The 57671-nt window shown below is 62.2% G+C and carries 51 protein-coding genes and 1 riboswitch (1 of these 52 only partly in view); of the genes, 38 read left to right on the top strand and 13 right to left on the bottom strand.

The window, feature by feature from the left end:
- Positions 1-877 carry the beginning of a phosphate acetyltransferase gene (gene pta, locus BRD58_RS12390; RefSeq protein WP_015461927.1) on the bottom strand. Its footprint begins 1262 nt before the window's first position, so only the first 877 of its 2139 coding nucleotides appear in the window; its start codon is at positions 875-877; its stop codon lies beyond the left edge, outside the window.
- Between the two features lie 134 nt (positions 878-1011).
- On the bottom strand, positions 1012-2211 hold the full coding sequence (ackA, locus tag BRD58_RS12385; protein ID WP_015461926.1) for an acetate kinase: 1200 nt from the start codon (positions 2209-2211) through the stop codon (positions 1012-1014).
- 544 nt (positions 2212-2755) lie between these two features.
- Between ackA and yfbV the strand changes: the two genes are divergently transcribed.
- The 4 genes from yfbV (at position 2756) to BRD58_RS12360 (ending at position 6601) form a co-directional block, all read left to right on the top strand.
- Positions 2756-3211 carry a terminus macrodomain insulation protein YfbV gene (gene yfbV / locus BRD58_RS12375; RefSeq protein ID WP_015461924.1) on the top strand — a complete coding sequence of 152 codons (456 nt, stop codon included), beginning with the start codon at positions 2756-2758 and terminating at the stop codon, positions 3209-3211.
- Between the two features lie 214 nt (positions 3212-3425).
- Positions 3426-3920, top strand: a complete 495-nt coding sequence (locus BRD58_RS12370) for a YfbU family protein (protein ID WP_015461923.1) — start codon at positions 3426-3428, stop codon at positions 3918-3920.
- Positions 3921-3950: 30 nt separating this feature from the next.
- On the top strand, positions 3951-4601 hold the full coding sequence (locus BRD58_RS12365) for a sugar phosphatase (RefSeq protein ID WP_012849223.1): 651 nt from the start codon (positions 3951-3953) through the stop codon (positions 4599-4601).
- Positions 4602-4759: 158 nt separating this feature from the next.
- Positions 4760-6601, top strand: coding sequence for an SLC13 family permease (locus tag BRD58_RS12360; RefSeq protein WP_015461921.1), 1842 nt, complete (start codon positions 4760-4762; stop codon positions 6599-6601).
- Positions 6602-6625: 24 nt separating this feature from the next.
- Here the strand turns inward: BRD58_RS12360 and yfbR are convergent, their stop codons facing one another.
- Positions 6626-7231 (bottom strand): 5'-deoxynucleotidase, encoded by a 606-nt coding sequence (gene yfbR, locus BRD58_RS12355; protein WP_012849221.1) that lies wholly within the window; start codon positions 7229-7231, stop codon positions 6626-6628.
- 83 nt (positions 7232-7314) lie between these two features.
- On the bottom strand, positions 7315-8535 hold the full coding sequence (locus BRD58_RS12350; RefSeq protein WP_012849220.1) for a pyridoxal phosphate-dependent aminotransferase: 1221 nt from the start codon (positions 8533-8535) through the stop codon (positions 7315-7317).
- Between the two features lie 277 nt (positions 8536-8812).
- Here BRD58_RS12350 and BRD58_RS12345 point away from each other — a divergent pair, with 277 nt between their 5' ends.
- Both BRD58_RS12345 and BRD58_RS12340 read left to right on the top strand, forming a co-directional pair.
- Entirely contained in the window at positions 8813-9397 is a 585-nt protein-coding gene (locus BRD58_RS12345; protein ID WP_012849219.1) for a carboxymuconolactone decarboxylase family protein, read from the top strand.
- On the top strand, positions 9390-10028 hold the full coding sequence (locus tag BRD58_RS12340; RefSeq protein ID WP_015461920.1) for a CDP-alcohol phosphatidyltransferase family protein: 639 nt from the start codon (positions 9390-9392) through the stop codon (positions 10026-10028). The genes BRD58_RS12345 and BRD58_RS12340 overlap by 8 nt, the downstream gene beginning before the upstream one ends.
- Before the next feature lie 43 nt (positions 10029-10071).
- On the opposite strand, the gene BRD58_RS12335 is transcribed toward BRD58_RS12340, so the two are convergent.
- Positions 10072-11364 carry a rhodanese-like domain-containing protein gene (locus tag BRD58_RS12335; protein WP_015461919.1) on the bottom strand — a complete coding sequence of 431 codons (1293 nt, stop codon included), beginning with the start codon at positions 11362-11364 and terminating at the stop codon, positions 10072-10074.
- 143 nt (positions 11365-11507) lie between these two features.
- Here BRD58_RS12335 and BRD58_RS12330 point away from each other — a divergent pair, with 143 nt between their 5' ends.
- From BRD58_RS12330 to nuoN, 15 genes are all read left to right on the top strand, one after another.
- Positions 11508-12182 (top strand): TVP38/TMEM64 family protein, encoded by a 675-nt coding sequence (locus tag BRD58_RS12330; RefSeq protein WP_172454862.1) that lies wholly within the window; start codon positions 11508-11510, stop codon positions 12180-12182.
- Between the two features lie 391 nt (positions 12183-12573).
- Positions 12574-13482, top strand: a complete 909-nt coding sequence (locus tag BRD58_RS12325) for a LysR substrate-binding domain-containing protein (RefSeq protein WP_069578945.1) — start codon at positions 12574-12576, stop codon at positions 13480-13482.
- 609 nt (positions 13483-14091) lie between these two features.
- Entirely contained in the window at positions 14092-14532 is a 441-nt protein-coding gene (locus tag BRD58_RS12320) for an NADH-quinone oxidoreductase subunit A (protein WP_015461917.1), read from the top strand.
- 63 nt (positions 14533-14595) lie between these two features.
- Positions 14596-15270 (top strand): NuoB/complex I 20 kDa subunit family protein, encoded by a 675-nt coding sequence (locus tag BRD58_RS12315; RefSeq protein ID WP_012849213.1) that lies wholly within the window; start codon positions 14596-14598, stop codon positions 15268-15270.
- 99 nt (positions 15271-15369) lie between these two features.
- A complete protein-coding gene (gene nuoC, locus BRD58_RS12310) occupies positions 15370-17166 on the top strand; it encodes an NADH-quinone oxidoreductase subunit C/D (protein WP_069578942.1) in 1797 nt (598 codons plus the stop codon).
- Between the two features lie 2 nt (positions 17167-17168).
- Positions 17169-17669: an NADH-quinone oxidoreductase subunit NuoE gene (gene nuoE / locus BRD58_RS12305; protein WP_012849211.1), complete on the top strand. Its 501-nt coding sequence runs from the start codon at positions 17169-17171 to the stop codon at positions 17667-17669.
- On the top strand, positions 17666-19012 hold the full coding sequence (gene nuoF, locus BRD58_RS12300; protein WP_012849210.1) for an NADH-quinone oxidoreductase subunit NuoF: 1347 nt from the start codon (positions 17666-17668) through the stop codon (positions 19010-19012). The genes nuoE and nuoF overlap by 4 nt, the downstream gene beginning before the upstream one ends.
- 60 nt (positions 19013-19072) lie before the next feature.
- Positions 19073-21808, top strand: a complete 2736-nt coding sequence (nuoG, locus tag BRD58_RS12295; protein ID WP_073383169.1) for an NADH-quinone oxidoreductase subunit NuoG — start codon at positions 19073-19075, stop codon at positions 21806-21808.
- A complete protein-coding gene (gene nuoH / locus BRD58_RS12290) occupies positions 21805-22782 on the top strand; it encodes an NADH-quinone oxidoreductase subunit NuoH (RefSeq protein ID WP_015461914.1) in 978 nt (325 codons plus the stop codon). Before nuoG ends, nuoH begins: the two co-directional genes overlap by 4 nt.
- A gap of 17 nt (positions 22783-22799) precedes the next feature.
- The gene (nuoI, locus tag BRD58_RS12285; protein WP_005288223.1) at positions 22800-23342 is read left to right on the top strand and encodes an NADH-quinone oxidoreductase subunit NuoI; all 543 of its coding nucleotides are present in this window, start codon (positions 22800-22802) and stop codon (positions 23340-23342) included.
- Between the two features lie 10 nt (positions 23343-23352).
- Complete coding sequence (gene nuoJ, locus BRD58_RS12280) at positions 23353-23925, top strand: NADH-quinone oxidoreductase subunit J (protein ID WP_012849207.1); 573 nt, start codon at positions 23353-23355, stop codon at positions 23923-23925.
- A complete protein-coding gene (nuoK, locus tag BRD58_RS12275; protein ID WP_012849206.1) occupies positions 23922-24224 on the top strand; it encodes an NADH-quinone oxidoreductase subunit NuoK in 303 nt (100 codons plus the stop codon). Before nuoJ ends, nuoK begins: the two co-directional genes overlap by 4 nt.
- Complete coding sequence (gene nuoL / locus BRD58_RS12270) at positions 24221-26065, top strand: NADH-quinone oxidoreductase subunit L (RefSeq protein WP_015461913.1); 1845 nt, start codon at positions 24221-24223, stop codon at positions 26063-26065. The genes nuoK and nuoL overlap by 4 nt, the downstream gene beginning before the upstream one ends.
- Before the next feature lie 77 nt (positions 26066-26142).
- A complete protein-coding gene (gene nuoM / locus BRD58_RS12265; RefSeq protein ID WP_012849204.1) occupies positions 26143-27666 on the top strand; it encodes an NADH-quinone oxidoreductase subunit M in 1524 nt (507 codons plus the stop codon).
- A 6-nt stretch (positions 27667-27672) separates the two neighbouring features.
- A complete protein-coding gene (gene nuoN / locus BRD58_RS12260) occupies positions 27673-29130 on the top strand; it encodes an NADH-quinone oxidoreductase subunit NuoN (protein ID WP_012849203.1) in 1458 nt (485 codons plus the stop codon).
- Between the two features lie 53 nt (positions 29131-29183).
- On the opposite strand, the gene BRD58_RS18110 is transcribed toward nuoN, so the two are convergent.
- From BRD58_RS18110 to BRD58_RS12245, 4 genes are all read right to left on the bottom strand, one after another.
- Complete coding sequence (locus BRD58_RS18110) at positions 29184-29339, bottom strand: hypothetical protein (RefSeq protein WP_012849202.1); 156 nt, start codon at positions 29337-29339, stop codon at positions 29184-29186.
- A 93-nt stretch (positions 29340-29432) separates the two neighbouring features.
- Complete coding sequence (gene bglX, locus BRD58_RS12255) at positions 29433-31736, bottom strand: beta-glucosidase BglX (protein ID WP_073383164.1); 2304 nt, start codon at positions 31734-31736, stop codon at positions 29433-29435.
- Positions 31737-31987: 251 nt separating this feature from the next.
- Complete coding sequence (locus BRD58_RS12250) at positions 31988-32524, bottom strand: cytochrome b (protein ID WP_012849200.1); 537 nt, start codon at positions 32522-32524, stop codon at positions 31988-31990.
- A 140-nt stretch (positions 32525-32664) separates the two neighbouring features.
- Positions 32665-33609, bottom strand: a complete 945-nt coding sequence (locus BRD58_RS12245) for a sugar glycosyltransferase (protein WP_073383160.1) — start codon at positions 33607-33609, stop codon at positions 32665-32667.
- Between the two features lie 718 nt (positions 33610-34327).
- Between BRD58_RS12245 and hybO the strand changes: the two genes are divergently transcribed.
- Genes hybO through hybE form a run of 6 tightly spaced genes read left to right on the top strand, consistent with a single transcriptional unit; the run spans position 34328 to position 40318 of the window.
- A complete protein-coding gene (gene hybO / locus BRD58_RS12235; RefSeq protein ID WP_012849197.1) occupies positions 34328-35452 on the top strand; it encodes a hydrogenase 2 small subunit in 1125 nt (374 codons plus the stop codon).
- A gap of 3 nt (positions 35453-35455) precedes the next feature.
- On the top strand, positions 35456-36439 hold the full coding sequence (gene hybA, locus BRD58_RS12230; RefSeq protein WP_012849196.1) for a hydrogenase 2 operon protein HybA: 984 nt from the start codon (positions 35456-35458) through the stop codon (positions 36437-36439).
- Complete coding sequence (gene hybB, locus BRD58_RS12225; protein WP_012849195.1) at positions 36432-37622, top strand: Ni/Fe-hydrogenase cytochrome b subunit; 1191 nt, start codon at positions 36432-36434, stop codon at positions 37620-37622. Before hybA ends, hybB begins: the two co-directional genes overlap by 8 nt.
- Complete coding sequence (gene hybC / locus BRD58_RS12220) at positions 37619-39322, top strand: hydrogenase 2 large subunit (RefSeq protein ID WP_012849194.1); 1704 nt, start codon at positions 37619-37621, stop codon at positions 39320-39322. The genes hybB and hybC overlap by 4 nt, the downstream gene beginning before the upstream one ends.
- Positions 39322-39816 carry a HyaD/HybD family hydrogenase maturation endopeptidase gene (locus tag BRD58_RS12215; RefSeq protein ID WP_012849193.1) on the top strand — a complete coding sequence of 165 codons (495 nt, stop codon included), beginning with the start codon at positions 39322-39324 and terminating at the stop codon, positions 39814-39816. Before hybC ends, BRD58_RS12215 begins: the two co-directional genes overlap by 1 nt.
- Complete coding sequence (gene hybE / locus BRD58_RS12210) at positions 39806-40318, top strand: hydrogenase-2 assembly chaperone (RefSeq protein WP_012849192.1); 513 nt, start codon at positions 39806-39808, stop codon at positions 40316-40318. The genes BRD58_RS12215 and hybE overlap by 11 nt, the downstream gene beginning before the upstream one ends.
- A 59-nt stretch (positions 40319-40377) precedes the next feature.
- Here the strand turns inward: hybE and BRD58_RS12205 are convergent, their stop codons facing one another.
- Positions 40378-41844 (bottom strand): C69 family dipeptidase, encoded by a 1467-nt coding sequence (locus BRD58_RS12205; RefSeq protein WP_015461910.1) that lies wholly within the window; start codon positions 41842-41844, stop codon positions 40378-40380.
- A gap of 294 nt (positions 41845-42138) precedes the next feature.
- Between BRD58_RS12205 and BRD58_RS12200 the strand changes: the two genes are divergently transcribed.
- The 8 genes from BRD58_RS12200 to BRD58_RS12165 all read left to right on the top strand — a co-directional run bounded on the left by BRD58_RS12200 (position 42139) and on the right by BRD58_RS12165 (position 50916).
- Positions 42139-42642: a DUF1097 domain-containing protein gene (locus BRD58_RS12200; RefSeq protein WP_012849190.1), complete on the top strand. Its 504-nt coding sequence runs from the start codon at positions 42139-42141 to the stop codon at positions 42640-42642.
- 139 nt (positions 42643-42781) lie between these two features.
- Positions 42782-44110, top strand: coding sequence for an isochorismate synthase MenF (gene menF, locus BRD58_RS12195; RefSeq protein WP_012849189.1), 1329 nt, complete (start codon positions 42782-42784; stop codon positions 44108-44110).
- A gap of 241 nt (positions 44111-44351) precedes the next feature.
- Positions 44352-46031, top strand: coding sequence for a 2-succinyl-5-enolpyruvyl-6-hydroxy-3-cyclohexene-1-carboxylic-acid synthase (gene menD / locus BRD58_RS12190; protein WP_073383154.1), 1680 nt, complete (start codon positions 44352-44354; stop codon positions 46029-46031).
- On the top strand, positions 46028-46801 hold the full coding sequence (menH, locus tag BRD58_RS12185) for a 2-succinyl-6-hydroxy-2,4-cyclohexadiene-1-carboxylate synthase (RefSeq protein WP_073383150.1): 774 nt from the start codon (positions 46028-46030) through the stop codon (positions 46799-46801). Before menD ends, menH begins: the two co-directional genes overlap by 4 nt.
- 50 nt (positions 46802-46851) lie before the next feature.
- Positions 46852-47709 carry a 1,4-dihydroxy-2-naphthoyl-CoA synthase gene (menB, locus tag BRD58_RS12180; RefSeq protein WP_012849186.1) on the top strand — a complete coding sequence of 286 codons (858 nt, stop codon included), beginning with the start codon at positions 46852-46854 and terminating at the stop codon, positions 47707-47709.
- Positions 47709-48680, top strand: coding sequence for an o-succinylbenzoate synthase (gene menC / locus BRD58_RS12175; RefSeq protein WP_012849185.1), 972 nt, complete (start codon positions 47709-47711; stop codon positions 48678-48680). The genes menB and menC overlap by 1 nt, the downstream gene beginning before the upstream one ends.
- Positions 48668-50068 carry an o-succinylbenzoate--CoA ligase gene (gene menE, locus BRD58_RS12170; RefSeq protein WP_073383146.1) on the top strand — a complete coding sequence of 467 codons (1401 nt, stop codon included), beginning with the start codon at positions 48668-48670 and terminating at the stop codon, positions 50066-50068. The genes menC and menE overlap by 13 nt, the downstream gene beginning before the upstream one ends.
- A 293-nt stretch (positions 50069-50361) precedes the next feature.
- A complete protein-coding gene (locus BRD58_RS12165) occupies positions 50362-50916 on the top strand; it encodes a YfaZ family outer membrane protein (RefSeq protein ID WP_012849182.1) in 555 nt (184 codons plus the stop codon).
- 91 nt (positions 50917-51007) lie between these two features.
- Here BRD58_RS12165 and trpS read toward each other — a convergent pair whose 3' ends face one another.
- Together trpS and tyrP are read right to left on the bottom strand one after the other, a co-directional pair.
- Positions 51008-52039, bottom strand: a complete 1032-nt coding sequence (gene trpS, locus BRD58_RS12160) for a tryptophan--tRNA ligase (RefSeq protein ID WP_012849181.1) — start codon at positions 52037-52039, stop codon at positions 51008-51010.
- 182 nt (positions 52040-52221) lie between these two features.
- Positions 52222-53439 carry a tyrosine transporter TyrP gene (gene tyrP / locus BRD58_RS12155; protein WP_012849180.1) on the bottom strand — a complete coding sequence of 406 codons (1218 nt, stop codon included), beginning with the start codon at positions 53437-53439 and terminating at the stop codon, positions 52222-52224.
- Between the two features lie 214 nt (positions 53440-53653).
- Between tyrP and BRD58_RS12150 the strand changes: the two genes are divergently transcribed.
- The gene (locus tag BRD58_RS12150; RefSeq protein WP_073383141.1) at positions 53654-54856 is read left to right on the top strand and encodes a nicotinamide mononucleotide deamidase-related protein YfaY; all 1203 of its coding nucleotides are present in this window, start codon (positions 53654-53656) and stop codon (positions 54854-54856) included.
- 19 nt (positions 54857-54875) lie between these two features.
- On the opposite strand, the gene BRD58_RS12145 is transcribed toward BRD58_RS12150, so the two are convergent.
- Complete coding sequence (locus BRD58_RS12145; protein WP_073383137.1) at positions 54876-55784, bottom strand: gluconeogenesis factor YvcK family protein; 909 nt, start codon at positions 55782-55784, stop codon at positions 54876-54878.
- 325 nt (positions 55785-56109) lie between these two features.
- Positions 56110-56252, top strand: a riboswitch (molybdenum cofactor riboswitch).
- On the opposite strand from BRD58_RS12145, the gene moaA reads away from it, so the two are divergent.
- Positions 56240-57229 carry a GTP 3',8-cyclase MoaA gene (moaA, locus tag BRD58_RS12140; RefSeq protein ID WP_034167925.1) on the top strand — a complete coding sequence of 330 codons (990 nt, stop codon included), beginning with the start codon at positions 56240-56242 and terminating at the stop codon, positions 57227-57229. (Overlaps the previous riboswitch by 13 nt.)
- A gap of 37 nt (positions 57230-57266) precedes the next feature.
- The coding region (gene moaC, locus BRD58_RS12135) for a cyclic pyranopterin monophosphate synthase MoaC (RefSeq protein ID WP_236721597.1) at positions 57267-57671 on the top strand (405 nt) is incomplete at its 3' end.

The raw sequence follows: 57671 nt of genomic DNA, 5'->3' as shown, positions 1-57671 counted from the left end.
CAGCCAGGCAGGCGGCGATCAGGACGTCCGGACGATCGGCTGAGGTCACCAGCAGGGAGCCCGGGCGGAAGTGTTCGAGCATGTGCGGGATGCTGCGTGCGCAGAAGGTGACGGACTTGATGCGGCGGGTCTGGATGTCGCCAGCGTTGATCACGCGTGCTTTCAGGTGGTTAGCCATGTCGATGGCGCGGGTCGCGATCAGCTCGAAGCTCCACGGAATGCAGCCCAGCACCGGCAGCGGGCTGTTGGCAACCACCTGAGCGGCGTCCAGGGTCGCGACGCGAACTTTGCTGGAGTCGTCAAAGATTTCAGACAGGTCAGGGCGGGTACGTCCCTGCTCGTCAACCGGTGCGTTCAGCTTGTTGATGATCACGCCGGCGATATTCTGGTTTTTGCTGCCGCCGAAGCTGGAGCGGGCCAGTTCGATGCGCTCTTTCACCTGATCGACGCTGTCGTTGCCCATCGCCATAACGAAGACGATTTCGGCGTTCAGGGTCTTGGCGATCTCGTAGTTCAGCGCGTTGGCGAACTGGTGTTTACGGGTCGGCACCAGGCCTTCAACCAGCACCACTTCGGCATCTTTGGTGTTTTCGTGATAGCGGGCGACGATCTCTTCCATCAGAACGTCCTGCTGGTTGGAGCTCAGCAGCGCTTCCACGTGGGACATGCGCAGCGGCTCGGCAGCCGGGATGGCGGAGTTGGCGCGGATGATGGTAGTGGTCTGATCCGGCGCATCGGCGTCGGTACGCGGCTGGGCGATCGGTTTGAACACGCTCAGGCGTACGCCTTTTTGTTCCATGGAACGAATGACACCCAGGCTAACGCTGGTCAGGCCAACGCTGGTGCTGGTGGGGATCAACATGATTGTACGGGACACGATAGCAACCTCTTGTGAGTATTCCGCGGCGGGCCCAGGGAGGCCGGGCGGTAACAGGGAGTCTTTGCCGACCGGGGACGACGGCGCGCCCTCGGCGAATGACACCGCCTGCCGGAGCAGGCGGTGCGGGCGGGTTAGGCGGTCAGACGGGCAGCGTCCTGCGCGATAACCAGCTCTTCGTTGGTCGGGATAACCATGGCCAGGCGGCTGCCGTCCTTGGTGATCACGCCGGATTTGCCGAAGCGGGCGTCCAGGTTACGCTGGTGGTCGATTTCCAGACCCAGCAGCGCCAGTTTGTCCAGCGTCAGCTCACGCACCATGGCGGCGTTTTCACCGATGCCGCCGGTGAAGATCACGGCGTCCAGACGACCGTCCATCAGCGCAGTGTAGGCGCCGACGTACTTGGCCAGACGGTGGCAGTAAACGTCCATGGCGCGCTTGGCGTCAGCCTTGGTGTCGTAGTTGTCTTCCACGTAGCGGCAGTCGCTGGTGACTTCGGTCAGGCCCAGCAGGCCGGATTCTTTGGTCAGCAGGGTATTGATTTCGGCTACGCTCATGCCCAGGGTATCGTGCAGGTGGAACACGATAGCCGGATCGATGTCGCCAGAGCGGGTGCCCATGACCAGGCCTTCCAGCGGGGTCAGGCCCATAGAGGTGTCGACGCACTCGCCGTTGCGGATGGCGCTGACGGAGCCGCCGTTGCCCAGGTGGCAGGTGATCACGTTCAGCTCTTCAACCGGCTTGTTCAGCATCTTGGCTGCTTCGCGGCTGACGTAGTAGTGGCTGGTGCCGTGGGCGCCGTAGCGGCGGATGCCGTGCTCTTTGTACAGGTGGTACGGCAGGGCATACAGGTAGGACTCTTCCGGCATGGTGGTGTGGAACGCGGTGTCGAAGACGGCGACGTTCTTGTTTTTCAGCAGCGGGAAGGATTTGAACGCTTCTTCGATGCCGATCAGGTGTGCCGGGTTGTGCAGCGGTGCAAACGGGATAGCGTCTTTGATACCCTGCAGGACTTCGTCGTTGATGACGGCGGAGTGGGTGAACTTCTCGCCGCCGTGAACGATACGGTGACCGATGGCGGTCAGTGAGGCGGAGAGCTCCGGCTTCTGTGCCAGGATGGTGTTCACGATGAAGCTCAGGGCTTCGCTATGTGCTGCGCCTGCGCCCAGCGCTGCTTCGTGTTTCGCACCGTCCATTTTCCATTTAATACGGGCTTCAGGGAGGTTAAAACATTCGGCTAAACCAGACAGGTGCTCTTCACCGTTTGCCGCGTTAATGATGGCGAATTTCAGGGAAGAACTGCCGCAGTTAAGAACCAGTACCAGCTTCGACATGGAAGTACCTACTTGTTATGCGTGGTTAGAAAATGTACCAAACAGACGCTAAGCGTAGCGCAATACGCCGTCGGCATTTATGATTAACATCATGCGCGGTACGATCTGGCCGCGGGCCGCGAACGCACCGTCCATAAACGGTGTTGCATCAAAATATCCGCCCGCAGGCGGCCACGGTATTCAGGAGCTCGCCCTCGGCGTTGCCGGGAGCACCCTGAACCATGCAGGTTCACAGCAGCGCGCTTTGGCGCTGCGGCATGTCTGCCACTGTCCGTCGCTCCCCGCAGGGGAGTGCGCTGCTGTGAGCCCGCCCGTAATGGTTTTCGCCAGGCCGCGAACGGCGATGGCACTCCTTAATACGGGGGCGATGAGTGCGGGCGTCAGCGATATGGAGGGTTTTTTACCCTTCTTGACTGACGGCGGCCTCAAGGCCGGCTTAGAATACCGATAGCGGCCTTTAAAAACAAAATAAATTTGATGCCGCATATTTTTTGTTTTCATTTTATGATTTTTTTTAACTCTTATCGAATAAATTGAGGTTGTCATGTCATCTGCCCCCACGCCGCACGTCGCCTGGTTCCGCCTTTTTCAGCGCGGTCAGATCTATATGAAGACCTGGCCGAATGAAAAACGTCTGGCGCCGGTGTTCCCGGAAAACCGGGTGACCCGCGCCACCCGCTTCGCTATTCGCTTTATGCCGCCGATCGCCATGTTTACCCTGTGCTGGCAAATCGCCCTGGGCGGCCAGCTGGGGCCGGCCATCGCGACGGCGCTGTTTGCCTGTAGCCTGCCGATGCAGGGGCTGTGGTGGCTGGGCAAACGCGCGGTAACGCCGCTGCCGCCGACGCTGCTGCAGTGGTTTCACCAGCTGCGCGACAAGCTGCAGGCCGCCGGCATTGCCCTGGCGCCCATCGACGGTGCGCCGACCTACCAGTCGCTGGCGGAGCTGCTGCGCCGCTGCTGTAAGCAGCTGGATAAAACCTTTCTGGACGATATCTAAGCGCCGCTGTTAATTATTTGTGCTTAAAATGAGAGTGTCGTGATAATTAAGAGTCGCGCGCGGCGTTTATCGGTCTTTTTATTGGTCTAAATATTCGTTTGGATCAAAAAACGCCTTTTATTGCACTGTCGGTGAATTTGGCAATATGTCATGCTGAGCGGCGAATATTGACCGTGGTAACTCTGGCCGTCGTCGGCCGATAAGGACAGTAAAGATGGAAATGACCAATGCACAGCGCCTGATCCTCTCCAACCAGTATAAAATGATGTCGATGCTCGATCCGGATAACGCCGAACGCTACCGCCGTCTGCAGACCATCATCGAGCGGGGGTTTGGCCTGCAGCTGCGCGAGCTGGATCGCGACTTTGGCGAGCTGCCGGAAGAGACCTGTCGCAGCATCATCGATATAATGGAGATGCACCACGCGCTGCAGGTCTCTTACAATAACCTGAAGGAGCGCCAGGATATCGATGCCCGTCGTCTGGAGTTTCTGGGGTTCGATGCGGCGACGGAGGCGCGCTATCTGAGCTACGTCCGTTTTCTGGTGAATACCGAAGGGCGCTATACCCACTTTGACTGCGGCTCTCATGGCTTCAACGCCCAGACCAAAATGTGGGATAAGTACCTGCGCATGCTGGCCGTTTGGCATGCCTGTCCGCGCCAGTACCATTTAAGCGCCGTCGAGATTACGCAAATTTTGAATGCGTAACGGCGGTTGATTTTGTCATGAGGAGTACCCGTGAAGTGTAAAGGTTTTTTGTTTGACCTCGATGGAACCCTGGTGGATTCATTGCCGGTGGTTGAACGTTCGTGGATTAACTGGGCCAAGCGTCAGGGGATCAATCCTCAGCAAGTATTGGAATTTATTCATGGCAAGCAGGCGATCACCTCCCTGCGCCACTTTATGCCGGACGCCGATGAGGCGCGCCTGCAGGAAGAGTTTGACTGGTTGGAGGCGCTGGAGTCGCGCGATACCGACGGCATCGCGGCGATGCCCGGCGCCGCCGCGCTGATCGCCCGCCTCGATGCGCTGGCGATCCCCTGGGGGATCGTGACCTCGGGATCGGTGCCGGTGGCCTATGCGCGCTGCAAGGCCGCCGGGCTGCCGAAGCCGGCGGTGTTTATCACCGCAGAGCAGGTGCAGCGCGGCAAGCCGGAGCCGGATGCCTATCTGCTGGGAGCACAAAGGCTGGGGCTGGCGCCGGGCGCCTGCGCCGTGGTGGAAGATGCGCCGGCCGGGATACTGGCCGGGCTGACGGCCGGTTGCCAGGTGATCGCCGTCAACGCCCCGGCGGAGACCCCCAAGCTGGATAAGGTGACCCTCTGCCTGCACAGCCTGGCGCAAATCGCGCTGACGCGTGTCGACGATGATGTCGAGATCACGCTGTAGCCAACGCGTGGTTGGAAAAGTCGATTAACCCCGCCTGCGCGGGGTTTTTTTATGGCATGATTAAAGATAACTAACCCGTTTTTGTTATTCGTCGATGCCGATAGCGCCGGACGGGAGAGGACGCCGCAGCGGGAGAGGGTGTTGTAAAGGGAGACGTCGTGAACGGTCAGTTAGTGTGGGTATTAAGCTTACTGCTGGTGGCCATCGTGCTGTTTGCCACCAATAGACTGCGGATGGATGTGGTTGCCCTGCTGATCATCGTCGCGTTCGTGCTGAGCGGAACGCTGACCCTGGCCGAGGCGACCGCCGGTTTCAGCGATCCCAACGTGCTGCTGATCGCCGCGCTGTTCGTGATCGGTGATGGTCTGGTGCGCACCGGCGTCGCCTATCAGGTCGGCGAGTGGCTGATGCGGGTGGCCGGCGACAGCGAGGCCAAGATGCTGGTGCTGCTGATGGGCACGGTCGCCCTGCTGGGCGCCGTGATGAGCTCGACCGGGGTGGTGGCGATCTTTATTCCGGTGGTGCTGAGCGTGGCGGCGCGGATGAAAACCGTGCCGGGGCGGCTGATGATGCCGCTGAGCTTTGCCGGGCTTATCAGCGGGATGATGACGCTGGTGGCCACGCCACCTAACATGATCGTCAGCAGCGAGCTGGTGCGCGAAGGGCTGGACGGGCTGCGTTTCTTCAGCGTTACGCCCATCGGGATCATCGTACTGCTGCTGGGGATTGGCTATATGCTGATCGCTCGCCGCTGGCTGGGCGCCGCGCAGCAGGCGCCGCACAAGGATAACTGGCAGCGGCGCACCTTTCGCGATTTGATCCGCGACTATCGCCTGGCCGGGCGCGCTCGCCGCCTGGCGCTGCGCCACGGCTCGCCGCTGATCGGCCATACCCTGGATGAGCTGCACCTGCGCGCCCGCTACGGCGCCAACGTGGTGGGGATCGAGCGCTGGCGTAAGTTTCGCCGGGTGATGGTCAGCGCCTTTGGCGATACGGAGCTGAAGGCGCGCGACGTGCTGCTGGTCGACATGTCCGATCCGCAGGTGGATGTGCGCGCCTTCTGCGCCGAGCAGCTGCTGGAGCCGATGGTGCTGCGCGGCGAGTACTTCTCTGAGCAGGCGCGCGACGTCGGCATGGCCGAAGTCACCCTGGTGCCGGAGGCCGAGGTGATCGGCAAAACCCTGCGCGAAGTCACGTTCCGGACCCGCTATGGGCTAAACGTGGTCGGTATTCGCCGCAGCGGCAGCGCGCTGGACGGTAAGCTGGTGGATGAGCCGCTGCAGATGGGCGATATCCTGCTGGTCATCGGCAGCTGGCGCCAGATCCGCCAGCTGCGTCAGCTACAGCAGAATGCGCGTAACTTTGTGGTGCTGAGTCTGCCGGCGGAGGTCGACGACGAGGTTCCCGCGCTCTCCCAGGCGCCCCATGCGCTGTTTTGCCTGGCGCTGATGATCGCCATGATGCTGACGGCGGAGATCCCCAACGTCATCGCCGCGCTGATCGCCTGCCTGCTGATGGGCAAGTTCCGCTGCATCGATATGGAGAGCGCCTACAAGGCGATCCACTGGCCCAGCCTGATCCTGATCGTCGGCATGCTGCCCTTTGCGCTGGCGCTGCAGAAAACCGGCGGGATAGAGCTGGCGGTGCGCGGGCTGACCGACGCCGTCGGCGGTCTGGGGCCGCGCGGCATCTTAGGCTGTCTGTTTGTGCTGTGTGCGGTGATCGGGCTGTTTATCTCGAATACCGCCACCGCGGTGCTGATGGCGCCCATCGCCATCGCCGTGGCGCGCGAGCTGCAGATGTCGCCCTATCCCTTCGCCATCATCATCGCCATTTCGGCCTCGGCGGCCTTTATGACCCCGGTCTCTTCACCGGTCAATACCCTGGTGCTGGGGCCGGGCAACTACCGCTTTGGAGACTTCGTGCGCATCGGCGTGCCCTTTACGCTGCTGGTGATGCTGGTCAGCGTGGCGGTGGTGCCCTGGCTGTTCCCGTTTTAGGGGCGGTGGACGCCGTCGCCCGGACTACAGCGGCGTGTCCTGGCTGATCTCATCCAGCGACAGGGTGAAGCTCGGCACGAAGACCTGCATAAAGTACGCCATTTCCGGGCTATTGCGCTCATCCAGGGTCTTTTCCAGTCGCGCCTTGGCCAGCAGAAACTCCTGGTTGCCGGCGGCGAGCTCCTCCAGACATTTCAGATAGGCGCACAGCGCATCGGCCTGTTTGACGATCTGGCGCTCCTCCGGCGGGTAGCTGCGTTCGTCGATCAGCGGTAAAAAATCCTGGCGCAGTTCGGCGGGCAGCATGGCCAGCAGCTTCTGCTGCGCCATCTCCTCTATCTTTTTGTATTCGTGGGCTATCTGCGGATTGTAGTACTTGATGGGCGTCGGCAGATCGCCGGTGAGCACTTCGCTGGCGTCGTGGTACATGGCCTGTAAGGCGACGCGCTCCGCGTCTACGCTGCCGCCAAACCGGCGGTTTTTGATAATCGCCAGGGCGTGGGCGACAAAGGCAACCTGCAGGCTGTGCTCGGAGACGTTTTCGGTGCGTACGTTGCGCATCAGCGGCCAGCGGCTAATCAGTTTCAGGCGGGCGAGATGGGCAAAAAAATGGCTCTGGGTGTGGCTCATGGTAATGTCATGCCTGTCGCAGTAATGGAGCTCACCATTATGCGTCAAAAATGACGGCGGCGCCCGAGGGCGCCGCTGCGGGATCAATATTTCTGGTGATAGGTCGACAGGAAGCGCCCCAGCTTGAGGATGGCGCTGTCCAGCTCGTCAACCCGCGGCAGGGTGACGATGCGGAAGTGATCCGGCTCCGGCCAGTTGAAGGCGGTGCCCTGTACCAGCAGGACCTTTTCCTGCAGCAGCAGATCCAGCACCATCTTCTGATCGTTGTGAATATTAAAGCGTTTGGCGTCGATCTTCGGGAACATATACAGCGCTCCGCGCGGCTTGACGCAGGAGAGTCCCGGGATTTGGTTGATCAGCTCCCAGGCGCGGTTGCGCTGTTCATACAGGCGGCCACCCGGGCAGATAAATTCGCTGATGCTCTGATAGCCGCCCAGCGCCGTCTGAATGGCGTGCTGCATCGGCACGTTGGCGCACAGGCGCATGGAGGCCAGCATCTCCAGCCCCTCAATGTAGCCCTTGGCGTGCTTTTTCGGCCCGCTGAGCACCATCCAGCCCTGACGGAAACCGGCCACGCGATAGGTTTTGGAGAGGCCGTTAAAGGTGATCACCAGCAGATCCGGCGCCAGCGAGGCGATCGAGATGTGCTGCGCGTCGTCATACAGGATCTTGTCGTAGATCTCATCGGCAAAGATGATCAGGTTATGCTCGCGGGCCAGATCCACAATCTGCTCCAACAGCGCCTTGCTGTAGACGGCGCCGGTCGGATTATTGGGGTTGATGATGACGATGCCGCGGGTGCGCGGGGTGATTTTGCTGCGGATATCGTCAATGTCGGGAAACCAGTCCGCCTGCTCATCGCAGCGGTAGTGCACCGCGTTGCCGCCGGACAGCGCAACGGCGGCGGTCCACAGCGGGTAGTCCGGCGCCGGAACCAGCATCTCATCATTGGTGTTGAGCAGCGCCTGCATCGACTGCACGATAAGCTCGGAGACGCCGTTGCCGATGTAAATGTCCTCCACGGTGACGTCGTGGATGTCGCGGGCCTGATAGTGCTGCATAATGGCCTTGCGCGCCGAATAGAGTCCTTTGGAGTCGCTGTAGCCCTGCGCCGTCGGCAGGTTGCGGATCACGTCGACCAGAATTTCATCCGGCGCGTCAAAGCCGAAGGGGGCCGGGTTGCCAATGTTCAGCTTGAGGACTTTATTGCCTTCTTCTTCCAGCCGCTTGGCTTCTTTGAGTACCGGACCGCGGATGTCATAGCATACGTGGTCCAGCTTGTGGGATTTTTCGATCGGAGACATAACACTGTGGCCTTATTTATATCAGCGCCGCCGCTGACGGATCGGTGTCCTTACTGACACGGCAATATAAAATACTGTACTCCCCGCGATCGGGGTTTAGAAGACAGATGCCTGTTTTTAGTGCAAAACAGTATGATTCACGGCGAATGCTTAGCAAAATAGATGGTGTTGTGCTGTTTTTGCAGTTTATTTAACCTATTAATTAAGATTAATTAGTTAAATGCACTGACAAAAAGGGCGGGCGACGTAAAGTTACGACAACAGAGAGGGAGAGTCGGTGAAAAAAACAACGCAGCCAGAGTGGGTGGCCCCCCTGCGGCGCCTGCCGCGCAGTCTGGCACCGCTGCTGCATCTGCAGCGGCGCCACTACGGTGAGGTGCTGAATCCTGTCCGCTGGTGGGGACGCTTTCCACGTCTGTTTTGGCTGATGGCGCTGTTCGTCGGCTATCTGGAGCGGCGCCGCTCGACGCTCTCCCCCGGTCTGCGGGCGCTGGTGATGACCCGGGTCTCCCAGCGCTGCGACTGCGCCTTCTGCATCGATGCCAATGGGCTGCGTCTGGCGCAGCGCAGCGGCTCGCTGGATAAGGTGCTGGCGGTCGCGACATGGCAGGAGGCCGACTGCTTTGACGCGGTGGAGCGGGCGGCGCTGGCCTATGCCGATGCCGTCAGCGCGACGCCGCCGCAGGTGTCTGCGGCGCTGAAGGCGGAGCTGCGTCGCCATTTCGACGATCGCGCGCTAACCGAGCTGACGGCGCTGGTGGCGTTTCAAAATCTGTCGGCGCGCTTTAACGCCGCGCTGGATATCCCCGCGCAGGGACTGTGTACGCCCGCCGCCGGACGTCGGGGAGGCGAGGATGCTTGATCGCTATCTGCACCCACCGCTGAAGCCCGCGCTGGCCCGTCTGGCCGCCGGGCTGGATCGCCGCGGGGTGCGCGCCGATCACCTGACGCTGTTCGGCTTCGCCATTGGTGCGCTGGCGGTGCCGCTGCTGATGTGGCAGCAGCACGGCGCGGCGCTGGCGGCCGTGCTGATTAATCGGCTGTGCGATGGGCTGGATGGGGCGCTGGCGCGACGCCAGGGGCTCAGCGACGCCGGGGGGTTCCTGGATATCTCCCTCGACTTTCTGTTTTATGCCCTGCTGCCGCTGGGGTTTGTGCTGGCCGATCCGGCGCAGAATGCGCTGCCCGGTGCCTGGCTGCTGTGCGCCTTTATCGGTACCGGCAGCAGCTTTCTGGCCTTTGCCGCGCTGGCGCAAAAGCACCGTCTACAGGCGCTGGCCTATCCGCATAAATCCTTCTACTACCTGGGGGGGCTGACGGAGGGTACGGAGACCATCCTGCTGTTTATCGCGTTCTGCCTGTGGCCGTCCCTGTTTGCGCCGCTGGCCTGGCTGTTTGGGGCGCTGTGCTGGTTTACCACCCTGACGCGGGTGTGGGGTGGGTATCACACCCTGCGCCGGGTGGCGCAGGATGACGCGGCGCAGCGTGAATAAGGGGCGTCGAGGCCGAAGGGGCTATCCGACGCCCATCCTACGCTCAGCGCCAGCTGCTTTCCGGGCCGCGTTCGCCCCGGGCGACCGGGTTGGCCGGATTGGCTGACCATTCGTACCAACCGCCGTCATAGACGCCGATGCGCGGCCAGCCCATGGCCCGTGCATACATGAAGGCTTCGGCGGCTCGCCAGCCGGTGCCGCAGTAGAAGGCGACCTGCTGATCCGGCGTGATGTGCCAGGTGCGCCACAGGGCGGCGATGTCGTCACCGGCGCGCATGGTGCCGTCGGGGTTATGGAAGTCTTCCATATGGGTGGCGTCGCTGCCGGCGTGGCCCCAGCGGGCGCCGGCGATCTCGCCCTTGGGCTTAATGTAGCTGTAGCCGCTGGTGACGCCGGTGAATTCAGGCCAAGAGCGGATGCTGACCAGCGAGGCATCGCGACGATTCAGCAGGGCGCGCGCCTGGGCGGTGGAGAGCATCAGCTGCGGATCGCCGGGGAAGGGGGCGCCAAAGTCGGCAGCCGGCGTGGGGTCTGCGGGGAGACCGCGCTCGACCGGCAGATCGGCGCGCTGCCAGGTCTGAAAACCGCCGTCCAGCAGGCGTACATCTTTCACCCCGGCGTAGAGCAGGATCTGCGCGACTCGGGCGGCGGCATAGACGTCGCGGCCGTATAAGATCACCGTGGTATCGCTGCGGATGCCCTGCTTGGCCAGCAGCGTCTTCAGCTGGGCGTCGGGGACCTTATTCCACAGCGGCTCGCTCTCCACCGTATTGGTGTCGATGTAGCCAGCGCCGGGAATATGGCTGAGCAGGTACTGTTTTGGCGCGCCCCAGGCCGCCTCAAACACTTTCCACTGACCGGCCGGCGGGTTGGCCACCGCCTGACCCCGCTGCAGATCGTGCAGCCACTGCGGATAAACCAGCTGTTCGTAGTGGGCCAGGCGCTGCAGACGATCGGGCTGGCTTAGGGCATCGCTCAGCGCGTCGACATGGCTGAAGCCCAGCGCCCGGAGGCGGCGGGAGACGGCGTCGATCTGCGCCGGTGCGCCGTACAGCGCCAGGGGTCGCTGGCTGTCCAGACGGTGGTCGCTGAGCCAGGCGCGCAGCTGCGCATCGTCCATCAGCGGCAGCCAGTCGGCGGCAAGGTTAAGCGCGCCGGGCTCGTGCCCGGAGGTGCCTTGGTCTGGCCAGCCGTTATAGTCGGCGCTGGGTCGGGTGTCGATGACGACGCCCTGCCGTGCCTGCAGCGTGTGCAGCGGGATCGCCTGTGCGATGGCGCCGCTGCACAGCGTAACGGCCAGCCACAGGGCGCCGGCCAGCGAAAGAAGTGGTCTCATATACCCTTATCCATCATACAAAAGTGCTTGGGAGTGGGCGATGCTACACCAATCCACGCACGAACGCACAATCGTTGTCGTCCATCAAAGGGGGCGGCGGCGTTTATGCGTAGTCTTGTTCGTTTTATGCAGAGGGCGATGCCGTGTCCAGTCACGTGAAGTATGGGGTTGTGGGGGGCGCCGCGGCGGTGGCGCTGCTGGTGCTGTGCTGGCCAGAGGCGCGTCACGAGGCCGTGCGGATCGGACGGCTGCTCGCCTCTTTGGACGTCGCCGCGCTGCTGGCCTACCTGCGCTCATTCGGCCCCTGGGCGATGCTGGTCTCCTTTTTTCTGATGATCTTTCAGGCGCTGGCGGCGCCGCTGCCCGCGTTTGTCATCACCTTTGCTAATGCGGCGCTGTTCGGCTGGTGGCAGGGGGCGCTGCTCTCGTGGTTCAGCGCTACGGTGGCAGCGGCCCTCTGCTTTTGTCTGGCGCGGATGCTGGGACGGGACACGCTGGCGCGCTGGGTTTCGCCCGACGCGCTGCGGCGCTGCGACGGCTTCTTTTCCCGCTATGGTCGCTATACCGTGCTGGTCTGTCGGCTGCTGCCCTTTGTCTCGTTTGACGCGGTGAGCTACGCCGCCGGGCTGACCTCGATGGGGCTGATGGAGTTTTTAGTCGCGACGGCGCTGGGGCAACTGCCGGCGACGCTGATCTATTCCTATGTCGGCGCGATGCTGAGCGGCGGTATCCAAATGATGCTCAGCGGATTATTGGTATTATTCTCAATAAGCATTATGATTTACGCGATTAAGCGTAAGTCTGCGCCAAATGATTAATTTAAATTAATCTTTGTCGATGATTAAAAACTGAGGGAGTGAATCATTTATATAAGCTTAGCTTAACTATTCGTTATTGGCGAAAGCTTTGTATTATGGACTTTTGCTAATAACAAAAATCATGTTTTATCAACCTGTTGGGAATTCTCGTTGAGAAATATCCCATCGTGCTCTGTAGTATTTTGCAGCAAAAAAGTCTTTGATAGTCTCTATGTTTTCTTTGCCATTTTCAGCCATAATTATTGATAACGTAACGTGATCTTTATCTGTCTTCCGGTGTTTCTTTAGTGTGGTTTATTCAGGACGCAAGCCTGACGAAACAGATGTTTAAAGATTATCTTATGTTGTGAACACCAGGGTAAACTGTTTTTGATTAATAACGAGAAAAGATATGAGCAACGGACCACGTCCCCCCATCAATCTGGATTTGGATTTATTGCGCACCTTTGTAGCCGTGGCAGACGTGAAGACGTTTGCCGCCGCCGCCGCTCGGGTGCAACGCACACAGTCTGCCGTGAGTCAGCAAATGCAGCGTCTGGAGCAGCTGGTGGGAAAAGAGCTGTTTGCCCGCCAGGGACGCAATAAGTATCTGACGGATCACGGCGTGCAGCTATTAAACTATGCCCGCAAAATCCTGCGTTTTAATGACGAGGCCTGCCACTCCCTGATCAACGATCACCTGCAGGGAACGCTGGTGGTGGGGGCGACCGATGACAGCGCCGACAGTATCCTGCCGCAGCTGCTGGGCCGTTTTACCGCGCTGTACCCCAAGCTGGCGATCGACGTTCGCATGCAGCGTAACGCCGATATTCAGCTGATGCTGCTGGATAATGAGGTCGATCTGGCCGTTTCGACGGGGTGTGAGCCATCGCTGCCCAGCACCCTGCTGCGCCGCTCTCCGACGGTGTGGTTTTGCGCCACCGACTATGACTTTATCCCCGGCGTGCCGATAGAGCTGGTGGTGCTGGATGAGCCGAGTGCCTTTCGCAGTCTGGCGACCGCGGCGCTGGATGCCGCCGGTTTGCCCTGGCGTCTGGCCTACGTCGCATCGACGCTGCCGGCCCTGCGGGCGGCACTGAAGGCGGGGCTGGGGATCTCGGCTCGCCCGATCGAGATGATGAGCTCGTCGCTGCGGGTGCTGGGCGAGGCGGACGGCCTGCCGCGTCTGGCGGATACCGAATATAGCCTCTGCCTAGCGCCGCAGTGCCGTAACCCGCTGGCGGTGACGCTGTTCGATGCGCTGCGCGAGGGCGATGACGGTGGCGCCGCGACAGCGGCGGACGAGGGCTGGGTAAAATAGGTGCTTAAGCACCGCGAATATTAATTGATTGAACGATATATCATTCTGTTAAAAAATTAATTTATATTACGAGTTCCGGCGCCAAGCGCCGGTTTCTTTTTCATCGTCCAAATTCCAGATTAAATAAAAATCATTCTCAATAAGTTTTTCCCACGAGCCGACCCGCATTCCGTTTCATCTCTATAAATTACGCTTTTCACTAATATCATCCTACGATTAAACGTGCGCTGGATCATAAAAATGTCGCAGATACCTCATCCTGAGAACAGGAATTGCGTCAATAAATGATATAGTAGAAACTAAACGTTCACGTTTTTTTACATTCCAGCCACGTTTATTTGGGATTTTATACCGGTTGTCTACGTGGATATGTGGGATAACGCAGGGCGTTTGTTGCTTTGATGTAAACGAATGTTGTATTTCCTTTTGCTGATGTTGACAAAAGGTTATCGATGGAGGTAAAACACACGGGGTTAGGCTGTCTGCGCGCGCATATGCCTATCAACAGCCGTTCCTGTGATGATTTCCTTCCCTTGGGCGCTGTGGTAATTGTCTGCTGGAGCGATTCGGCAACGGACAATACCGCGTTAAATGAGTAAGCATAAGAGTATGTCAACAGCCACTGAAGTTATCGCCCAGCACTGGGCATTCGCCGTTTTTGTTCTCGTCGCGCTCGGTCTGTGTGGGTTTATGTTGCTTGGGGCCTATGCCCTGGGGGGAAAGGCCCGCGCCCGCACCAAGAATATTCCCTACGAATCCGGTATCGATTCGGTTGGCTCGGCCCGCCTGCGTCTCTCCGCTAAATTTTACCTGGTCGCCATGTTTTTCGTTATTTTCGACGTGGAGGCGCTTTATCTTTATGCCTGGTCGGTTTCGGTGCGTGAAAACGGCTGGCTGGGTTTCGCCGAGGCCACGCTGTTTATTCTGATTCTGCTGGCCGGTCTATTTTATCTGGTGCGCATTGGCGCCCTGGACTGGACGCCTGCGCGATCCAAGCGCCGCATTACCCACGAAAGCCCCATCGTCATGACCGACAAACGCCCGCAGTAGCCGACGGATGGTGGCCTGTGACGCCAGGATTTACCCGCTTTATCAAGATATGAGGCAACAAAGATGGATTACACGCTGACGCGCATCGATCCTGACGGTGATAACGACCGTTACCCCCTGCAGAAACAGGAGGTGGTGAGCGATCCTCTGGAGCAGCACGTTCACCGCAGCGTCTACATGGGTAAGCTCGATCACGCCCTGCACGACATGGTCAACTGGGGGCGCAAAAACTCGCTGTGGCCCTATAACTTCGGTCTCTCCTGCTGCTATGTAGAAATGGTGACGTCGTTTACGGCGGTGCATGACGTGGCGCGCTTTGGTGCGGAAGTGTTGCGCGCCTCGCCGCGACAGGCGGATTTTATGGTGGTCGCCGGCACCTGCTTTACCAAGATGGCACCGGTCATCCAGCGCCTGTATGAACAGATGCTGGAGCCGAAATGGGTGATCTCCATGGGCGCCTGCGCCAACTCCGGCGGCATGTACGATATTTACTCCGTCGTACAGGGGGTGGATAAGTTTATTCCGGTGGATGTGTATATCCCCGGCTGTCCGCCGCGTCCGGAGGCGTACATGCAGGCGCTGATGCTGCTGCAGGAGTCGATCGGTCAGGAGCGTCGCCCGCTCTCTTGGGTGGTCGGCGACCAGGGCGTTTACCGCGCCAATATGCAGTCGGAGCGCGAGCGTAAGCGCGCGGAGCGCATCGCGGTGACGAACCTGCGTACGCCCGACGAGATTTAAGCGCCGCGCGGCGGGCCCAGGGGTCCGCCGTTGGAATTTAGCCCGTTTTGCCCCGCGATGCGGCGGCAAGTGTCATTCAATGCGTGGTGATAAAAAATTATGACAGATTCGACGACGCACGATCGCGAGATGCCGGCGTGGCAGACCCACGACCATCTTGACGATCCGGTTATCGGGGAGTTGCGTAACCGCTTTGGTCCGGAGGCATTCAGCGTTCAGCCGACCCGCACCGGAATGCCGGTGGTATGGATCAAGCGCGAGCAGCTGCTGGAGGTGATGGCGTTCCTGAGACAGCTGCCCAAGCCCTATGTGATGCTGTTTGACCTGCACGGTATGGACGAGCGTCTGCGTACCCACCGCCAGGGACTGCCGGCGGCGGATTTCTCCGTGTTCTACCACCTGATCTCCATCGATCGTAATCGCGATATTATGCTCAAGGTGGCCCTGGCCGAACAGGACCTGCACCTGCCGACGGTGACCCGCCTGTTCCCCAACGCCAACTGGTATGAGCGGGAAACCTTTGACCTGTTTGGCATCACCTTCGACGGCCATCCGCATATGACCCGTCTGCTGATGCCGCGAACCTGGCAGGGGCATCCGCTGCGCAAGGACTACCCGGCGCGCGCCACCGAATTCGATCCCTTCGAGCTGACCAAGCAGAAGCAGGATCTGGAGATGGAGTCGCTCAAGTTCCGCCCGGAAGAGTGGGGGATGCAGCGCGGCACCGCCAACGAAGACTTCATGTTCCTCAACCTGGGGCCGAACCATCCCTCATCCCACGGCGCCTTTCGCATCGTGCTGCAGCTGGACGGGGAAGACATTGTCGACTGCGTGCCGGATATCGGCTACCACCACCGCGGCGCCGAGAAGATGGGCGAGCGCCAGTCCTGGCACAGCTACATTCCCTATACCGACCGCATCGAATACCTGGGCGGCTGCGTCAATGAGATGCCCTATGTGCTGGCGGTAGAGAAGCTGGCCGGGATCGAGGTGCCGGAGCGGGTGAAGGTGATCCGCGTGATGCTCTCCGAGCTGTTCCGCATCAACAGCCATCTGCTGTACATCTCCACCTTCATTCAGGACGTCGGCGCCATGACGCCGGTGTTCTTCGCCTTTACCGACCGTCAGAAGATCTATGACATCGTCGAAGCGGTCACCGGCTTCCGTATGCACCCGGCCTGGTTCCGCATCGGCGGCGTGGCGCACGACCTGCCCAAGGGCTGGGATCGCCTGCTGCGCGAGTTCCTGGAGTGGATGCCCAAGCGTCTGGACTCCTATGTCAAGGCGGCGCTGCACAACACCATTCTGAAAGGGCGCTCCGTCGGCGTGGCCGCCTATGGCGCCAAGGATGCCCTGGCCTGGGGCACCACCGGCGCCGGCCTGCGCGCCACCGGTATCGCCTTCGACGTGCGTAAGTGGCGGCCGTACTCCGGCTATGAAAACTTTGAGTTTGAGGTGCCGACCGCCAGCAACGGCGACTGCTATGACCGCGTGATGCTGAAGGTGGAAGAGATCCGTCAGAGCCTGCGCATTCTGCAGCAGTGCCTGAAGAACATGCCGGAGGGGCCGTTCAAGGCGGATCACCCGCTGACCACGCCGCCGCCGAAAGAGCGTACGCTGCAGCATATCGATACCCTGATCAACCACTTCCTGCAGGTCTCCTGGGGGCCGGTGATGCCGGCCAACGAGTCCTTCCAGATGGTGGAGGCGACCAAGGGGATTAACAGTTACTACCTGACCAGCGACGGCGGCACCATGAGCTATCGCACGCGTATCCGTACACCGAGCTATGCGCACCTGCAGCAGATCCCGTCGGTGATCCGTGGCTGTCTGGTGTCCGACCTGATCGTGTACCTCGGCAGTATTGATTTTGTTATGTCAGATGTGGACCGCTAATCATGACAGAAAACGTATTGGATAAGGATTCGGTTTTTGTACTCAGCGACAGCGCGCGCGCCGAAATTGAGCATGAAATCGAGCACTATGAAGATCCGCGCGCCGCATCCATTGAAGCGCTGAAGATCGTGCAGAAAGAGCACGGCTGGGTGCCGGATGCGGCGATCGGGGCCATCGCCGAGGTGCTGGGGATCCCGGCCGCCGATGTCGAGGGGGTGGCAACCTTTTACAGCCAGATCTTCCGCCAGCCGGTCGGGCGTCACATCGTACGCTACTGCGACAGCGTGGTGTGCCATATCAACGGCTATCAGGGGATCAAGGCGGCGCTGGAGCAGAAGCTGAACATTCAGCCGGGCGAAACCACCTTTGACGGCCGTTTTACCCTGCTGCCGACCTGCTGCCTGGGCAACTGCGACAAGGGGCCGAACATGATGATCGATGACGATCTGCACGATCATCTGACGCCGGAGCGGGCCCTCGAACTGCTGGAGCGCTACAAATGAGAGAGATTATTCGTACCGCTGAATCGCATCCGCTGACCTGGCGCCTGCGCGACGACAAACAGCCGGTGTGGCTGGATGAGTATCGCGCCAAGAACGGCTACCACGCCGCCGAGCGCGCCCTGAAGGGGATGGCGCAGGATGAGGTGGTGACGCTGGTCAAGGACGCTGGGCTGAAAGGGCGCGGCGGGGCCGGCTTCTCCACCGGGCTGAAGTGGAGCCTGATGCCCAAGGACGAAAGCATGAACGTCCGCTACCTGCTGTGCAACGCGGATGAGATGGAGCCGGGCACCTATAAAGACCGTCTGCTGATGGAGCAGCTGCCGCACCTGCTGGTCGAGGGGATGCTGATCGGCGCCTACGCGCTGAAGGCCTACCGCGGCTATATCTTCCTGCGCGGCGAGTATGTGACGGCGGCGGAGAACCTGCGCCGGGCGATCGACGAAGCCCGCGCGGCGGGGCTGCTGGGCAAGAATATTTTTGGCAGCGGTTTCGATTTCGATCTGTTTGTGCACACCGGCGCGGGGCGCTACATCTGCGGCGAAGAGACGGCGCTGATCAACTCGCTGGAGGGGCGCCGCGCCAATCCGCGCGCCAAGCCGCCGTTCCCGGCCAGCGCCGGCGCCTGGGGCAAGCCGACCTGCGTGAATAACGTGGAGACGCTGTGCAACGTGCCGGCGATCGTCGAGCACGGTGCCGCCTGGTACCAGGGGCTGTCCGCCGGGAAGAGTCAGGATGCCGGCACCAAGCTGATGGGCTTCTCCGGGCGGGTGAAGAACCCCGGCCTGTGGGAGCTGCCCTTCGGCACGACGGCGCGCGAAATCTTAGAGGACTACGCCGGCGGTATGCGCGATGGGCTGAAGCTGAAGGCCTGGCAGCCGGGCGGGGCGGGGACTGACTTTTTGACCGAGGCGCACCTGGATCTGCCGATGGACTTCGCCAGCATCGGCAAGGCGGGCAGCCGTCTGGGCACCGCGCTGGCGATGGCGGTCGACCATGAGATCAATATGGTCTCGCTGCTGTGCAATCTGGAGAGCTTCTTCGCCCGCGAGTCCTGCGGCTGGTGTACGCCGTGCCGCGACGGCCTGCCGTGGGGGCTGAAGATCCTGCGGGCGCTGGAGCGCGGCGAGGGGCAGCCGGGGGATATCGAAACCCTTGAGCAGCTGTGTCGTCTGCTGGCGCCGGGCCATACCTTCTGCGCCCACGCCCCCGGGGCGGTGGAGCCGCTGCAGAGCGCGATTAAATACTTCCGCGACGAGTTTGAGGCGGGGATCGCCCGGGAGACGGTCGGTAACGTCAGCCCCATCCGCGGAATTCAGCCCAACTTACTGAAATCACGCTGGTAATTGAATTCCTTCGCCGTTGACGGCGGGGGGATACGGTTTTCTTATTTTGGAAGCATGTCAATGGCAACAATACATGTAGACGGCAAAGAGTATGACGTCGACGGGGCGGAGAACCTGCTACAGGCCTGTCTCTCCCTGGGGCTCGACATACCCTACTTTTGCTGGCATCCGGCGCTGGGCAGCGTCGGCGCCTGCCGCCAGTGTGCGGTTAAGCAGTACCAGAACGCGGAGGATACCCGTGGGCGACTGGTGATGTCCTGTATGACGCCGGCCACCGATGGCACCTATATCTCCATCGATGACGAGGAGGCCAAGCGCTTCCGCGAGAGCGTGGTGGAGTTTTTGATGACCAACCACCCGCACGACTGTCCGGTGTGCGAGGAGGGCGGCAACTGCCACCTGCAGGATATGACCGTGATGACCGGCCACCGCCTGCGCCGCTACCGCTTTACCAAGCGCACCCATGAAAATCAGGATCTGGGGCCGTTTATCTCCCACGAGATGAACCGCTGCATCGCCTGCTACCGCTGCGTGCGCTATTACAAGGATTACGCCGGCGGCACCGACTTCGGTGTCTACGGCGCCCACGATAACGTCTACTTCGGACGCCCGCAGAGCGGCACGCTGGAGAGCGAGTTTTCCGGCAACCTGGTGGAGATCTGCCCGACCGGGGTGTTCACCGACAAGACCCACTCCGAGCGCTACAACCGCAAGTGGGATATGCAGTTTGCCCCCAGCATCTGCCAGCAGTGCAGCGTCGGCTGTAACACCAGTCCCGGCGAGCGCTACGGCGAGCTGCGCCGCATCGAGAACCGCTTCAACGGCACCGTGAACCACTACTTCCTGTGCGATCGCGGCCGCTTCGGCTACGGCTATGTCAACCTTAAGGATCGTCCGCGCCGGCCGCAGCAGCGCCGCGGGACGGACTGGATCGATCTCAACGCCGAGCAGGCGCTGCAGGGCGGGGCCGATATTCTGCGTCGCGCCAGCAAGGTGATCGGCATCGGTTCGCCGCGCGCCAGCGTCGAGAGCAACTTCGCCCTGCGCGAGCTGGTGGGGGCGGAGAACTTCTACAGCGGCATCGACGTGGGCGAGCTGAAGCGCCTGAATCTGATGCTGTCGGTGCTGCGCGATGGCGGCATCTACACGCCGTCCCTGCGCGAGATGGAGCAGTACGATGCGGTGCTGATCCTCGGTGAGGATGTGACCCAGACCGCGGCGCGCATCGCGCTGGCCCTGCGTCAGGCGGTGAAGGGCAAGGCGCAGGCCATGGCCGCCGCTCAGCGGGTGGCCGACTGGCAGATCGCCGCGGTGCAGAACATCGGTCAGCACGCCAAGTACCCGCTGTTTATCACTAGTATTGATGAAACCCGTCTGGATGATATCGCCGCATTGAATTACTGCGCGCCGGTGGCTGACCAGGCGCGCTTAGGCTTTGCCGTGGCGCACGCGCTGGATGACCGCGCGCCGGCGGTGGAAGGGCTGTCGGATGCGGTGCGTCGTCAGGTTGATATCATCGCTCAGGCGCTGGCCGGTGCGCGCAAACCCCTGATCGTGACTGGCAGCGGGGCGGGTTATACCCCGATGATCGAGGCGGCGGCCAACGTGGCGCGTGCGCTGAAGCAGCGTGAGCTGGAGGTCGGTATCACCTTCGTGCCGGCAGAGGCCAACAGCATGGGGCTGGCGATGATGGATGCCTCCTCGCTGGATAATGCGCTGGTGCAGCTGGAGCAGGGCTATGCGGATACCGCGATTGTGCTGGAGAACGATCTGTACCGTCATGCGCCGTCGGCGCGCGTCGATGCGGCGCTGGCCAAGGCCAACGGTCTGATCGTCATCGACCATCAGCGCACGACGATTATGGACCGCGCCGATCTGGTGCTCTCCGCCGCCAGCTTTGCCGAAAGCGACGGTACCCTGGTTAACCAGGAAGGCCGCGCCCAGCGCTTCTTCCAGGTGTTTGATCCGGCGTTTTACGACGATCCGAAGAAGAAGGCCCCGACCATTATGCTGGAGGGCTGGCGCTGGCTGCATGCGCTGCGCGTCAGCGCCGGGCAGCAGGCGCCGGACTGGACTCAGCTCGATCAGGTGATCGCCGACTGCGTGCAGACCTGTCCGCAGTTCGCCGGCATGGTCGACGCGGCGCCAAACGCCGCCTTCCGGGTGCGTGGGCAGAAGCTGGCCCGTGAGCCGCTGCGCTACAGCGGGCGCACCTCGATGCTGGCCAACATCAGCGTCCATGAGCCGCGCCAGCCGCAGGATAAGGACACCGCCTTTGCCTTCTCGATGGAGGGCTACAGCGCGCCGCAGGCCGAGCGTCAGGAGTTTGCCTTTGCCTGGGCGCCGGGCTGGAACTCCCCGCAGGCCTGGAACAAGTTCCAGGATGAGGTCGGTAGCCATCTGCGCTTCGGCGATCCGGGCGTGCGCCTGATCGCGGCCGGTGACGGCGCATTACCCTATTTCACTCAGGTTCCTGCGCCGTATCAGGTGCACGGCTGGGTGATCGCCCCTTACTACCATCTGTTTGGCAGCGACGAGCTGACCCAGCGTGCGCCGGTGATTCAGCGTCGCATGCCGCAGGCCTGCGTGCGGGTCTGTCCGGAGGATGCCGCGCGGATGGGCGCGTCGGAGGGGGCGACGATCGAACTGAGCTGCGCCGGCGAGGTGCTGCGTCTGCCGCTGCAGATTAGTCGCCACCTGCAGCCGGGCCAGGTCGGTCTGCCGCTGGGCATGCCGGGGGTCGCGCCGGTGCTGAACGGCGTTAAAGTGGATTACATGCGGGAGGCTGCGGTATGAGCGTAATAACGCCGGATACGGTAGAGATCCTTCTCACCGTGCTGAAGGCTGTGGTGATCCTGCTGGTGGTGGTCACCTGCGGGGCCTTTATGAGCTTCGGTGAACGCCGTTTGCTGGGGCTGTTCCAGAACCGCTACGGGCCAAGCCGGGTAGGGTGGGGCGGCTCGCTGCAGCTGGTGGCGGACATGATCAAGATGTTCTTCAAGGAGGACTGGGTTCCGCCGTTCACCGATCGCCTGATCTTTACCCTGGCGCCGATGATCGCCTTCTGCTCGCTGCTGCTCTCGTTTGCCATCGTGCCGGTGGCGCCGGGCTGGATGGGGGCCGACCTTAACATCGGCATCCTGTTCTTCCTGATGATGGCCGGGCTGGCGGTGTATGCGGTGCTGTTCGCCGGCTGGTCGAGCAACAACAAATACTCCCTGCTCGGAGCGATGCGCGCCTCGGCGCAGACCCTGAGCTACGAGGTGTTCCTGGGCCTGTCGCTGATGGGGGTGGTGGCGCAGGCCGGCTCCTTCAATATGCAGGTGATCGTCGACTCGCAGGCCCATCTGTGGAACATCATTCCGCAGTTCTTCGGCTTCTTGACCTTTATCATCGCCGGCGTCGCGGTGTGTCACCGTCACCCGTTCGACCAGCCGGAGGCCGAACAGGAGCTGGCCGACGGCTACCATATCGAATACTCCGGGATGAAGTTCGGTCTGTTCTTCGTCGGTGAATACATCGGTATCGTCACCATCTCAGCGCTGATCGTCACCCTGTTCTTCGGCGGCTGGCACGGGCCGTGGCTGCCGCCGTTTATCTGGTTTGCCATCAAGACGGCGTTCTTTATGGTGATGTTTATTCTGGTACGCGCCTCCCTGCCGCGTCCTCGCTATGACCAGGTGATGGCCTTCGGCTGGCGTATTTGCCTGCCGCTGACGCTGATCAACCTGTTGGTCACGGCGGCCGTTATTTTGTATCACGCTCAGTAAAAGGGGTGAGTGTAACCATGACATTGAAAGAGTTAGTGGTTGGTTTCGGCACCCAAGTGCGCAGCCTGTGGATGATAGGCCTGCATGCTTTCGCCAAACGCGAAACCAAAATGTATCCGGAGGAGCCGGTATACCTGCCGCCGCGCTACCGTGGCCGTATCGTGCTGACGCGCGATCCGGACGGCGCCGAGCGCTGCGTGGCCTGTAACCTGTGTGCGGTGGCCTGTCCGGTCGGCTGCATCTCGCTGCAGAAGGCGGAGACCGAGGACGGCCGCTGGTATCCGGAGTTTTTCCGCATCAACTTTTCCCGCTGTATTTTCTGCGGCATGTGCGAGGAGGCCTGTCCGACCACCGCCCTGCAGCTAACGCCCGATTTTGAGATGGGGGAGTTCCGTCGTCAGGATCTGGTGTATGAGAAAGAGGATCTGCTGATTTCCGGGCCGGGGAAATACCCCGACTACAACTTTTACCGTATGGCCGGTATGGCGATCGATGGCAAAGCCAAGGGCGAGGCCGAAAACGAAGCCAAACCGATCGACGTCAAAGGTCTGTTGCCCTAAGGAGCCGAGCATGGAATTTGCCTTTTACGCTGCGGCGCTGGTGGCCGTGTTGGCGACGATCCGCGTGATCACCCACACCAACCCGGTGCATGCGCTGCTGTACCTGATCGTCTCGCTGCTGGCGGTGGCGGCGGTGTTCTTCTCCCTCGGCGCCTACTTCGCCGGGGCGCTGGAGATCATCGTCTACGCCGGCGCCATCATGGTGCTGTTCGTCTTCGTGGTGATGATGCTCAACCTGGGTCACTCGGTGGTCGAGCAAGAGCGGGCCTGGCTGAAGCCCGGCGTGTGGATCGGCCCGGCGCTGCTGTCGCTGATCCTGCTGGCGGTGGTGCTGTATGCGATTAGCACCCTGCAGGGCGGCGTCATCGATGGCCGCGCCGTGGATGCCAAGGCCGTGGGGATTGCCCTGTTCGGGCCCTATGTGCTGGCGGTGGAGCTGGTCTCGATGCTGCTGTTGGCCGGTCTGGTCGTGGCCTTCCACATTGGCCGCGAACACCATCCGGGCGAGGTACTGAGCAATAAGGCCGCGTCCCAAGGGACGGCGGCGATGGCGGTACGTAATAAAGCGGAGGAGCGCGCATGATCCCGTTACAACATGGGCTGATCTTGGCAGCCATTCTGTTCGCGCTGGGGCTGACCGGCCTGTTAATCCGTCGCAACCTGCTGTTCATGCTGATCAGTCTGGAGATCATGATCAACGCGGCGGCGCTGGCCTTTGTGGTGGCCGGCAGCGTCTGGGGCCAGGCCGACGGGCAGGTGATGTATATCCTGGCCATCAGTCTGGCGGCGGCGGAGGCCTCTATCGGGCTGGCGCTGTTGCTGCAGCTGCATCGCCGCCGCAACACCCTGAATATTGATACTGTCAGTGAGATGCGCGGATGAACCTACTCTATTTAACCATTCTGCTGCCGCTGCTGGGATTTCTGATCCTGGCCTTTTCCCGCGGCCGTCTGTCGGAGAATCACACCGCGATCATCGGGGTCGGCTCCGTCGGCCTGGCGGCGCTGGTCACCCTGTACGTCGGCGCTGACTTTCTGAGTCACAATGCGGCCGGTGCGGCCTATAGCCAGCATCTGTGGAACTGGATGGCGGTCGGTAGCTTTACCGTTCCGGTGACCCTCAGCCTGGACGGCCTGTCGCTGACCATGCTGTCGGTGGTGACCGGCGTCGGCTTCCTGATCCACCTGTTCGCCTCATGGTATATGCGCGGGGAGGAGGGCTACTCTCGCTTCTTCGCCTATACCAACCTGTTTATCGCCAGCATGGTGGTACTGGTGCTGGCGGATAACCTGATGCTGATGTACCTCGGCTGGGAAGGGGTGGGACTGTGCAGCTATCTGCTGATCGGCTTCTACTACACCAATCCGGCCAACGGTGCGGCGGCGATGAAGGCGTTCATCGTGACCCGCGTCGGCGACGTGTTCCTGGCTATCGGGCTGTTTATCCTCTATCACCAGCTGGGTACCCTGAATATCCGCGAGCTGATGGTTCTGGCGCCGCAGCAGCTGGCGGTCGGTTCGCCGGCCATCACCTGGGCGACGCTGATGCTGCTGGGCGGCGCGGTGGGTAAATCGGCCCAGCTGCCGCTGCAGACCTGGCTTGCCGATGCTATGGCTGGCCCAACGCCGGTTTCTGCGCTGATCCATGCCGCGACCATGGTGACCGCCGGGGTGTACCTGATCGCCCGGACCCATGGCCTGTTCGTGATGGCGCCGGAGGTGCTGCACCTGGTGGGGATTATCGGCGCCGTGACGCTGGTGCTGGCCGGCTTTGCCGCGCTGGTGCAGACGGACATCAAGCGGGTGCTGGCCTATTCGACCATGAGCCAGATAGGCTATATGTTCCTGGCGCTAGGGGTACAGGCCTGGGATGCCGCGATTTTCCATCTGATGACCCACGCCTTCTTCAAGGCGCTGCTGTTCCTCTCATCCGGCTCGGTTATTCTGGCCTGCCACCATGAGCAGAACATCTTCAAGATGGGCGGATTGCGTCACAAGCTGCCGCTGACCTACCTGTGCTTCCTGGTGGGCGGGGGTGCGCTGGCGGCGCTGCCGCTGGTCACCGCCGGCTTCTACAGTAAGGATGAGATCCTGTGGGGGGCGCTGGCCTCGGGCCATGTCAACCTGATGATGGCCGGGCTTATCGGCGCTTTCCTGACCTCGCTGTATACCTTCCGAATGATCTTCATCGTGTTCCACGGCGAGGCGCATACCCAGGCCCATGAGGTGAAGGGGCTGAGCCACAACCTGCCGCTGATCGTGCTGATGATCCTCTCCACCTTCGTCGGGGCGCTGATCACCCCGCCGCTGGCCGGGGTGCTGCCCGCCATGCCTCAGGGCGAAGGGGGCAAGGTGACGCTGGAGGTGGTATCGGCCATCGTCGCTATCGCCGGGGTACTGTTGGCGGCGCGCCTCTATCTGGGGCAGCGCAGTCTGGTCAACGGGATCGCCAGCAGTGCGCCGGGGCGTTTCCTCTCCACGTGGTGGTTCCATGCCTGGGGATTCGACTGGCTGTACCGGCAGATCTTTATTAAGCCATTTAAGGCCATCGCCTGGCTGCTGCAGCGCGATCCGCTCGATCGTATGATGAACCTGTTTGCGCTGGTGGCCCGCTTGGGCAACCGCGCGCTGGCCATCAGCGAAAACGGGCAGCTGCGCTGGTATGCGGCGTCGATGGGTGTAGGGGCAGTGGTCGTTCTGGCGCTGTTGTTATTGGTTAAGTGAATCTCGTTAAAGCGGGTGAGGGGACGGCCCCCGTCCCCTCCGTTTGAATGTATTCAGAATAAGGGAAACCAAACGCCATGTTATTACCTTGGCTAATTCTTATCCCGCTGATTGGCGGTCTGCTGTCCTGGCAGGGCGAGCGTCTGGGGCTGAAAGCGCCGCGCTGGATTGCGCTGCTGGCCATGGGCCTGACGCTGCTGCTGTCGCTGTACCTGTGGCTACAGGGCAACTATGGCCTGACCCAGGCGGCGGGTATTCCGCAGTGGCAGTCCAGCTTCATGGTGCCGTGGATCCCCAGCCTGGGCATCTCCTTCCATCTGGCGCTCGACGGCCTGTCGCTGCTGATGGTGGTGCTGACCGCGCTGCTGGGGGTGCTGGCCATCCTCTGCTCCTGGAATGAGATCCATAAGTATCAGGGCTTTTTCCACCTTAACCTGCTGTGGATCCTGGCAGGGGTGATCGGCGTCTTCCTGGCCATCGACATGTTCCTGTTCTTCTTCTTCTGGGAAATGATGCTGGTGCCGATGTACTTCCTGATCGCCCTGTGGGGCCATAAGGGATCCGACGGCAAGACGCGCATTACCGCGGCGACCAAGTTCTTCATCTATACCCAGGCCAGCGGTCTGGTGATGCTGATCGCCATCTTCGGCCTGGTGTGGGTGCACTACAACGCCACCGGGGTGCTGAGCTTTGACTATGAGGTGCTGCTCAATACGCCGATGAGCCACACGGTGCAGTATCTGCTGATGCTGGGCTTCTTTATCGCCTTTGCGGTGAAGATGCCGGTGGTGCCGCTGCACGGCTGGCTGCCTGACGCGCACAGTCAGGCGCCGACCGCCGGCTCCGTCGACCTGGCCGGTATCCTGCTGAAGACTGCGGCCTACGGCCTGCTGCGCTTCAGCCTGCCGCTGTTCCCACAGGCGTCGCACGAGTTTGCGCCGATCGCCATGGCTCTGGGGGTTATCGGGATTTTCTACGGCGCCTGGATGGCCTATATCCAGACGGATATCAAGCGCCTGATCGCCTACACCTCGGTGTCGCACATGGGCTTTGTGATGATCGCCATCTACTCTGGCAGCCAGCTGGCGTTCCAGGGGGCGGTGGTGCAGATGATCGCGCACGGTCTCTCCGCCGCTGGGCTATTCATCATTACCGGTCAGCTGTATGAGCGTCTGCATACCCGCGATCTGCGCGAGATGGGCGGCCTGTGGGGGCGTCTGAAGTACCTGCCCGCGCTGTCGCTGTTCTTTGCCGTGGCGACGCTGGGGATGCCGGGCACCGGTAACTTTGTCGGTGAGTTTATGATGATGTTCGGCAGCTTCCAGGTGGTGCCGGTGACGACGGTGGTCGCCAGCTTCGGTCTGGTGTTTGCGTCCGTCTATTCGCTGGTGATGATGCAGCGCGCCTACTACGGCGCGCCCAAGTCAGACCAGCCGCTGGCCAGCCTGAGCGTGCGTGAGCTGTCGCTCATTCTGCTGCTGGTGGTACTGCTGGTACTGCTGGGGATCTTCCCGCAGCCGGTGCTGGACACCTCCAGCGCGGCGATGGGCAATATTCAGCATTGGTTCGCTTCTGCTTCAACTTTAACCACAAGGCCGTAAATCGCCATGACAATAACTCCTCAAAATCTGATCGCACTGCTACCGCTGTTGATCGTCGGATTGACGGTGGTGGTTGTGATGCTGTGCATTGCGTGGCGACGCAACCACTTCGTCAACGCGACGGTGACCGTGATTGGCCTGAACGCGGCGCTGCTGTCGCTGTTTCTGGTGGCCGCCGCGGTGCCGAGCGACATTACTCCGCTGGTGCATGTGGACGGCTTCTCCATGCTGTACACCGCGCTGGTGCTGCTCTCCGCGCTGGCGACCTGCACCTTTGCCTACCCGTGGCTGCAGGGCTATCCGGATAACCGCGACGAGTTCTACCTGCTGGTGCTGATCGCCACGCTGGGCGGGATCCTGCTGGCCTGCGCCAACCATCTGGCGGCGCTGTTCCTGGGGATAGAGCTTATCTCCCTGCCGCTGTTCGGCCTGGTGGGCTACGCCTATCGCCAGAAGCGCTCGCTGGAGGCGGCGATCAAGTACGCCATCCTCTCAGCCGCCGCGTCCGCCTTCCTGCTGTTCGGCATGGCGCTGCTGTATGCGCAGTCCGGCGATCTCTCCTTCGCCGGCCTGGGCTATGCGCTGGGCGGCAGTATGCTGACCCAGCCGCTGGTGCTGACGGGGCTTGGCATGATGCTGGTGGGCTTCGGCTTTAAACTGTCGCTGGCGCCGTTCCAGCTGTGGACGCCGGATGTCTACCAGGGGGCGCCGGCGCCGGTGTCGACCTTCCTGGCCACCGCCAGTAAGATCGCCATCTTTGCCGTGCTGCTGCGTCTGTTTGTCCTGCTGCCGGCGACCGACAGCGAGGCGGTGCGCGTGGTGCTGGGCGTGATCGCCTTCTGCTCCATCCTGTTCGGTAACCTGATGGCGGTCACCCAGAGCAACATCAAACGTCTGCTGGGCTACTCCTCTATTGCCCATCTGGGCTATCTGCTGGTGGCGCTGATCGCCGTGCAGAGCGAGGGCATTGCGATCGAGACCGCCGGGGTCTATCTGGCCGGCTATCTGTTCGCCAGCCTGTCGGCCTTCGGCATCGTCAGCCTGATGTCCAGCCCCTACAGCGGGCCAGACGCCGAGTCGCTTTACTCCTATCGCGGCCTGTTCTGGCATAAGCCGATTCTGTCGGCGGTGATGACCGTATCCATGCTCTCCCTGGCCGGTATCCCGATGACCCTGGGCTTTATCGGCAAGCTGTTCGTGGTGATGGCGGGCGTTAGCGCCGGGCTGTGGTGGCTGGTGGGGGCGGTGGTGGTTGGCAGCGCGATCGGCCTTTACTACTACCTGCGCGTGGCGGTCAGCATGTACCTGCGCGCGCCGCAGACGCTGATCCGCGATACCCCGAACAACTGGGCGCTCACCGCTGGTGGGGTGGTGGTGCTGCTCTCAGGCGTGCTGGTGGTGCTGACGGGGATCTTTCCGCAGACGCTGATTTCACTGGTGCAGTTGGCGCAGCCGCTGCCCTGAGGGGGAATCCCCTGATGAGACAATGCCGGGCCAGGGGCCCGGCATTTTTTTATCTAGCGGGTAATGGAGAAAAAGAGATCGCAGGCAAAGGCGCTGATGAAGAAGATACACAGGCGGACCCAGGTACTCTCCACGCCCAGCATGATCGCGAGCAGGGTCATGCCGAGGCTGAAGATGATCATGACGAGCAGACTTGGCCAGGTATACATCGTGCTCCCCCTAAAGATGATGCGGCGGCCCCGGCGGCGCCGGGGCGATGAGATTGATTATGCGCCCGCGCGCGCATAATAGCAGCGTCGGGGCTATAACAGCGTGAAGTGAGCGCGCTTAACCCGCTGGACGTCGGTGCCGATAAATACGTTGATGCGTCCCGGCTCGCTGACCTGCTGCATCTGGGCGTTCCAGAAGCGCAGCTGCTGCGGCGTCAGGGTAAAGCTGACGCGGCGGCGCTCGCCCGGCTGCAGCATCACCTTGCGGAAGTCCTGCAGGCTCTTCAGCGGGCGGCTGATGCTGGCCACCGGATCCTGCAGGTAGAGCTGCAGCACCGTGGCCCCGGCGCGCGGCCCCGCATTGGTGACGATGACGCTGGCCTCAATCTGGCCGTCGCGCGCCATCTGCGGGGCCGACAGGGTGATCTCCGACAGCGTGAAGCGGGTATAGCTCAGGCCGTAGCCGAAGGGATAGAGCGGGCCGTTGGCCTCATCAAAATAGTGCGATGTGTACTTCTCCGGCTTTTGCGGATCGTAGGGACGGCCGGTATTCAGCCGGCTGTAGTAGGTGGGGATTTGGCCTACGGAGCGCGGGAAAGAGATGGGCAGCTTGCCGGAGGGGTTCACGTCGCCGAACAGAACATCCGCGACGGCGTTGCCCCCCTCGGTGCCGGGGAACCAGCTTTCCAGGATGGCATCGGCCTGCTGATCTTCGCGTACCAGGGTCAGCGGACGGCCATTCATCAAGACCAGCACCAGCGGCTTGCCGGTCTGCTTGAGGGCGGCGATCAGATCCCGCTGACTCTGCGGCAGGTCGATATGGGTGCGGCTGGAGGCCTCGTGGGCCATCCCCTGCGCCTCGCCGACGACCGCCACCACCACATCGGCCTGCTTGGCCACGGCGACCGCTTCGTCGATCATCGCCTGGGCGGGGCGCGGGTCGACGCTGACGGACGGACTGTACTGATTGAGAAACTGGAGAATGTCCGCATCATTGCTGACGTTGGCGCCGCGCGCGTACAGTACGCGGCCGTGGCCGGCCATGGCACGGCGGATCCCGCTGAGAATGGTGACGGCCTGCGCGGGCTTACCGGCGGCCGACCAGCTGCCGATCACGTCGCGCTGGCTGTCCGCCAGCGGCCCGACGACGGCGAGGGTGCCGCGGCGCGCCAGGGGCAGGGTCTCCAGGCGGTTTTTCAACAGCACCAGCGTTTGGGCTGCGACCGCGCGCGCCTCGGCGCGGTGCAGGCGGCTTTCGGCGTCCGTGTCCTGGGGATCGCTGCCGACGGGGCCGAGATGGCGATAGGGATCGTGGAACAGCCCCATGTCGTACTTCACGTTCAGGACGTGACGACAGGCGTCATCGACGGCGGCGGGGCTGACGCGACCGCTTTTCACCAGCCCCGGCAGGTACTGGCTGTAGTACTCGTCGCTCATGCTCATATCGATACCGGACTGGATCGCCAGACGCACCGCATCCTGGGGATCGCGGGCGACGCCATGGTTAATCAGCTCCTTAATGGCGCCGTGATCGCTAATGGTGATGCCCTGAAAGCCCCACTGGTCGCGCAGCAGGGTTTTCAGCAGCCAGGGATCGGCGCTGGCCGGGGTGCCGTTAATGGCGTTCAGAGAGACCATCACACCGCCGCTGCCGGCGTCCAGCGCCGCCTTGTAAGGGGGGAGGTAGTCCTGAAACATGCGCTGTGGGCTCATGTCGACGCTGTTGTAGTCGCGTCCGCCTTCAACGGCGCCGTAGAGCGCATAGTGTTTGACGCTGGTCATCAGCGCATGGCGATCGCCCGGGTGACGCCCCTGCATCGCCTTGACCATCAGGCGCCCCATTTCCGAGGTGAGATAGGTATCTTCGCCAAAGCCTTCCGAGGTGCGTCCCCAGCGCGGGTCGCGGGTGATGTCGACCATCGGCGCCCAGGTCATGTTCAGCCCATCTTCGCTGGCTTCATAGGCGGAGACGCGCCCGACGGTGGTGACCAGATCGCGATCCCAGCTGGCCGCCAGCCCCAGGCTGATGGGAAATACCGTGCGCTGCCCGTGGATGACGTCATAGGCGAAAAACAGCGGAATTTTCATTCGACTGTGGCGTACGGCTTGATCCTGCATGCCGCGGATCCCCGTCCGGGTGACGGTATTAAAGATCGCCCCGACCTGACCCTGGGCGATCATGGCATACACCTTGTCTTTGGGGTTATCGGGGCCGACGCTGATCAGCCGCAGCTGGCCGATTTTTTCCGCCAGGGTCATTCGCTGCAGCATCTGGGTGACAAAGGCGTCGCGGGGCAGGGCGGGATCGGGCCACTGGGTGGGATAGGCGGGCGTTTCGGCCAGCGCCGGCGCCGTCAACAGAGCGCTGATCAGGCTGAATGAGCAGAGCCATTTCATGATGTTCAAATTCCCTTTACCTGGGCTGCACGCGGCAGCGTAATCGGATCGGTATCGGCCTCTCCCAGTGGGACGCGGTTTAACGCGGTGCGCGGATCATCACTCAGGCTGGGAGCGGCATTTTAAGGAGATATATCATACAGGTGAATAGTTGTTCCGTGCTTCCTATTTCTGTCGGCGAGGTGAGCAGCGGATTTGGCGGGAGGCTAAGCGGGGCGATCTCAGGCGCCGAGGTCGGCGCCTGAGGCGGATCAGCGCGTTTTTTTCTGCGGCATCATCAGCAGCAGCGCGTTATCACGGATGACATAGTGGTGGAACAGGGCGGCGGCGGTGTGCATCGCGATCAGGGCGTAGCCGATATTGGCCAGCACCACGTGCCACTCTTTTATCATGGACTTCATGGCCGGATCCGGGGTAACCCAGGGGGCGATGGTCACGCCAAACAGCGACCAGCTTTTACCGCCGTAGGCCATCAACGCGACGCCCAGCAGCGGGAGCGCCAGGAACCAGAGGTAGAGCGTCAGGTACATCATGCGCGCCGCCAGATGCTGCCAGCGCGGCGGCGGCGGCAGGATCGGCGGATCCGGCAGCATGTGACGCAGCCCAAGGCGTATCAGCATCGCAACCCATACCAGCACGCCGGCATTGTAGTGAACTTCGCGCATCAATAGATAGGCCGGCGAGTCCTTGGCAAACAGACCGCGGAACTCAATGCTGATATAGGCAATGGCAATCAGCAGCAGCGTTATCCAGTGCAGGGATATTTGTATTTTACTAAAGCGTTGCATGGTCTCTCACTCTCATTGGAATGTGACATTGTAGACTAGCTGAAAAATATTAAGAGACCCTTAAAGGGCTTTCTCTGATTTTATCCTGCGATGATGTCTGCGATGCCGTTCAATGACGCTGATATTCACGCCTGCGGCAATTATATGATGCCGTGCTCGGCCTTGGCCACATTAGGACAACGCTGCTGAAAGTAGCGTTGGGCGTCAATTTTTTCAAAAATAGCGCCGTCGATCGCGCTATTCAGCGAGAGGTTTTTGATGTCGATATTATTGGCCTTCATCACCCGGCTTGCATGCATAAAGGCCGGAATGATCAGCGGCTCCACTTTATCCGCTAAAAAGGTCGGCAGCATGCTGCCCGGGGTCTCATAGAAACGGGGTCGGTCAAAATTATTCATATCCAGCCCGGCGATAAATATCGTATTAAAGCCAAGGTAGGCGATGATCTGCAGCGCCCAATAGACGACGGTGCCCGCGTCGACGATGCCGCGGCGGATATCCTGGCTGAACGCGATGCTCAGGTCGCTGTCGGAAAAAAGGACGCTGCGCTCCTGCGCATAGCGCGCCCTAAGCTGGCGGGGCGTCAGGCTGGGGCAATAGACCTTTTCCGCGATATCCTCAATGATGGCCAGGCGGCAGCGGAGGACGTCGAGGGTAAAACGGTCGAGGATGCGAGCGATGCCGTGTACGGTGGTAAACAGGGTTAATCCGCGCTGTTTAATCACCTCCAGAACGACGTCCGGACGCCGATCGATAAACCCCATATCGACGATGACGTAAAAAGCGAAGTCAACCTTATTATGTAAAAAGTAAGCGCCGTTAACCCCGAGCGCGGGCATGGCGGGGAGCCGTTCAAAGCACAGCGTATTGACCGAGGGGCCACTCGCCGTCAGCAGCACGTCACCTTGAGCGCTGCGCTGCAGCTGGCTCAGCGGGACGATGGGGATCGCCTGCTTTTTATAACATAACGTTACAATTTCACCGCCGTCGCCGCGTGTGATTTTGACGTATGGCCAAAGATTTTCGTTATGGCGGTAGGGGCGTGGGTGGGAGTAGCGATAGAGCTGTTTAAAAAAAGAACCCATAATTCATCCAATTAGCTGATGTCTAACGCGGGGGTGTTCTTAAGCGTCATCATAACTTTATTTTTTTGCGATATTTTTAGCTTAAAGTCTTGTCTGTTGATGCTTTGTTTAACCGCTTCGTTTAACCGCGGCGTGCGGCATACGGCATATCGACGGCCGGCCGCGGGCGCTCGGGTGCCGGGAGAGGGCTTCGGTGCGGCACCTGACCTCTGCCGGAAAAAAATAGCACAGGCGCTGAGTTTTGCGAGGAAGGCGGCGGCGAGAGCGGCGCCGTCCATGGCGTCAACCGACGGTGAGGCGTCCGCGCCCATTGCCGCCGATGTTTTTACTTAAAAATAAAAGCAATGCTCAGCGCTATTATTGGGACTGCGGGAAGAGATATTGACGCTATCGATCGGGATCTCGGTTAATCAAAAAGAGGGATGTCGATGGCGCGCGGCGGAGATTGCGACCGTTGCTAAATAATGCATATGTGCAATAAGTAGCCTGGTAGTTATTAAGGTCTCTAACGGCACTATCGCATAATTGTATGAATTAATTGAGGGCTTTTTGAACAGATGGCCAGGGCTGAATCGCTCTGTTTCACATAAATCCCCTTATAGCGTAAAAAAAGCCAGTCAACTTGATGAAGATCAACCACAGCGGGGGGGCAAATCCTTAGCATTGCGCCCCTGAAAGCATTCCACCAGACGAATGCGCATAAACAGGAAACTGCAGAATGGTTGAGGATTCTTTTTTATCCGCTCACGGCATCAATCGTCGTGACTTTATGAAACTGTGCGCGGGCATGGCCGCCACACTAGGGTTAAGCTCCAATGCGGCGGCGGAAATGGCGGCAGCGATCACCAGTCCGCAGCGTCCTCCGGTTATCTGGATCGGTGCCCAGGAGTGTACTGGCTGTACCGAGGCCCTGCTGCGTTCCACGCACCCGACGCTGGAAACGCTGCTGCTGAACACCATCTCATTGGAATATCATGAGGTACTGTCATCGGCCTTCGGTCATCAGGTTGAAGAGAACCTGCACAACGCCATGGCGCGCTACAAGGGCAAATATGTCCTGGTGGTGGATGGCTCCATTCCGCTGAAAGACGGCGGCGTGTACTGCATGGTGGCCGGTGAACCTATCGTCGATCAGATCCGCAAGGCAGCCGCCGATGCGGCCGCGGTGATCGCCATTGGTTCCTGCTCCGCCTGGGGCGGCGTTCCGGCTACCGGCGGTAACCCGACCGGCGCCGTCAGCCTGGAAGAGGCGCTGGGTCGTCCGGTGATCAACATCCCGGGCTGCCCGCCGAACCCGCATAACTTCCTGACCACCGTGGTCTACTACATCACCTATGGCAAGCTGCCGGAGCTGGACAGCAAGCACCGTCCGCTGTTTGCCTACGAGCGCCTGATCCACGAGAACTGCGAGCGTCGCCCGCACTTCGACGCGGGTCGCTTCGCCAAAGAGTTCGGTGACTACGGCCACCGTCAGGGCTGGTGTCTGTATCACCTTGGCTGTAAGGGGCCGGAAACCTACGGCAACTGCTCGACGCTGGAGTTCTGCGACATCGGCGGCGGCATCTGGCCGGTGGGCATCGGCCACCCGTGCTACGGCTGTAACGAGCAGGGCGTCGGCTTTACCAAGGGGATCTTCCAGCTCTCCAGCGTAGAAAACCCGACGCCGCGCGCGGAAAAACCGCTGGTGGATAACAAAGAGGGCGGACATATTTCGCCGACGGCCACCGGCCTTATCGGCGGCGCGCTGGGGATCCTGGCCGGGGTGAGTCTGATGGCTGTGCGTGAGCTGGGTCGCCAGCAGAAGCGTAACCAGGCGGATCAACACGATTCACGGGAGGAGTAAACCGTGAACAGACGAAATTTTCTGAAGTTCGCCTCTGTCGGCGCGCTGGCGGCGGGGACTGCCGCCTCCGGCAGCGCTCAGGCAGCGGCCGAGAACAAGCCGCCGATCCCGACGGCGGTGGGGATGCTGTACGACTCAACGCTGTGCGTCGGCTGTCAGGCCTGCGTCGCGGAGTGTCAGCGGCTGAACAAAAATCAGCTGAACCCGAACGGCGATCCGATCTGGTCTAACAACGACAAGCTGACGCCCTATACCAATAACATTATTCAGGTATGGCGTGACGGCACCGGGGTTAATAAGGATCAGGTGGAAAACGGCTACGCCTACATCAAGAAGCAGTGCATGCACTGCGTCGATCCTAACTGCGTCTCCGTTTGTCCGGTCTCTGCGCTGCGCAAAGATCCTAAAACCGGGATCGTGACCTATGATCCGGACGTCTGCACCGGCTGTCGCTATTGCATGGTGGCCTGTCCGTTCGATGTGCCGAAGTACGATTACCATAACCCGTTCGGTGCGCTGCACAAGTGTGAGCTGTGCAACCAGAAGGGGCTGGAGCGTATCGATCAGGGCAAGCTGCCGGGGTGCGTTGAAGTCTGCCCCGCCGGCGCCGTGATTTACGGTACCCGCGAAGAGCTGCTGGCTGAGGCCAAGAAGCGTCTGGCAGCGCGTCCCGGCGCAGAGTATGCCTATCCGCGTCAGACCCTGCACAGCAACGACAGCTACCAGCACCCGGTCGCCCACTATCAGCCTTACGTGTATGGCGAGAAAGAGGGGGGCGGTACCCAGGTTCTGGTTCTGGCGGGTGTGCCTTACGCTAAGCTGGGGATGCCGCAGCTGGATGAGCTGTCTACCGGCGCCCGCTCCGAGCACATTCAGCATACGCTGTACAAAGGCATGATCCTGCCGCTGGTGGTCCTGGCCGGTCTTTCGGTAATGACCTATCGAAATACCAAGAATCACCATGACGGAGACGATGATAATGAGTGATCATAAAGCCAGTCCGCTCGGCGGGCGTTTGGTAAGCTGGCCCGTCGTGTTGCTGGCCCCGTTCATCCTGCTGTGCGGGATGTTTATCCTGAAGCGTTTGATCTTTGGTATCGGCTCCGTCGCCGATCTGAACGGCGGCTATCCGTGGGGGATCTGGATCGCGTTTGACCTGCTGATCGGCACCGGTTTCGCCTGCGGCGGCTGGGCGTTGGCCTGGGCGGTGTACGTGTTTAACCGCGGCGAATACCACCCGCTGGTGCGTCCGGCGCTGCTGGCCAGCCTGTTCGGCTACTCCCTCGGTGGCCTTTCCATCACCATCGACGTGGGCCGTTACTGGAACCTGCCGTACTTCTACATTCCGGGGCATTTCAACACCTCCTCGGTGCTGTTTGAAACGGCGGCCTGTATGACGGTGTATATCGGCGTGATGGCGCTGGAGTTTGCGCCGGTTATCCTGGAGCGCTTCGGCTGGAAGGTGTCGCTGAAACGCCTGAATAAGGTCATGTTCTTTATTCTGGCGCTGGGTGCGCTGCTGCCGACCATGCACCAGTCCTCCATGGGTTCGCTGATGATCGCCGCCGGTAAGAAGGTGCATCCGCTGTGGCAGAGCTACGAGCTATTGCCGCTGCTGTCGCTGCTGACCGCCTTTATCATGGGCTTCTCCATCGTGGTCTTTGAAGGCTCGCTGGTGCAGGCTGGCCTGCGCGGGCGCGGCCCCGATGAGAAAACCCTGTTTGCCAAGCTGGTGCGGGTGATCCAGGTGTTCCTGCTGCTGTTCCTGGTGCTGCGCTTCGGCGAGCTGGCGATGCATGATAAACTGCACTACCTGTTCCAGTTTGATCGCTACTCCGTCAGCTTCTGGTGTGAGGCGATGCTGATGCTGTTCCCGCTGCTGGCATTCTGCTCTGCGCGCTGCCGTAAAGACTCGCGCATTCTGTTTGTCGGCGCGCTGAGCATGCTGCTCGGCTCGGCCCTGTGGCGCTTGAACTACTCGTTGCTGGCCTTTGTGCCGGGCAACGGCTACGGATATTTTCCAACCTCTGAAGAGGTGCTGATTTCAATGGGCTTTGTGGCTATTGAAGTCGTTGCTTATTTGCTGCTGATCCGGCTGCTGCCGGTGTTGCCAGCGCTTGACCATTTAAAACACCAAGGTTATCAGGCCCAAGGGAAAGCTAAAGTATGAGCCAACGTATTACTATCGACCCGATTACCCGCATCGAGGGCCATCTGCGCATTGACTGCGAGATCGAAAACGGCAAAGTGACTAAAGCCTGGTCATCCGGCACCATGTGGCGCGGGATGGAAGACATCGTTAAGGGTAATGACCCGCGCGACGCCTGGATGATCGTTCAGCGTATCTGCGGCGTGTGTACCACCATCCACGCCATCGCCTCCGTTCGCGCTGTTGAAAGCGCCGTCGGCGCCAAGGTCCCGGTGAACGCGCAGTATATCCGTAACCTGATCCTGTCGGCGCACAGCATTCACGACCATATCGTGCATTTCTATCAGCTGTCGGCGATGGACTGGGTGGACATCACCGCCGCGCTGAAGGCCGATCCGAACAAGTGTGAAGCGATGCTGCAGGGCGTCTCCGCCTGGAAGCTGAACAGCGCCGGCGAGTTCGCCAAGGTACAGCAGAAGATCCGTAACCTGGTCGACAGCGGCCAGCTGGGGATCTTTGCCAACGGCTACTGGGGCCACAAGGAGATGAAGCTCTCTCCGGAAGTGAACCTGATCGCCGTCGCTCACTACCTGCAGGCGCTGGAGTGCCAGCGTGACGCCAACCGCGTCGTCGCCATTCTGGGCGGTAAGTCTCCGCATATCCAGAACCTGGCGGTCGGCGGCGTGGCCAACCCGATCAACCTCAACGCGCCGAGCGTGCTCAACCTGGAGCGCCTGATGTACGTCAAGATGTTCATCGAACGTCTGGGCGACTTCATTGAGCAGGTGTACAAGGTGGATGCGGCGATCATCGCGGCTAACTATCCGGAGTGGATGACCCTGGGCCGCGGCGCTCAGCACTACCTGAGCGTGCCGGAGCTGCCGACCGACGGCGACGGCGGTAGCTTCCTGCTGCCGGGCGGCTACATTGAAAACGGCGACATGGCCAACTACCGCCCGATCAACAGCCAGCAGGATCCGTGGCTGATCGCCGGTATCGCCGAGTGCAGCAAGCACTCCTGGTATCAGGACGACGCCAACCTGAAGCCGTGGGAAGGGAAAACCGAGCCGAATTATACCGGCTGGCAGGAAGACGGTAAGTACTCCTGGGTGAAATCACCGACCCTGTACGGCAAGGTGGTCGAAGTCGGCCCGCTGGCCGATCTGCTGGTGAAGCTGGCGGCCAAGCATGAAGACACCGTTAAGCATTACAACGAAGTCAATGGGCTGTACCAGACGCTGACCGGCAAGACTCTGCAGGTCGAACAGCTGCACTCCACCATGGGGCGCATCATTGGCCGCGCGGTGCGCTGCTGCGTGCTGAAAGATACCCTGATGATGCAGTGGCAGGCGCTGATCGACAATATCGGTAAAGGCGATCACGTGGCCTATATCCCGGCCGAAATCGACCCGAACAAAGAGTACCGCGGCGTCGGCTTCGAAGAAGCACCGCGCGGCGCACTGTCGCACTGGATCGTCATCAAGGGTGGCAAGATCGCCAACTACCAGGCCGTGGTGCCGTCAACCTGGAACTCCGGCCCGCGTAACGGCCAGGATGAGCCGGGCCCGTACGAGCAGGCGCTGGTCGGCACGCCGGTGGCGGACATCAACAAGCCGCTGGAGGTGGTGCGCACCGTGCACTCCTTCGACCCCTGCATGTCCTGCGCGGTGCACGTGGTGAACACCCTGGACGGCGAAACCACCAAGGTGAAAATTCTGTAATGAATACGCTGATTCTCGGGATTGGAAACCTGCTGCTCAGCGATGAGGCGGTCGGCGTGCGTATCGTCGAGCGCCTGCAGCGCGACTACCGCTTTCCGGCCAACGTCGAGCTGATGGACGGCGGCACCGCCGGCATGGAGCTGCTGGAGTACCTGGCCTGCCGCGATCACCTGATCGTGGTGGACGCCGTATTCAGCGGCAGCGAACCCGGCAGCGTCATCACGCTGCGCGACGACGAAGTCCCGGCGATGTTTAGCCGTAAGATTTCGCCACACCAGCTGGGGCTGGCCGACGTGCTGTCGGCGCTGCGTCTGACGGACGAGTTCCCGAAGAAGCTGACGCTGGTCGGTATTGAGCCGCAGTCGCTGGAGCCGAACATCGGTTTGACGCCGGCGATCGCCAGCGCGGTGCCGGTCGCGATGGACAGAGTGCTGGCTATCCTGCGTGAGCAGGGGATCCAGGCCCTGCATCAGGGGGATATCCATGCACAGTGAGTTCCCGCTCGATGCGCCGCCGGAGCAGGGCATGGTGGCTGGGCGCGTGGGGTTCGATAGCGATCCCGCCGCGCAGCTGATCGCGCAGTATCAGCAGATCGCCACGGGCGAGATGCACGATCTGCCGTTCTACCGCGCCGGGATCCCGGTCAGCGCCGTGATGCGTCCGTTTGACGGGCAGTGGATCGGCTGCGTGCTGACGCCGTGGATGCTGAGCGTGGTGATCCTGCCGGGGCCGGATCAGGAGTGGCCGGCGCGCAAGATCGGCGATCGTCTGGCGCTGCAGCTGCCGCGCGGCAACATGACCTTTATGGTCGGCGAGCTACCGCAGAGCGGACAGCTGCTCTCGTGTTCGCTGATGTCGCCTCTCGATCCCCATCTGGAGGCCGAGCAGGCCGAACAGCTGATGCGCGATACGCTGACCATGCTGCTCTCCCTGCCGGTGGCAGAAACCCACGAGGTGGATCTTTCCCGGCGCGCGCTGTTCAGCCGCCGCGGTTAAGCGTCCCTAAAAAAAACACCCCGCGCAGCGGGGTGTTTTTTTATGGACAGAGCCCGGCGTTATGCCCCTTCGAAGTGATACTTCATGTCGGTGGCATGGGTCATCTTGGTCACGACCTGACTGGTCAACTGATCGGTCAGCGTCAGCGCGTCCTGCATAGTTTTATCTTCAAACTGTTGCAGCAGCTGCTGGGCCTTCTTCGGCTGTGCTTTATAGAGCTTCAGGTATTCTTGCTCCATGCTCTGCTGGCGCAGGGCGGTCTGTTGCTCAAACGCGTTATAAGCGCGCTGAACGTCCGGCGCATAGGCGTTGTAATCCTGCATCACCAGGGTTTGCAGCGTGCGGAACTTCCAGTTGACGGAGTCATCGCTGGCCCGATCGCTCCCCTTGTCATAGCCCGGCAAATAGTGCTCAATGCCTTGATAGTAAGGGACATAGACACTCAGCGCAGACATTCCGAAGGCGACGTATTCCACCTCGCCGATCGCTGTTGGCAGGTGAGGACGCACCTGCAGGATGTGCGACTCCTGGGTGCGGAATACGGAGATCGGGCGGTAAGGCTCTTGCGGGTTGTTGTTGGCATAGGGGTCGTGCGCGGTCCCCTGGTAATGGTTACGCAGCGCCTGCTCGACGTCGGCAATGCTGATTTTCTTGGCCGGGGTGAGGAAGACCGGGAAGTTTTTACCGTCGGTGATGGTGGTCTTCAGCTGCGGGTTGAACATGTGCTGCAGCGTCCAGACGCGCGGATAGTTATAGGTCACATCGTTTTCGACGTCCTGGGAGTAGGCCTTGTGGAAGTCGAAGGCGCCGTCTTTCGGGTTGTACAGCCCATGCTGTTCGGCAAAGCTGATCAGGGTCGGAGAGCCCAGGTAGTTTGCGGTGTCTTTCGGATCGTACTGACGCAGGCGGCCCTGGTTGGCGGAGACCAGGTACTTGTCCGCCGGCAGACGGGTCGCCATCCACTGGTGGCCGCTGCCGGTCTCCAGATACCACAGGTCGTGCTGGTCGACGAAGGCCACGCCAAAGCCTTCGCCGGCGCCTTTCTGCTCGATGATCTTGCCCAGCAGCTCAACGCCCTCACGCGCGCTGTGAATCCGCGGCAGTACCACGGTCTGGATAGCATCCTCCGTGATCCCGGTTTTCTCTACATAAGGATCGGCCTTCAGCGCCGGTTGCCCGTTGTAGATGGTTTCGGTCGCGGTCATGCCGACGCCGGCGGCGTTGAAGCCGGCCTCACCCATTGATTTATCCTGGGTATCAAAGTCGTGAATGGCGGTGTAGCGCAGCGCCTCTTTCGGTAGCGGGTAGGTAAAGTCATTGCCGTGGGATTTAAACACCCCGTGCTGATTATGGGCCGCCGGGTGGATGACCATATGCTTGGCGTTATTTGCTGAGTAGTCTTCATTTCGCGCTGCGATAAAAGAACCATCGGTCGTGGCCTGATTGCCCACCAGTATCGTCGTGCAGGCCATGGCCTGACCGACGCACAGCGTAGCGATCGCTGCCGCAAGCAGAGTGGTTTTCATAAGTGACTCCAATCGTTATAGGTATTGTTTCGTAAATCTTCTTCACAGTAGATCGCGTCAGCGTCAGTTACAAACCATGCTAATAAAAAGCGCGTTACCTTTTGTAAGCGGAAATGACCACAGCGCTCGTCGAGCATAGCGGATCGAATAAACCGCATAAAATCGCCAAAAAGTGTGATTAATGTCACTTTGTGTTGTAATAATCGCAACCTCATCAAATAGCGGTGTGATGTCCATCAATGAATATTGCCGATTCGCCGCTACACTACGCTTTTTGTATCAGGAGTGTCTGCGATGTCCGTCTTACTTGCCATTGCCTTAACTACGGGGATTCTGTCGGCCGTGTGGGGATGGGTCGCCATCAGCCTCGGGCTGTCGGCCTGGGCCGGTTTCCTGGGCTGTACCGCGTACTTTGCCTGTCCGCAGGGGGGGCTGAAGGGGCTGGGCATCTCACTGTGTACCCTGTGCAGCGGCGTGTTCTGGGCGGAGATCATCATCAACGGCAGCGCGCTGCAGCCGCATATGGCGCTGCTGGGGTATGGGCTGACCGGCGTGGTGGCCTTTCTGATGTGTGTTCAGGCCTGTCAGCGCTGGCTCTCCTTTGTCCCGGGAACCTTTATCGGCTGCTGCGCCACCTTTGCCGCCGGCGGTGACTGGCGCCTGGTGATTCCGTCGCTGCTGCTGGGGCTGCTGTTTGGCTACGGGATGAAAAACAGCGGTCTGTGGCTGGCGGCTCGCCGGCGCCGCAGTACGCCGCTGCCGGATGACGCGCGCGCCGACGGCGCAGAGGTGCGCTAAATCGGGGACGTCACGCTGGCGGCTTTTTCAACGATTGTCCGCCAGTGAGAGCGATATCACCTTCATCCGCTTTTTTCTCTTTAATCCCCCGTATAATTCACCACTCTCCTAACCGCAGTTATCCCCGACCGAGGTTGTCGTGCACCATTTTACCGCTCTGATACAACGCATTGTCCCCCTGCTACAGAAAGCGGCCCAGCAGGGTCCGGGACTGGTCAGAGTGGCGCTGCCCTTTGCGGCGCATGACAGTGATTCGATGCTGACGTGGCTGGCGACCCAGCCGCTGTACCCGCAGTTTTATTGGCGCCACCGCAGCGATGAAGAAGAGGCCGCGGTGTGTGGGGCGCTGCAGGTGTTTCGCGATGCCGAGCAGGCGCAGGCGTTTATTCGGCGACACGGCCAGCCGGATCTGCGGATCTGGGGGCTGAATGCCTTCGATCGCGTGGCGCTGGATGGCTATGGTGAGGTGGAGAGCCTGCTGTTTTTGCCGCGTCTGGCGCTGCTGCGCCGCGGCGATAGGGCCGAGCTGGTGGTATACCTGTACAGCGAAACGTCGCTGCAGGCGGATCTGCCGCGGGCGCTGAGCGATCTGGCCGCGCTGCTGCCGCCGCAGCCGCTGGGCGCCCTACAGGCCCAGGTGCTGAGCGCCGCCCATCAGCCCGATCGCGACGCCTGGTGCGCGCTGCTGACCCAGGCGCTGGCGGCGATCGCCCGTAATGAATTTGCCAAGGTGGTGATGGCGCGCCGCACCACCCTGACCCTCAGTGAGCCTCTGCGCGCGGCGCAGTTTCTGGCCGCCAGCCGAGCGGTCAACCACCGTTGCTACCACTTTATGCTGGCGCTGGCGCCGCACCGGGCATTTTTGGGATCGTCGCCGGAGCGGCTGTACCGTCGCATCGGGGTGCAGCTGGAGACCGAAGCGCTGGCCGGTACCGTCGCCCGCGGCGAAAACGAGGCGCAGCGCCGGGATAACGCGGCCTGGCTGATGCAGGATGGCAAGAATCAGCATGAGAACCTGCTGGTGGTCGATGATATCTGTCAACGCCTGCGCAGCGGCGCGGGCGCGCCGACGCTGGAGGTGATGGCGGCGGAGATCGTGGCGCTGCGCAAGGTGCAGCACCTGCGCCGCAGCATTCGGGTGACCCTCAACCGGCAGGATGACGCCGAATGCCTGCGTCGTCTGCAGCCGACGGCGGCGGTGGCCGGCCTGCCGCGTGAGCCAGCTCGCTATTTTATTATGCGCGATGAACCCTTTGCGCGCGGCTGGTACGCGGGCTCCGCAGGCTACCTTTCGCTGGTTCAGGCCGAGTTTGCCGTTGCGCTGCGCTCGGCGCTGATCGAAGACGATCGCATCCATCTGTACGCCGGCGCCGGCATCGTGGCGGGCTCGGATCCGCAGCAGGAGTGGCTGGAGATTGAGAATAAGGCGGCCGGTCTGCGTACGCTGCTGGAGGGCGAAAGCCTGTAGCACCCGGTGGCGAAAGCTGCGATCGGGGCGACACATGCGCAGCACACGGATTGTGATATGAGGGCGTCTGGTGTACCATATTGGTCATATTTTACATTTGATTCTCTTTTAAATCATGGCGTTACATTGTGTCTCTGGGTGGAGGTGCACTGTATGCCAACGCGTGCGTCAGGGAAGCCGCTGCCAGCCTGTTCGCTGCAGCCGCAGGACGCGCAATCCGCTAAGTCACTGTTGAGTCGCCATGTCATCTATTCTGTTTAACCGTCGCTGGGCCTCGGTGCTGCTTGAAGCGTTGACCCGTCACGGCGTACGTCATGTCTGTATCGCTCCCGGTTCCCGCTCTACGCCGCTGACGATGGCGGCGGCGGCCCATCCCCGCCTGCATAGCCATACCCACTTCGACGAGCGCGGCCTGGGGCATTTGGCGCTGGGGCTGGCTAAGGTCAGCGGCCAGCCGGTGGCGGTGATCGTCACGTCGGGAACGGCCGTCGCCAATCTCTATCCGGCGCTGATCGAGGCCGGACTGACCGGTGAACGGCTGATCCTGCTGACCGCCGACCGCCCACCGGAGCTGATCGACTGCGGCGCCAACCAGGCGATCCGCCAGCAGAACATGTTCGCCTCTCACCCGACGGAAACCCTCAATCTTCCAAGGCCTACGCCGGATATCTCCGCCGCCTGGCTGGTTTCTAGCGTCGATAGCGCCATGGCTCGCCTCGACCACGGCGCGCTGCACATCAACTGCCCCTTCGCCGAGCCGCTGTACGGCGAGGATGACGATGGGCAGCAGGGATGGTCTGCGGCGCTGGGCAGCTGGTGGCAGGGCGAGACGCCCTGGCTGCAGGAGAGCGCCCCCTATGCGGGCGTGGTGCGCGCCGAGACGGATTGGGCGCAGTGGCGCCGCCGTCGCGGGGTGGTGCTGATTGGCCGCGTTGACGCCGAGGCGGGCCGGCAGGCGGCCGCCTGGGGTGAGGCGTTGGGCTGGCCGGTGCTGGGGGATGTGCTGTCGCAAAGCGGCCAGCCGCTGCCCTGCGCCGATCTGTGGCTGCCTCACGCCGAGGCGCGCCGCCTGCTGGCGCAGGCCGAGATCGTCGTGCAGTTTGGCGCCAGCCTGACCGGGAAGCGCCTGCTGCAGTGGCAGGCGGCCTGTAAACCGCAGCGCTACTGGCTGATCGATCCGTTGCCGGGGCGGCTGGATCCCGCCTGTCACCGCGGCCGCCGTCTGGTGGCGCCGGTGCAGGCATGGTTACAGGCGCATCCGGCGCAGCCTGCCGCCCCCTGGGCACCCGAGCTGAAGGCGTTGGCCGAGCGGGCGGCCCAGTGCGTTGAGCAGACGCTGCAGGCGTCGTTTGGCGAGGCGCAGGTGGCGCATCGGCTGGCGCAGCTGCTGCCGCTGCGGGGACAGCTGTTTGTCGGCAATAGCCTGATCGTGCGTCTGGTCGATGCGCTGGGGCAGCTGCCCGCAGGCTATCCGGTATACAGCAACCGCGGCGCCAGCGGTATCGATGGCCTGGTCTCGACCATTGCCGGGGTACAGCGCGGCAGCGGGCTGCCGACGCTGGCGATCCTCGGCGATCTGTCGGCGCTGTACGATATTAACGGCCTGGCGCTGCTGCGCCAGGTGACGGCGCCGACGGTGGTGATCGTCGTGAATAACAACGGCGGACAGATTTTCTCCATGCTGCCGACGCCGCCGGCGGAGCGCGAGCGTTTTTACCTGATGCCGCAGAATGTGGACTTCCGCCACGCGGCGGCGCTGTTTGATTTGGCCTACGCCTGCCCAGCGGACTGGGCGGCGCTGAGCGAGGCGGTCGCCCAGGGCTGGCGGCACAGCGGGACGACGCTGATCGAACTGCGGGTGCCGGGCACGACGGGCGCGGAGGCGCTGCAGCAACTGCTGGGTAAGGTGGCTGCGCTGTGATCCTGGCCTACCGCCGCCTGGCGGCCGCGTCTCCCGCGGCGCCGACCCTGGTATGGCTGCATGGCTTTCTCGGCAGTCACCGTGAGTGGTTGGCGCTGGCGCAGGCATTACCGCAGTATGCGCACGTGCTGATCGACCTGCCGGGACACGGTGAGTCGGCGGCGCTGACGGTGGACGACTTTGCCCAGTGCGATGCCGCGCTGCGCGATACGCTGCGCGCCGCCGGGGTAACATCCTATGGGCTCATCGGCTATTCGCTGGGCGGTCGCCTGGCGATGTATCATGGCTGCCAGGGAGCACCCGGGCTATGGGCGCTGGCGGTCGAAGGGGGGAACCCCGGTCTGGAGACGGCCGCGGAGCGCCAGGCGCGGCGGGCGCACGACGGCCGCTGGGCCGAGCGCCTGCGCCGCGAGCCGCTGGCGCAGGTGCTGGACGATTGGTATCGACAGCCGGTGTTCGCCGATCTGAACGCGGCGTCGCGGGCCGCCCTGGTGGCGCTGCGCGCCGGACAGTCCGGTGCGGCGCTGGCGCAGATGCTGCAGGCGACCTCGCTGGGTGCCCAGCCGCCGCTGGGCGCGGCGCTGGCGGCGCTGACCTCGCCTTTATGCTATCTGTGCGGTGAGCGGGACGCCAAGTTTCGCGCGCTGGCTGGGCGCTGGCGGCTGGCGGTTCGCCTGATAGACGGCGCCGGCCACAACGCCCACCGCGCCAACCCACGGGCGTTTCTCGACGCGCTGGGGACCTTTTTAATGACATCAACTCCCGGCTGACGCGCCAGACGCGCCGCCGGGTCGGCACCATTATTAACAGGAAACGTATTATGCTGTATCCAAGCGAACAAGAGCTGTATGCCCCGATCGCATGGCAGGACTGCAGCGGCGACTTTGAGGATATCCTCTATCACAAGTCCGCCGACGGTATTGCCAAAATCACCATCAACCGCCCGCAGGTGCGTAACGCATTTCGCCCGCTAACGGTGAAAGAGATGCTGCAGGCGCTGGCCGACGCGCGCTATGACGACGGCATCGGGGTGATCGTGCTGACCGGCGCCGGTGATAAGGCGTTCTGCGCCGGCGGCGACCAGAAGATCCGCGGTGACTACGGCGGCTACCGCGACGACAGCGGTGTGCATCATCTCAATGTCCTCGACTTCCAGCGTCAGATCCGCACCTGTCCGAAGCCGGTGGTGGCGATGGTTGCCGGCTATGCGGTCGGCGGCGGCCACGTCCTGCATATGATGTGCGATCTGACCATCGCGGCGCAGAATGCCCAGTTCGGTCAGACCGGCCCGAAGGTTGGCTCCTTCGACGGCGGCTGGGGTGCCTCTTATATGGCGCGCATCGTCGGTCAGAAAAAAGCCCGCGAGATCTGGTTCCTGTGCCGGATGTATGACGCGCAGCAGGCGCTGGATATGGGGCTGGTCAACACCGTGGTGCCGCTGGACGATCTGGAAAAAGAGACCGTACGCTGGTGCCGTGAGATGCTGCGCAATAGCCCGATGGCGCTGCGCTGCCTGAAGGCGGCGCTCAACGCAGACTGCGACGGTCAGGCCGGTCTGCAGGAGCTGGCGGGGAATGCCACCATGCTGTTCTACATGACGGAAGAGGGGCAGGAAGGGCGCAACGCATTTAATGAAAAGCGTCAGCCGGACTTTTCCAAGTTTAAGCGGAATCCGTAATGCGTCAGGTCACGTTGTATCGCTACCGTCTGCCGGTGGAAGCCGGCGTTGCGCTGCGTAACCAGCGGTTGAAAAGCCGCGATGGGCTACTGGTGCGACTGCGTGAGGACGGGCGTGAAGGGTGGGGCGAGATAGCCCCGTTACCGGAGTTTAGCCGTGAAACGCTGCCCGAGGCGCAGGAGGCGGCATGCCAGCTGCTGGCGGCGTGGCAGGCGGGCGCGACGCCGGCGGAGAGTCCGCTGCCGTCGGTTGCCTTCGGTCTGAGCTGTGCGTTGGCGGAGCTGTCCGGCACGCTGCCGCAGGCGGCCAACTACCGCTCCGCTACGCTGTGCAACGGCGACCCCGATGCGCTGTTTCAGGCGCTGCAGTCGATCCCCGGCGAAAAAGTGGCCAAGGTGAAGGTCGGGCTGTATGAGGCGGTGCGCGACGGGATGATCGTCAACCTGCTGCTGGAGGCGCTGCCGGATCTGCGTCTGCGTCTGGATGCCAACCGTAGCTGGACCCGGGCCAAGGCGGATGGCTTTGCCAAGTATGTCAATCCGGCCTGGCGCGATCGCATTCTGTTCCTGGAGGAGCCGTGTAAGACCCGCGATGAGTCGCGCGCCTTTGCCCGCGACACCGGGATCGCCATCGCCTGGGATGAGAGCGTGCGCGATGCGGACTTCCGCGTCGAGGCCGAGCCGGGCGTGGCGGCTATCATCATCAAGCCGACCCTGACCGGTAGCCTGCAGCGCTGCCAGCAGCTGGTGGCGCAGGCGCATCAGGCGGGACTGAGCGCGGTGATCAGCTCCAGCATTGAGTCCAGCCTGGGGTTGAGCCAGCTGGCGCGCATGGCGGCCTGGCTGACGCCGCAGACGCCGCCGGGTCTGGATACCCTGACGCTGATGCAGGCGCAGCTGCTGCGGGCCTGGCCGGCCTGTACGTTACCGCTGTGGGGTGAGGATACGCTGGACCGGGTATGGCAGGCCTAAGCGGCGTCGACGACTGGCCCTGGCGCCACTGGGCGCGCCAGCGCCCGGCCGACGGCGCGCTGCGTAGCGACGGCGAGGTGATTGCCTGGCAGACGTTGGCGCAGCGCATTGATGGGCTGGCCGGCGGATTCAGCGCACAGGGCGTCGTCTCCGGGGCCGTCGTTGCCCTGCGGGCGAAGAATGGGCTTGAGACGCTGTATGCCTATCTGGCGCTGCTGCAGCTGGGCGCCCGGGTGCTGCCGCTGAACCCACAGCTGCCCGCCGCGCTGCTCGATGTCCTGCTGCCGCGGCTCAATGTGGCCTTTGCGCTGGATCTGGCGCCCGCGCCGGCGCTGACCTGGCCCGAGGGGATCCAGGCGCTGCGCCTGCGTGCGGACGCGGCCGCGGCGTCGGCGCCGTGGTCCCCCCAGCGCCAGGCGACGCTGACGCTGACCTCGGGGTCCAGCGGGATGCCCAAGGCGGCGGTGCATACGGCCGCCGCGCATCTGGCGTCGGCTCGGGGCGTGCTCTCTCTGATGCCGCTGACGGCGCAGGATACCTGGCTGCTGTCGCTGCCGCTGTACCATGTCTCCGGGCAGGGGATCGTCTGGCGCTGGCTGCTCGCCGGCGCTCGCCTGGCGCTGCGTGCGATGCACCCGCTGGAGCAGGCGCTGGACGGCTGCAGCCATGCGTCGCTGGTGCCGACCCAGCTGTGGCGTCTGCTGCAGTCATCCCAGCCGGTGGCGCTGCGCGATGTGCTGTTGGGCGGGGCGATGATCCCGCTGGCGCTGACCCAGGCGGCGGAGGCGCGCGGCATTCGCTGCTGGTGCGGCTATGGTCTGACGGAGATGGCCTCGACGGTGTGCGCCAAGCGTGCGGATGCCCTGCCGGGCGTGGGGACGGCGCTGCCGCAGCGTGAGGTTTGCCTGGCGGCGGACGGCGAAGTCCTGCTGCGCGGTGACAGCCTGGCCTGTGGTTACTGGCAGGAGGGCCGACTGCACCCGCTGTTGGGCGACGACGGCTGGTTTCATACCCGCGATCGCGGCGCGTGGGCGTCCGGTGAGCTGCGCATACTGGGGCGGCTGGATAACCAGTTTTTCAGCGGGGGTGAGGGGATCCAGCCGGAGGATATCGAGCGTATTCTGCAGCAGCATCCGGCGGTTTCTCAGGCCTTTATCGTGCCGGTGGATGACGCCGAGTTTGGTCAGCGTCCGCTGGCGGTGGTGGAGTGCAGCGTGGCGACGGCGTCGCTGGCCGCCTGGCTGGAAAGCCGGGTAGCGCGCTTTCAGCGCCCGGTAGCCTGGCTTTTGCTGCCCGAGACGCTGAAAAGCGGCGGAATTAAAATCGCTCGTCGTCAGGTGCAGCAGTGGGCCGAGCAGGCTTACCGCGCGCAGGCGGCGCGGCGCTGAGGGTAGGCTATGCCGCCGGTTCGCCGTACGGCGACGTCGGGATAATCTTAAATAGTGCGCCCGGGTTGGCAACGAGGCGCTTTTTTTATTCTGTTTCCCCGGACTTCCCGCTATGCTAACGCCCTCGAGGCGCTCTGCGCCCCCTCCCGCCGCCGATGGTACGCGGCGCGGGGCGGTGAGCCGATGACCCCGCTGGGCGGGCGGATGCCGGAGGCGCATTTTTCACCGGCCGAGCGGCTGGGCGCCGGGAAAATGTTGGAGCACATTTTTTTATGTTTGATAAGGAAAATTCAATGAAGAAGTCGTTTTACTGCCTGGTAGCCGGCAGCGCGCTACTGTTGAGCGGGGCGGCTCAGGCGATCAGCCTGAACGGACAGGCCGGTAAAGATTTTACCAATCTTGAAGTCGGTCTGGGAACCGAGTCGTCAGGCCTGTACTCAACCCTGAACTGGGCGCACAGCGATAACGACGGCGATATCGTTGGTCTGGGCCTGGGGCTGGGCGTACCCTTGGGTTCTGCCATCATCTCGGTAGGCGGTAAGGCCATGTATATGAATCCGAAGCACAGCGGCGGCGGCAGCGATGACTATGCCGTCGCGATCGGCGGTGGCGTTAACCTGCCGCTGGGGCAAAGCTTCGCTCTGTACGGCTCGGCCTACTATGCGCCGGACTCCCTGTCCAGCGGGATCAAAGACTACACGGAGGCCACCGGTGGGGTGCGCTGGAACGTGATGCGTCCGCTGAGCGTGGACGTCGGCTACCGCTATATCAACCTGGCCGGTAAAAACGGTCACCGCGATAACGCGATCGCCGATGGTCCCTACGTTGGCGTCGGTCTCAGCTTCTGACGATCGGTGCGGCGGCGCGAATGCGCCGCCTGCTTTTCCCGCGCGTCCCTGTTCGTCTCTGCCTGTCTCTCTCCCTTTTTCCTCTCTCGACTCAGTACATCAGCGGCAGTCCCAGCCCCCGTTTGATCGCCACCAGCGTTTGCTGGCTCACTTCGCGCGCCCGTTCGCTTCCTGCCTGTAGGATCTGCAGCAGCTGGGCGCGATCCGCCAACAGTTCGGCGCGCCGCTGACGGATCGGCGCCAGCAGGGTCTGCAGACACGCCTCCAGCTCGCGTTTACACTGGCTGTCGCCGAGGCCGCCGCGCCGGTAGTGCGCCTTCATCTCGGCCACCCGGTCGGCGCTGGGATGAAAGGCGTCGAGATAGGTGAAGACGACGTTGCCCTCGACCCGTCCCGGATCGCTGACCCGCAGGTGGGCGGGATCGGTGTACATGGCGTGAACCGCCGCCCGGATCTGCGCGGGATCGGCGCTGAGCGGCAGGGCATTCCCCAGGGATTTGGACATCTTGGCGTTGCCGTCGATGCCCGGCAGTCGGCCTACCTGACTGAGAATCGCCTGGCAGGGACGCAGCACCGGCTGCGGCAGCAGGGCGTTCATCCGCTGGACGATCTCGTTGGTTTGCTCGAGCATCGGCAGCTGATCGTCGCCGACCGGGATACGATCGGCGCAGAACGCGGTGATATCGGCGGCCTGACTTATCGGATAGAGCAGAAACCCGGCCGGCAGCGAGTGGGCAAAGCCTTTCTGGGCAATTTCGGTTTTTACCGTGGGGTTGCGCGCCACGCGCGCCACGCTGACGATATTCATATACAGCATCGTCAGCTCCGCCAGCGCGGGCAGCGCCGACTGCAGGCACAGCGTCGCTCGCTGGGGATCGATGCCGACCGCCAGGTAGTCCGCCATCACCTGCAGAATGTTGTCTGCCACCTTTTGCGGGCGGCTGCCGTTATCGGTCAGCCCCTGCAGATCGGCGATCATCACATACAGCGGGAAGCGCTGCTGCAGCGCAAGGCGCTGGCGCAGGGAGCCGACGTAGTGGCCGAGATGCAGTGGGCCGGTGGGACGATCGCCGCTCAGGCAGATGTGTTGTTCAACGTGGTTGGGGGAAGAAAGGTGTTGCATGGTCGCTCTCCGTTAATCGATAGCTGCGCCGGAGTGCGTCCATAGAAAACATCAAGCCGCCTTCCGGCGGCTTGGTCACTGAAATGAGAAGTACACAGTATCGGGCCGCCGCAGTAAACGGCGCCACCAGCGAAAGGGGGTCAGACGGAACAGTGTGCTTTTCATCGTTTCACCATACTGCCTTATCCCACCGCTGGCAAGAGCCCGGCCGCGATCGACAGCTGTATGGCGATCACCGCGACGCCGCACAGCAGCACCAGCCACAGCAGCGGGCGGCCGCCGGCGACCCGGTAGCCGTTGGGCAGTCCGCCGTGACGACGGCGGGTCTGCCATACCAGCAGCGCCGGTAGCAGCAGCGCCAGCACCGCCAGCGCGATGGCGGCGTAGCCCAGCGCCATGACGAACCCCTGCGGATAGAACAGGGCGAAGGCCAGGGGGGGAATAAAGGTCAGCATACCGGTCTGTAGGCGCCCGGAGGCGCTGCGGCGGCGCTGGAACAGATCGCCCAGATAGTCAAACAGCCCCAGCGACACGCCGAGAAACGAGGTCGCCAGCGCCAGGTCGGCGAACAGATGCACCGCCAGCTCGACGTGAGGGGTCGCCACCACGGCGCGCACCGCCTGCAGCAGTCCGTTCAGCCCGGCGTGGGTCGCCAGCAGGCCGAGGAAGGTATGGTTGCTGATGGCGCCCAGGGTGGCCAGCTGCCAGAAAATGTAGGCCAGCAGCGGAATGGCGCTGCCGGTAATGAAGATGAGGCGCAGGCGGCGCATATCGCCTTTCATGTAGCTGACGATGCTCGGCACGCTGCCGTGGAATCCAAAGGAGGTAAAAATGACCGGAATGGCCGACAGCGCCAGCCCTTTTTCCAGCGGCAGGCTGAGCAGGTTGGTGCGCTGAATATGGGGCATCATCAGCGCCAGCATCACGACCAGCAGCACGATTTTGGCGCTGAACAGCAGGCGATTGAACAGATCGACCGAATGGGTACCGACGCTGACAATCGTGCCGCCGACCAGCGTGAACAGCAGTACGCCCAGGGTCGGCGAGACCGACAGCGACAGCCACTGCCCCAGGCTGGCAGCCAGCAGCTCACCGGCGCCGCTGATATAGGCCGCGGTGAGCGCGTACATGAGGAACAGCATGCTGATACCGGCCAACCATTGGCCGGGACGCCCCAGATAGCGGCGGGCCAAGGTGCCCAGCCCCTCATCGGCCGGGGCATGCTGATAGACCTCGACCATCAGCAGGGCCGTATAGCACATCAGCGCCCACAGCGCGATCAGCATCACCAGCGTGGTGCTAAAGCCGACGCCGGCGGCGGCCAGCGGCATCGCCAGCATCCCTGCGCCAATGGTGGTTCCTGCCACGATAAAAATACTGCCAATTGTACGATTTCTCACGCTTTCCTCTGCTTTACTGCTCCAGGGAGTTATTTAATGGCAGCGTACGGGAAAATATCACCTTCGTCAAACTGACGTTACATTATATGTAATTATTTATTTACACACAAAGGGGCGTCGTCGGCATCGGATCGTCGGCGCCGGCGCGGCGAGAGGTATTGTGCATCGTCCGGACACTTCCTAAAGTGGGAGAGGGCCTAAAACGGAGTGAACCATGTTACGAGTTGAGATGTTGAGCAGCGGCGATGAGGTGCTGCACGGTCATATCCTGGACAGCAACGCGGCCTGGCTGGGGCGCTGGCTGTTTGAGCACGGCGCGCCGCTGTGCGGCCGCGCGACGGTGGGCGACGAGATCGCGGCGCTGTGTGCGGCGATAGCGGGCGCTGCTCGACGCGCCGACGTGCTGATTGTCAACGGCGGCCTGGGGCCGACCCGTGACGATCTCAGCACCCAGGCGGCGGCTCAGGTGCTGGGGGTGGCGCTGGAGGAGAACGACGCCTGGATGGCGCGGATGCAGGTCTGGTTCGCCCAGCGCGGACGGAGCATGCCCCCCAGCAACCGTAAGCAGGCCTGGCTGCCGGTCGGGGCCGAGGTGCTGGATAACCCGATCGGCACCGCCTGCGGCTTTGCCGTTACGCTGCATGATTGTCTTATTTTCTTTACACCCGGAGTGCCCAGCGAGTTTATGCTGATGGTCGAGCAGCAGATCCTGCCGCGCCTGCGGCAGCGCTTTCGTCTGCCGCCGCCGCCGCTGTGTCTGCGGCTGAGCACCTTTGGCCGCACCGAGAGCGGTCTGGCTGAACAGCTGGAGACGCTACCGCTGCCCCCCGGCTGCACGCTGGGCTACCGCTCCGCGTCACCGATCATTGAGCTGAAGCTGACCGGTCCCGCCGAGCAGGCGGCGGCGATGGAGACGGCCTGGGCGCAGATCCGCGCCGCGGTGGCGGAAAACCTGCTGTTTGACGGATGCGACGGCATCGCCGCGCGCGCCGCCGCCGCGCTGCGGCGCGCGGGCGTCAGGCTGGCGCTGAGCGAACAGTTCAGCGCCGGGCTGATCCACTGCTGGCTGCGGGCGGCGGATGCGCCGCTGGTGAACGGCGAGCTGCTGGCGCATGAGGGGCACCCGACGCTGGATCAGGTGATGGGGCGGGCGCGAATACTCTCCGCCGGCCGCGCGGGGGTGCTGACGCTGGCCAGCGGTGAGCTGCTGGAGGATACCCTGACGCTGGCGCTGCATACTCCGCGGGGGAGCTTTGGCCAGACGCTGTGCTTTCCCTCCGCCCGCCACAGCCAGACGCTGCGCCGGGAGGCGTGCGCGACGCTGGCGCTGGATATGCTGTGCCGCTACCTGGATGGGCGCTCGCCCTTTGGTCACTATGAGTGGCCGCGTTGTCTGGAACGCCGAGAGGGGGTCTAGTCCGCGCAGGCGGGACCGCCTAGCCGAGCCGCTGTAGCACCTGCTCAATCGCCGCGCGCAGCCGCGCCCGATCGTGGCGGTAGGGAATATCGTCGGCGGCCAGCGGCCCCTGTACGAGGGTTATGCTGGCGTCGATACGGTCGATCTCGGTTTGCGGACCGACGATCGCGGCGTCGATGTGGCGTCCGCCCATGGCATCGCTCAGGCGCCGCAGCTTTTCCGGCAGCCGTAGCGCGCCGGCCGGGCTATGTTCGCGGGCCAGATTGCCGATATAGACCAGCGGTGCCCCGGTGCGCCGCAGCGCCTGGCTGAGTTCGTCGACCAGCAGAATGGGCATCAGGCTAGTGAAGTAGCTGCCGGGGCCCAGCAGGATAAGGTCGGCGCGGCCGATGGCCTCAATCGCCTCGCGGGTTGCGCTCACGGTGGGGGAGAGCAGCAGCTGGCGCGGCATCTGCTGCAGCCTATCGATATCGACCTCGCCGTGGATCCGGCTGCCGTCTTCGGCGATGGCGCAGAGGTCGGTCGGCTGCTCGGACATGGGGATCAGCTGGGCGTCCACCTTCAGCAGGCTGCGGATCAGGTTAATCGCCTCCAGCGGCCGCACGCTCAGGTGATCCAGCGCCTTGAGCATCAGGTTGCCCAGATTGTGCCCCGCCAGCTCGCCGCTGCCGTTAAAGCGGTATTCAAACATGGCCGAGGCGACGCTGGGCTCGGTGATCAGCTGGTTCAGGCAGTTGCGCAGGTCGCCCCAGGCGATGCCGCCTTCGGCGCGCCGGATACGCCCGGTTGAGCCGCCGTTATCGGTCGTCGTCACGATGCCGGTCAGCCGCGGGCCAAGGGGGCAGAGTGCCGACATGACGCGGCCCAGTCCATGGCCGCCGCCGAGGGCGACCACACAGTCCAAATCAGCCAGGGTGCGGTTTCGCATAGGGTTCCTTTTCGGGCGCAGTGGGGGCGCCTACGATAGCGGATCGGCGCGAAAAAGGCGAAGCCGCGCGGCGGTTGCGTGACATGTATCAATTGCAACCGGCGTGATTTTGGTTACTATGAAGACTAACCTACTGAGATATAAGCGTTATATTTTTGATTATATAACGCTTGGCCGCTGCAGAAGGTCGCGCTGAGCGCCTGCGCTGCACCGGTCCGTTGACCGTCGCGTCTTTTTTGCCCCGGAGTGCGTCTGCGCCGTCCGAGGCAAAGAAGAGGTTTCAGCAACAGCCCGCTATGGCCTGCGGCAGCACGCCGCCCGCGCGGGTATTTTTGAACTCCGAGCCCTGATGCCTAAGTGTGCGCTCCTGCGCAGATAAGGTCTCTTGGCCGTGGCTTCGCGCCACCAGGGTGTCAGGTAGAAATGCCGGCGCCTCCCGACTTGGAAAGGTGTTTATCGTGTCCCAGTTAACCGACGCATTTGCGCGCACATTCTATTATCTGCGTCTGTCAGTCACCGATGTGTGCAACTTTCGTTGCACCTACTGCCTGCCGGACGGCTATCGTCCAGATAGCCACGCTGCCAAGCGCTTCTTATCGCGCGATGAGATCCGCCGTATCAGCCATGCCTTTGCCGCGCTGGGCACCGAAAAGGTGCGCCTTACGGGCGGTGAACCCACCCTGCGTCGCGATTTTTGCGATATCGTCGCCGCCGTGCGCGAGAATCCCGCGATCCGTACGCTGGCGGTGACCACCAACGGCTATCGCATGGCGCGCGACGTCGGCGCCTGGCGCGATGCCGGACTGACGGCGATCAACGTCAGCGTGGACAGCCTCGATGCCCGTCAGTTTCACGCCATTACCGGCGAGGATCGCTTCGCGCAGGTGATGGCGGGGATCGATGCGGCCTTTGATGCCGGCTTCGAGCGAATCAAGGTCAATACCGTGCTGATGCGCGGCGTCAACGATGGCAGTCTGAAGGCTTTTTTGCACTGGATTCGCCGCCGACCGATTCAGATGCGCTTTATCGAGCTGATGGAGACCGGCGACGGCAGCGAGCTGTTCCGCCGCCATCACGTGTCCGGCGCAACTATCCGTGCCCAGCTGCTGGCGGCGGGCTGGCAGCGTCGTCTGCCGGGGCGCAGCGACGGTCCGGCGCAGGTCTTCTGGCATCCGGATTATCTGGGCGAGGTCGGTCTGATCATGCCCTATGAGAAGAACTTTTGCGCCAGCTGTAACCGTCTGCGGGTGTCCGCCGTCGGCAACCTGCATCTGTGCCTGTTCGGCGAGCAGGGGATCGCCCTGCGCGATCTGCTGCAGGAGGATGCGCAGCAGGCGGCGCTGCAGGCGCGCATCGCCGCAGCCCTGCGCCATAAGCGGGAGAGCCACTTCCTGCATCAGGGCGACAGCGGCCATACCCAGAACCTTTCTTTCATCGGCGGCTAGTCCGCCGGGTAGACCCACCTTTATACAGCGAAGAACGATGAGCCAGTTAACCCATATTAATGCGGCCGGCGAGGCGCACATGGTTGACGTTTCCGCCAAGGCGGAGACGGTACGTGAAGCGCGCGCCGAGGCCTATGTCACCATGCGTCAGGATACCCTGGCGATGATCATCGACGGTAAACACCCTAAGGGGGATGTGTTTGCCACCGCCCGCATCGCCGGGATCCAGGCCGCCAAGAGCACCTGGCAGCTGATCCCGCTGTGCCACCCGCTGCTGCTGAGCAAGGTCGAGGTGACGCTGAGCGTCGAACCGGCCCACAGTCGGGTGCGCATCGAGACCTGCTGCCGTCTGTGCGGCAAGACCGGGGTAGAGATGGAGGCGCTGAGCGCCGCCTCGGTGGCCGCGCTGACCATTTATGACATGTGCAAAGCGGTGCAGAAG

The sequence above is a fragment of the Edwardsiella piscicida genome, assembly GCF_001896205.1.
Classification (GTDB): domain Bacteria; phylum Pseudomonadota; class Gammaproteobacteria; order Enterobacterales; family Enterobacteriaceae; genus Edwardsiella; species Edwardsiella piscicida.
The sequence above is the reverse complement of the archived record's forward strand: the minus strand, read 5'-3'. Positions and strand labels throughout refer to the sequence as shown.

Bases quoted from the DNA above. Each gene is read 5' to 3' on its own strand.
- ackA (WP_015461926.1), bottom strand. From the start codon at position 2,211: ATGTCGAAGCTGGTACTGGTTCTTAACTGCGGCAGTTCTTCCCTGAAA.
- yfbV (WP_015461924.1), top strand. From the start codon at position 2,756: ATGTCATCTGCCCCCACGCCGCACGTCGCCTGGTTCCGCCTTTTTCAG.
- BRD58_RS12370 (WP_015461923.1), top strand. From the start codon at position 3,426: ATGGAAATGACCAATGCACAGCGCCTGATCCTCTCCAACCAGTATAAA.
- yfbR (WP_012849221.1), bottom strand. From the start codon at position 7,231: ATGAGCCACACCCAGAGCCATTTTTTTGCCCATCTCGCCCGCCTGAAA.
- BRD58_RS12350 (WP_012849220.1), bottom strand. From the start codon at position 8,535: ATGTCTCCGATCGAAAAATCCCACAAGCTGGACCACGTATGCTATGAC.
- BRD58_RS12340 (WP_015461920.1), top strand. From the start codon at position 9,390: ATGCTTGATCGCTATCTGCACCCACCGCTGAAGCCCGCGCTGGCCCGT.
- BRD58_RS12335 (WP_015461919.1), bottom strand. From the start codon at position 11,364: ATGAGACCACTTCTTTCGCTGGCCGGCGCCCTGTGGCTGGCCGTTACG.
- BRD58_RS12325 (WP_069578945.1), top strand. From the start codon at position 12,574: ATGAGCAACGGACCACGTCCCCCCATCAATCTGGATTTGGATTTATTG.
- BRD58_RS12320 (WP_015461917.1), top strand. From the start codon at position 14,092: ATGTCAACAGCCACTGAAGTTATCGCCCAGCACTGGGCATTCGCCGTT.
- BRD58_RS12315 (WP_012849213.1), top strand. From the start codon at position 14,596: ATGGATTACACGCTGACGCGCATCGATCCTGACGGTGATAACGACCGT.
- nuoC (WP_069578942.1), top strand. From the start codon at position 15,370: ATGACAGATTCGACGACGCACGATCGCGAGATGCCGGCGTGGCAGACC.
- nuoE (WP_012849211.1), top strand. From the start codon at position 17,169: ATGACAGAAAACGTATTGGATAAGGATTCGGTTTTTGTACTCAGCGAC.
- nuoF (WP_012849210.1), top strand. From the start codon at position 17,666: ATGAGAGAGATTATTCGTACCGCTGAATCGCATCCGCTGACCTGGCGC.
- nuoG (WP_073383169.1), top strand. From the start codon at position 19,073: ATGGCAACAATACATGTAGACGGCAAAGAGTATGACGTCGACGGGGCG.
- nuoH (WP_015461914.1), top strand. From the start codon at position 21,805: ATGAGCGTAATAACGCCGGATACGGTAGAGATCCTTCTCACCGTGCTG.
- nuoI (WP_005288223.1), top strand. From the start codon at position 22,800: ATGACATTGAAAGAGTTAGTGGTTGGTTTCGGCACCCAAGTGCGCAGC.
- nuoJ (WP_012849207.1), top strand. From the start codon at position 23,353: ATGGAATTTGCCTTTTACGCTGCGGCGCTGGTGGCCGTGTTGGCGACG.
- nuoK (WP_012849206.1), top strand. From the start codon at position 23,922: ATGATCCCGTTACAACATGGGCTGATCTTGGCAGCCATTCTGTTCGCG.
- nuoL (WP_015461913.1), top strand. From the start codon at position 24,221: ATGAACCTACTCTATTTAACCATTCTGCTGCCGCTGCTGGGATTTCTG.
- nuoM (WP_012849204.1), top strand. From the start codon at position 26,143: ATGTTATTACCTTGGCTAATTCTTATCCCGCTGATTGGCGGTCTGCTG.
- nuoN (WP_012849203.1), top strand. From the start codon at position 27,673: ATGACAATAACTCCTCAAAATCTGATCGCACTGCTACCGCTGTTGATC.
- BRD58_RS18110 (WP_012849202.1), bottom strand. From the start codon at position 29,339: ATGTATACCTGGCCAAGTCTGCTCGTCATGATCATCTTCAGCCTCGGC.
- bglX (WP_073383164.1), bottom strand. From the start codon at position 31,736: ATGAAATGGCTCTGCTCATTCAGCCTGATCAGCGCTCTGTTGACGGCG.
- BRD58_RS12250 (WP_012849200.1), bottom strand. From the start codon at position 32,524: ATGCAACGCTTTAGTAAAATACAAATATCCCTGCACTGGATAACGCTG.
- BRD58_RS12245 (WP_073383160.1), bottom strand. From the start codon at position 33,609: ATGGGTTCTTTTTTTAAACAGCTCTATCGCTACTCCCACCCACGCCCC.
- hybO (WP_012849197.1), top strand. From the start codon at position 34,328: ATGGTTGAGGATTCTTTTTTATCCGCTCACGGCATCAATCGTCGTGAC.
- hybB (WP_012849195.1), top strand. From the start codon at position 36,432: ATGAGTGATCATAAAGCCAGTCCGCTCGGCGGGCGTTTGGTAAGCTGG.
- hybC (WP_012849194.1), top strand. From the start codon at position 37,619: ATGAGCCAACGTATTACTATCGACCCGATTACCCGCATCGAGGGCCAT.
- BRD58_RS12215 (WP_012849193.1), top strand. From the start codon at position 39,322: ATGAATACGCTGATTCTCGGGATTGGAAACCTGCTGCTCAGCGATGAG.
- hybE (WP_012849192.1), top strand. From the start codon at position 39,806: ATGCACAGTGAGTTCCCGCTCGATGCGCCGCCGGAGCAGGGCATGGTG.
- BRD58_RS12205 (WP_015461910.1), bottom strand. From the start codon at position 41,844: ATGAAAACCACTCTGCTTGCGGCAGCGATCGCTACGCTGTGCGTCGGT.
- BRD58_RS12200 (WP_012849190.1), top strand. From the start codon at position 42,139: ATGTCCGTCTTACTTGCCATTGCCTTAACTACGGGGATTCTGTCGGCC.
- menD (WP_073383154.1), top strand. From the start codon at position 44,352: ATGTCATCTATTCTGTTTAACCGTCGCTGGGCCTCGGTGCTGCTTGAA.
- menB (WP_012849186.1), top strand. From the start codon at position 46,852: ATGCTGTATCCAAGCGAACAAGAGCTGTATGCCCCGATCGCATGGCAG.
- menC (WP_012849185.1), top strand. From the start codon at position 47,709: ATGCGTCAGGTCACGTTGTATCGCTACCGTCTGCCGGTGGAAGCCGGC.
- menE (WP_073383146.1), top strand. From the start codon at position 48,668: ATGGCAGGCCTAAGCGGCGTCGACGACTGGCCCTGGCGCCACTGGGCG.
- BRD58_RS12165 (WP_012849182.1), top strand. From the start codon at position 50,362: ATGAAGAAGTCGTTTTACTGCCTGGTAGCCGGCAGCGCGCTACTGTTG.
- trpS (WP_012849181.1), bottom strand. From the start codon at position 52,039: ATGCAACACCTTTCTTCCCCCAACCACGTTGAACAACACATCTGCCTG.
- BRD58_RS12150 (WP_073383141.1), top strand. From the start codon at position 53,654: ATGTTACGAGTTGAGATGTTGAGCAGCGGCGATGAGGTGCTGCACGGT.
- BRD58_RS12145 (WP_073383137.1), bottom strand. From the start codon at position 55,784: ATGCGAAACCGCACCCTGGCTGATTTGGACTGTGTGGTCGCCCTCGGC.